The sequence below is a fragment of the Parabacteroides sp. AF17-28 genome, assembly GCF_003479205.1.
GTDB lineage: Bacteria > Bacteroidota > Bacteroidia > Bacteroidales > Tannerellaceae > Parabacteroides > Parabacteroides acidifaciens.
Window position 1 is genome coordinate 57,672 of record NZ_QUGV01000006.1, and the last position, 57,671, is coordinate 115,342.

Sequence of the window (57,671 nt, forward strand, 5' to 3'; positions counted from 1 at the left end):
GAACTGCCTTTCAAGTTTGAAGCCGGAACGCCGGACTATATCGGTAGCACGGCGTTGGCAGAAGCCTTGCGTTATGTAGGCCGTTTGGGAATGGATAATATAGCAGCGTATGAAGATGAACTGCTCCGTTATGCAACCGAAAAATTGAATGCAATCGACGGTATGCGTATCTTCGGACAGGCAGCCTATAAAGGGGCGGTTCTCTCTTTCCTGGTCGGCAATATCCATCATTATGATATGGGTATGTTGTTGGACCGTCTGGGCATTGCAGTCCGTACGGGACACCATTGTGCCCAGCCGCTGATGCAGGATTTAGGGATCGAGGGGACTGTTCGCGCCTCTTTCTCGTTCTATAATACAAAAGAAGAGATTGACGTTTTTGCCGCCGGTATTGAACGGGTACGGAAAATGTTTTAATAGAGGGAATCGTTTTTATGGTGTTGTATTATCTGAAGAAATATCCGGTTTCGCTCACGATCGTTGCAGTTGTGATCTATCTCTCTTTCTTTAAGCCGCCTTCGCTGGAGGTTAGTAAGGTGGTGGGGATAGACAAAATCGCACATATCTGTATGTATGCAGGCTTGTCCAGTGTGTTGTGGCTCGAGTTCCTGCGCAATCACCGTAAATACGACGATGTGTTGTGGCATGCCTGGATCGGGGCAGTCTTATGTCCGATCCTGATGAGCGGCGTAATCGAACTCTTGCAGGAATATTGCACAACATACCGAGGGGGCGACTGGTTTGACTTCCTTGCCAACATCAGCGGTGTCACGCTCGCCACACTGTTTTCCTACTTCGTCCTGCGTCCCTGGATGATGAAAAGAAAGATTGAAAAAATAAATTAACCATGTTACTACCCTACTTAGAAGCAAATCGTATAGAAGCCGGATGTGATGAGGCCGGTCGTGGATGTCTGGCGGGTTCGGTGTTTGCAGCAGCAGTGATCCTTCCTCCTGATTTTCATAATGAAGAGCTGAATGACAGCAAGCAGTTGAGTGAGAAGAAACGTTATGCACTCCGTCCTGTTATTGAGCAGGAGGCGATTGCTTGGGCTGTCGGTATTGTTACCCCCGAAGAGATTGACAAGATCAATATACTGAAAGCCTCTTTTCTGGCTATGCACCGGGCGATCGAACAACTGAAGGTCAAGCCTGAACACCTGCTGATCGACGGAAACCGCTTCACGCCCTATCCCGAGATCCAGCATACGACAGTTGTGAAAGGCGACGGCAAATACCTGAGTATCGCAGCCGCCTCTATCCTGGCAAAAACCTATCGTGACGATTATATGGACAGCCTCGACCTGGAATATCCCGCTTACCACTGGAAAGAGAATAAAGGCTATCCGACGAAAGCCCATCGCGAAGCCATTCGGGAATGCGGGATTACTCCGTATCACCGCAAGACATTCACCTTACTGCCGGAACAACTGACACTGCAATTCTGAAGGAGGAAGATGTTATTTCTTATATTTTATCAGCATAATCACCGGGTTCGATTCCTCGTTCAACCCGGCGGCTATCTCTTTCAGCTTGCCTTTCAATTTGCCTTTCTCGTATGCTTCCACAAGTTCGTATGCCTCTAATTTCTGCACAAGGGCGATTTCGTCGTTTCCGAATGTGACCTCCGAAACCATCATGCTGCCAGGCTCGTCGTTGATATAATCGGCATTGTGTACCACGTATTCGTATATCGCCTTTTCTTGTTTATCATACATCAGGTCAGTCCGTTTGTGCCCGGTCTTAGCAACCCAATCCCATTCCGCTCTTACAGTTTGCATGAAATAATAACGGTCGGTTACTACGGCCGGATACAGAAACACTCCTGGTTTCATTGATTCGATCGGGGGAGTCCGGGCAATAAGAGGAGTCATGCTGTAGTTCGTCCGAACCGTATATATTGTATCGGATGCGTCTTCCATAAGCATCCAGCTGTTGCCCTGAGGAACCAATGTCCGGTTACGGATTGCCATCACATAGCTGTAGTCTGGCGAAAACACCAACGACGTAACTCCCTTTTTATCAGGAATCGAGATTTCTTTGGTGATACTTCCGTCCTGTTTGGATATAACTAAAAACGCATTTGAGTTTTCTTCATCTATATTGTTCGCACAGCAAATCAGGTTATCCCGGTCGAAGTCATATATATCCATTCCATACCTGCCCCGCTGGTGATCGAAGTTCCGTTTGAATTTACCGGACAAGTCATACACAAAGATTTTTTTACTCCAGTGGTCATTGACGAAGATCTCATCGTTGTCTTCATCCAGGGTAATTCCCAAAAGGAACTGATATTCCTCGGCACCTTGTCCCAAGCGATTGATCTTTCTCACTCCCTTGCCGTTTCTGTCAAAGATAAAGATGTCTCCATCAGTATTGCGATTCCTGTTTCTGACAATGATGACTTTCTTGCCGATTGCATGTACCCAACCCATCGTGATAAAACCATCTTGTGTTTCGAGTGGAATATATTCCACATCCATAAAGTCCTGGAGAACCAGTTCTTTCTTCGGATAGTTTACTGTAACATCAACAGTGATCAGATCATCCGCCGCTTGTTTGTCATCAGTACATCCTGCTATAACAAACAGGGTGACGATTAAAAGATAGTTTACTCTTCTCATGACTTTATGGATTAATAAGTTACTCTTGTCTATATTTTATCAGCATGATTACGGCATTTGCTTCCTCGTCCAATCCGGCGGCAATTTCTTTCAACCGGCCTTTCAGTTGGCCTTTATCGTTGGCCTCGATCAGATCTGCCGCTTCTAAAGATTGGCAGGTTGCGATCTCTTGATTGACAATGCCATTGAAGTTCAGTCCTAATGAAACTTGCTGCTTATTCGAATAATCGGCATTGTATAAAGTATATTGGAACAGGGCATTTTCCTGTTTATCATATACCAAGTCGGTACTCGGGAATCCTTTAAACGTTTTGAAGTCCACTTCTTTCTTCATGGTTCGCATGAAATAATAGCGGTCGGTAATGACGGTGGGGAAGAGAAAGATTTTCGTTTCCATCGCGTGTATGGAAGGAGTCCGTGCGATCAAGGGCTTTATGTTACCATCCGGCAAATAGCGGTAGATGGTATCGGACGATGTGTTAACAAGTGACCAATCTGTATGGTTGGGGAATGTCAGATGGAATTCAGGTGCGATAACAAATTCATCTTTTGTCACGACCGGCGTTTCCATTTCTTTGGACGGGATCCGGATTTCACGGGCGATGCTGCCGTCTTGCTTGGAAATAAGGATATGACATGCCTGCTCGCTTTCTTTCGGTGTCCAATATTTCTTATAACTGATCAAATGGTCCTTGTCATAATTGAACAGATCGTCATAATGGCTGGTGTCTGCATATTTGAAACTTCTCTTAAAGTTCCCGGACAGGTCGTACACCAATATTTTCTTCGTTCCATAGTCTGCGACAAACATTTCCCCTTTATCTTCATCCAGGGCGATGTAGGTGGCGAATGAATACTCTTCGCCGCCTTGCCCCATGCGGTTAATTTTTTTCAAACCTTTGCCGGTCTTTCTATCAAAGACAAAAATATTCCCGTCGTTTTGGTTCGTTACCAATAAGATATCCTTACCGATAGCTTTCACAACCCCTTTAGTTACAAATTCATCCGTTGTTTCCAAAGGAACATATTCCACATCCATAATATCCTGTAGAACCAGTTCTTTTTCCGGATAATTAGCTGTAACGTCAACAGTGATCAGGTTGTCCGCCGCTTGCTTGTCACTGCTGCATCCCGCCATTGCGAACAGGGTGGCTATTAAAAGAATGTTTGCTTTCTTCATTATTTTCTTTATAGTTTATATTTGCTGATTCGTATGTTATTTCTTTTGCTTTATCAACATGATTACCGGATTGTCTTCTTCATCCAACCTTGAGGCGATTTCTTTCAATTTGCCATCTTTCAGTTGGCCTTTCTTGTAAATCTCGACAAGCTGGGATGCATTTAAGCTGGTGACGTTTTCGACGTCGCGATTAATAGGTTTCGCTGTCATGGCTACAGGTCTTTTTTCTGCATAATCACCATTGCATACAGTTACTTGATATATGGCTTTTTCTTCCTTGTCGTACATCAGTACATCCGCAAAGAATCCGTTACCCTTTTCGAAGTTAAATACATTTTTAACGGTTTCCATAAAGTAATAACGGTCGGTATAAATACCCATATAAAGAAAAACTTCAGGTGTCATGGCCTGTGCAGAAGGCGTTCTTACAATAAAGGGACTTAATGTTCCATCCGGTGCATAGTTATACAAAGTATCGGCTGATGTTTCAATAAGTGTACATTTGCCGTGGCTCAGGCGTATTTGGTAAGAATAATTCGCTACAAATCCATCCCCATTAGTCACAATCGGTGTGTTGATCGTTTTGAAAGGGATAAATATTTCCCGGGTGATACTTCCATCCTGTTTTGATATAATGACATGGTACGATTTGCTTCTATCTTTTCCTTTATTATGATAATCCGACATGTCGTAGCCAATCAAATTAGATTTGTCATAATCAAAAACAGATGACACTTCCCGATCAAGATTCAAACACCGTTTGAATTGTCCGTAAAGATCGTACACTAAGATTTTATTCCCCATCGATATTACGAATATTTCACTATTGCTTTCATCGAGAATCATCCCATTAATCCTTGTATATTCTTCCGCCCCTTGTCCTTGCCGGTTTATCTTCCTTAATCCTTTACCGGTTTTTCTGTCAAAAATAAAGATGTCCCCGTCATTATTTCTGTTTTTCACCAATAAGTATTCTTTTCCTACATCCTGTACTGCCCCTTGTGTAAGAAACTCGTCATTGGTTTCCAGCGGAATATATTCCACATCCATAAAATCTTGAAGAATCAGTTCTTTTTTAGGATAGCTTTTCGAAACGTCAATGGTAATCAGATCGTCTGCAGATTGCTTGCCACCGCTGCATCCCGCTAATGTGAGCAGGAGGGCGGTTAAAAGGATGTTTGCTCTTTTCATTATATTATCTTAGTTTATATTTTCTGTTCCGAATGTTATTTCTTTTGTTTTATCAACATGATTACCGGGTTTGATTCCTCGTTTAATGTTGCAGCTATATCTTTCAATTTCCCTTTCAGCCTTCCTTTCTTATAAGACTCAACAAGTTCGGACGCTTCTAAAGGACACCATAGCTCGTTTTCGCTATTAGCGATTCTGAAAGCATTCATATAGACTTCTTTTTTAACCGAATAATCACCGTTGTAAACATTATATTTGAAAAAGTCCTTTTCCTGTGTGTCGTACATCAGAAAAGTTCTTGGAAAGCCTTTCCCTTCACTGAAGTCCCATGCATTCTTTATGGTTTCCATGAAATAATAACGGTCGGAAATTAATCTGAAAATAAGAAACTCTTCAGGGTTCATGGTTTGAATAGAGGGACTCCTTACCAGAAATGGTCGCAAGTTCTGATCTGGCAAAAAGGTATATACGGTATCAGATGATAGTTCTGACAGAATCCAATTGTCATTGTGAGGTATTAATGTGGAATAAGCGCCTGGCGATACCCATCTCATACTGTTATTCTCTTTATCTTCTAAAGTTTGTGCTAACACTTTCTTCTCTTTATAAGGTATTTTTATTTCTTTGGTAATACTCCCGTCCTGTTTGGATATAAGGTTAAATCCTGTTTCTTTACTGTATTCACTTTTACAAATCAGCTGGCCTTTATCATAATTGGATATCTCAGTATAGAAAGAATTATCCGTGTTTTCAGCGTATGTAAAACTTCTTTTGAAATTCCCTTCTAAATCATAGACGAGCATTTTTCTTTCGTAATGGCTATTGATATACATTTCATTGTTATCTTCATCTAATACTATTCCTAAAATGAACGAATATTCTTCGCCGCTTTGTCCTTTATGATTAATCTTTCTTACTGCCTTGCCTGATCTGTCGTAGATGAAAATATCTCCGTCACTGTTCCGGTTTTTTATTACTATGTTTTTCTTGCCAATAGCTTGAACAAAACCTTGATTAATAAACTCGTCATTTGTTTCCAATGGAATATACTCCACGTCCATAAAATCCTGAAGAATAAGTTCCTTTTTATGAGAAGGGCTTTTCGTAATGTCAACGGTAATCAGGTCGCCTGCTGATTGCTTGCCGCCACTGCATCCCGCTAATGCGAACAGGAGAGCAAATAAAAGGATGCTTGTTTTCTTCATGGTATTATCAAATTGAATAGATTACGATGTTTTCGCAAATCTATCCAAATAAATAGGATACGAATACTTTGCAGCGGTTAAATATCATTAATGTACGGAAAAAGCAAACCCTTCACCCGCTCCTGCCACATATAAATCAATGTTTATGCAGGAAAAGGTGAAGGGTTGAACAGTTGGGATATCTAAATAATGTTTTTGTTTATGCCTGTTCCTTTGTCCGGAAAGCTAATGCGTACATGCGCATTTGTTTGACCATGGCTACCAAGCCGTTCGAGCGGGTGGGGCTGAGGTGTTCTTTGAGACCGATCTTTTCGATGAAATAGAGGTCGGCATCCAGTATTTCCTGCGGAGTATGGCCGGAAATAATGTTGATCAACAGGGAGACGATCCCTTTTACGATCACCGCATCACTCTCGCCTTTGAACAGGATTTTGCCGTCAACGTAATCTGCCTGCAACCAAACGCGGCTCTGGCAACCTTCTATCAGGTTGCTTTCGGTTTTGTACTTTTCTTCCAAAGGGGGAAGCGAGTTACCGAGGTCTATCAGTAACGCATACTTGTCCATCCAGTCGTCGAAGTCTGAAAACTCTTCGATTACCTGGTCCTGAAGTTCATTGATTGTCATCTTACTATCTAACTTTTAATTTTCAACTTTCACCTGTTATACACTACTTCGAGCACTGTCTGGCCGACAGCTTTCAGTACGTTTTTGTCTATATTGCCCATGTTGTCGTTCTGCGTATGCCAATGGTCGCGGAAACCTTTATCCGACTGCGGGTCATAATTGATAATGTCTAAACAAGGGATGCCGGTCTCTTCGATTACCGCTTCGTGATCGTCGGTTACGCCGCCACCGCTTGCATTGATAAAGTATTTGCCGTAACCGAGATTACGAGCGGCTTCCCATACTTCGTCCACATAGCGGGCGGCATAGCGCATGGAGATATATTCTTTATAGAACACTGCGTCTTTGGCCCCGACCATGTCGAGCAGGATGCCGAATTCGGCTTTGTAGTTCGGCTTATGCGGGTTCTTGCCCCAGAAACGGCTGCCGAGACACCAAGTGTCACTGGTATCGTTGTATTTTTCTTTTGCAAATTCGGGCGTTCCGTAGTCTTCCGCATCGAAAAAGATGATGTCCACGCCGATGTTCGGTGCTTTCATACTGAATTGGCGGGCGATTTCCAGCAGGACGCCTACACCGCTCGCCCCGTCGTCTGCTCCGTCGAGCGGCTTACGGTGGTTGGCCGGATCTGGATCATGATCCGAATAAGGACGTGTGTCCCAATGGGCAAAAAGGATCATGCGCTTATTGCTTTCCGGGTTATAGGCGCCGATAATGTTACGCGACTCCAACGGAGTCCCGTCGTAGGCGGTGAGTGTCATTTCCTGTTCGTAGACCTGTGCGCCGAAACGTTTCAGTTCGGATACTAAATAGTCGCCGCAAGCCTTGTGTGCCGGCGTGTTAGGGACCCGGTGGCCGAATGAAACCTGTTTATCCACATACGAATAAGCACTGTCGGCATCAAAAGAAGGTGCCGATGCCGCCGTCGTTTTCTTTACTTCTGTCGCGGGTTCCGTCGTCTCACTGGAACCTTTCTGACCGCATGCAAATAGGGCCATCGTGCATAATAATAAAATCAGTTTAGTCATATCTTGTCGTTTATATCTTATTGTTAGAGGCGGATTGCGCTTTGTTCATGACACGCAACAGGTTGCCTCCCCATATTTTGGCAATGTCGTTTTCCGTATAGCCTTCTTTGATCAGGCGGACAGTGATGTTTATCAACTCGTTGCTGGCGCGGCATCCGATCAGTTCGCCGTCTCCGTCGAAGTCCGAACCGATGCCTACATGGTGGATTCCGATCAGGTCGACAATGTGGGTGATGTGGCGGATAGCATCGCTCAAGGATGCCTTTTCGGCGTCTTCATTGATAAATCCTTTGTAGAGGCATACTTGTACCACGCCACCTTGTGCCGCCAGCGCTTTCAACTGTTCGTCCGTCAGGTTGCGGGGATGGTTGCAGAGTGCACGGGCGGAAGAATGGGAGGCGATAATCGGGTAGGCACTGGTTTCCAACGCATCGTAGAACGTGCTTTCTGCGGCGTGCGAAATATCGACCAGTATGCCGAGTTCATTCATCTTGCGGATCACATCTTTCCCGAAAGGACTTAGTCCGTTCCATTCCGCTTCGCCTCTTGCCGAGTCGCAGATATCATTGTTCCCGTTGTGGCAAAGGGTTATGTAAGAAACGCCCATGTCGCGGAAGCGGGTGATGTTTTCGAGATCTTTGCCGATGGCGTATCCGTTTTCCAGGCCCAGCATGATTGCTTTCTTGCCGGCTGCTTTCAGAACGTGTACTTCCTGAGGCGTATAGGCAATACACATACGGGGACGGTTTATATCCATCTGCCGGTGTATTTCTTGCAGGCGGTTTATCGCGTAGTCGGTTGCTTTCTGCAACGATGCGTCGTCTCTCGGTCCTTGCGGGATGTAAGCGACCATGATGGCTGCATCTATCAATCCCTCTTCCATAAGTGGAAGATTTACTTTGCCGCCTTCTTTATGGCCGATGTTGAATTCGCCCGGGAAAATCATCGGGGTGTCGGTATGCGAATCGAGCGTCACGTTCCGGTGGTGGATGCGTTTGGCTTCTTTGAACAGACGGGACGATTCGACGTGATGCTTGAATAGTTTCAACATCTGTTCGTCGTCGTTAGCCGCCATTGCTTCGGGATGCCATTGTACGCTGAATATCTCCTTTTCAGGATGTTCCATTGCCTCATTGATGCCGTCGGGAGCTGTTGCCGTCGCGATAAATTCGGGCGCAGGCTCTTTGATGGCCTGGTGGTGGAAAGAGTTGACCAGGAGTTCCGGCGCTCCGTCCAGCATGGTGCGGAGCTTGGAAGTGCTGTCGCTAAGCGTGACGGAATGGGATGCCTGCTCGCGTGGGAGTGTCTGGCTGTGTTTCAGCAGTTTTTGCTCGTGTTGGGAGTGGATATCCTGATAGACGCCACCGCCGAATGCTACGTTCAGTATCTGGTGGCCGCGGCATATTCCCATAACGGGCAGTTGGCGGTTCGTAGCCAGGCGGAGCAGAATCAAGTCGTATTCGTCCCGATAGCTGTCCACATCCTGCAGAGCCGGGATCGGTTCTTCCTGCATGTAAAGCGGGTTGATGTCGCCGCCACCGCTCATGACCAATCCGTCCAGTCCGTTGATGATAGCCGTCAATGCTTCGATATCCGTGATTACGGGAACTAAAACCGGAGCGCCTCCAGCTTTCAAGACTGCCTGTACATACGTTTCGGCTATACATGAAAGTCCGTCTTTCCGGTTAGCGGATATTCCTATGCGGGGAGGTTGAAGACGTTCTTTTTTCGGTATATAATTATCAACTTCCCTGTAGAGAGCCTCTAAATTCGGACGACGGACTTTCATAGAATTATGAGTTATGAATTATGAATTATGAAGAAGTTGTCGGATGGGCATGCAATTTTAGTTTCATGCCCATCCAACTGAAATTGCATGCCCATGGGATTCTTTACGCATCAATATTCGCATACGTAGCATTCTCTTCGATAAACTCGCGGCGCGGACCAACGTCTTCACCCATCAGCATGGAGAATATCTGGTCTGCTTCGGCTGCGCTGTCGATTGTGATCTGCTTCAGCGTACGGTTTTCCGGGTTCATGGTCGTGTCCCATAACTGGTGGTCGTTCATTTCTCCCAAACCTTTGTAGCGCTGTGTATGAATCTGGTTTTCATTACCTCCGCCATATTTGTCGATGAATACCTGGCGTTGCTGGTCTGTCCAGCAATACTCTTCGATCTTACCTTTCTTACACAAGTAGAGGGGAGGAGTAGCCAGATAAACATATCCGTTTTCGATCAACGCACGCATGCGGCGGAAGAAGAAGGTCAGGATCAGAGTGGCAATGTGGCTTCCGTCCACATCGGCATCGGTCATGATGATCACCTTGTGGTAACGCAGTTTGCTCAGGTTCAGTTCCTTTGGGTCGTCTTCGGTTCCGATGGTCACACCCATTGCGCGGAAGATGTTCTGGATTTCTTCGCTTTCGAAGATCTTATGGTCCATTGCTTTTTCCACATTCAGGATCTTACCGCGAAGCGGCAGGATTGCCTGGAAGTTACGGTCGCGTCCCTGCTTGGCTGTACCGCCAGCAGAGTCCCCTTCGACGAGGAACAACTCGCAAAGGGCGGCGTCTTTGGACGAACAGTCTGCCAACTTGCCGGGAAGACCGCCGCCTGTCATCGGTGACTTGCGCTGTACCAGTTCGCGTGCCTTACGGGCAGCCTGGCGTGCCTGGGCTGCCAGGATTACCTTGTCGACAATAACCTTGGCTTCTTTCGGATGTTCTTCCAGGTAATAGCCTAATGCTTCGCCGATAGCCTGGTCTACCGCGCCGGTCACTTCGTTGTTCCCTAATTTCGTTTTGGTCTGCCCTTCAAACTGGGGTTCCGCTACCTTGATCGAGATAACGGCTGTCAGACCTTCGCGGAAGTCGTCACCGGAGATTTCAACCTTTGCCTTTTCCAGCAGTTTGGAGTCGTCCGCATACTTTTTCAGTGTACGGGTCAAACCGCGGCGGAAACCGGACAGGTGCGTACCTCCTTCTATGGTGTTGATATCGTTTACATACGAGAATACGCTTTCGTTAAACGAGGTGTTATACGTCATGGCCACTTCTACCGGAATACCCTGTTTTTCCGTTGTGATGTGGATTACGTCCGGGATCAGCTGCTCTTTGGAACGGTCTACGTAACGGACAAATTCTTTCAAACCTTCATCCGAATGGAATGTGTCGGATTTATAGCTGCCGTCCTCTTTCGTGACGCGTTTGTCTGTCAGGGTAAGCGTGATACCTGCATTCAGGAAGGCGAGCTCACGCAGGCGGGTAGCCAGAATCTCATATTTATATTCTGTTACGGTAAAGATGCTTCCGTCCGGCTTAAACATGATTTTTGTGCCTGTCGTCTCGGTTTCGCCGATTACTTCGACGGAATGAAGCGGCTTGCCGCAAGCAAATTCCTGCATGTGGATTTTTCCGTCGCGGCGGACTTCTGCTCTCAGGTAAGTGGAAAGTGCGTTTACACAGGATACACCTACGCCGTGCAAACCTCCGGATACCTTGTAAGAACCTTTGTCGAACTTACCTCCTGCATGGAGAACGGTCAATACAACTTCAAGCGCAGAGACGCCTTCTTTCTCATGAATATCTACCGGGATACCACGGCCGTCGTCTGTTACCGAGATGGAATTGTCTTCGTTTATCACTACTTCTATTCGGGAACAGTATCCGGCTAATGCTTCATCAATAGAGTTGTCAACAACTTCGTATACCAAATGGTGCAGGCCTCTTTCGCTGGTATCGCCAATATACATGGACGGTCTTTTACGCACTGCCTCTAACCCTTCAAGTACCTGAATACTGTCCGCAGAGTACTCTGTAGAAGTATTCTTAATTTCTTCACTCATGAGTCTTTATCGTTTAAAATCTGTAATTATCTGTCTGTCTAAAAAAGCTAACAAATATAGTGAAAATAATTGACTTAGAAGGTATGGATAGTGTGAAAATAGTCAAATGTGGAGATATAACAAAAAAAGAGACAAAGTTCAACTTTGTCTCTTTCTAAAAGGTAGCCCGTGGGGGAATCGAACCCCCCTTTCAAGAATGAAAATCTTGCGTCCTAACCGATAGACGAACGGGCCGGCGGGTTTAAAAAAGCCGGGCTGATTAATTAGTCCGGCTTTATACTATATAAAGTATAATACCTTTATTATGCCAGTCCGTTAACGTGTTTTGCTAATTTGGATTTCAAGTTGCCGGCCTTATTCTTGTGAATAATGTGTTTTTTAGCAAGCTTGTCCAACATAGAGCACACCTTCGGATACAGAGCCTGAGCTTCGTTCTTGTCTTCAGTAGCACGCAAAACCTTCATTGCATTTCTTGCAGTCTTTGCATAATATCTGTTATGCAGACGCTTTGCGTTGGTCTGTCTGATTCTCTTAATAGATGACTTGTGATTTGCCATTGTTAGCTATTCTCTTTATTTATTCTTTAATCCTGTTTATTGTAGCCCGTGGGGGAATCGAACCCCCCTTTCAAGAATGAAAATCTTGCGTCCTAACCGATAGACGAACGGGCCATCCTGTCAAAGTTCTCACTTTCAGCTCTCTGGGATTGTTGATTTCCCGATTGCGAGTGCAAAGATAGATGTTCTCTTTAAACTGGCAAAATATTTGAAGGAAAAATATATAGAATCTTTCGCATTTAACATCTATTTCGAACTCATGTCTTGCAGGTGAATTTCCAATGCGTTGACTGAAATGTTTATTTCCCAGATACATACGCATAGCGAGGCGGCCAATAGCAAGAGTCCGACTCCGAATATCCAGGCGGCGATGATTTGCCAGGAGATGTAGATGAAAAACATCGATATCACGCAAAAGAGCAGACTGAGCAGTCCCAATATTTGCATGGAACGCGTCAGATACAACCGTTTCCGGAGGTTGGCAATCTGTGCGACATTTTTCGGATCATGTGTCTGCTGGTGCTTTTCTTTTAACGTACGCACGAGGCTCGCATACGAAATAAACCGGTTTGTGTAAGCCAGAAGGATAAGCGAGACTGCCGAGAAGAGCAACGACGGAGTGGTAAGCGTAAGTTCCTGCATATTTATATGTACTTTATAATTTAGTAGTTTGTTATGTAATAAAACAAAGCGGAAAAGGAAAATGTTGTAACTTTGTTATCCAAATAACAGTGATATGTTGTGTAAAACGCGCGGGATTGTCCTGCATTCCATTCCATATAACGATAAGTACTCTATTATATATATGTACACGGAGGCTTTCGGACGTGCTTCCTATCTGGTTGCCCGCAGCCGGGGAAAGAAATCGCCTGTCTCGAAAGCGCTCTTTATGCCTCTTTCGGTTGTGGAAATGGAAGTCGAGCATTTGAATAAGCGTGATTTGCACCGCATTCGTGAAACGAAACTTTGCTATCCGCTTACGGAAGTGTTTTGTAATCCGGTCAAGAACGTGCTTGCGCTTTTCCTGTCCGAAGTCCTTTTCCGGGTGGTGAAGGAGACAGAACCGGATTCGCGGCTTTTTGAATATCTGTATGAGTCGATACAACTGTTGGAGTTGTCGGATAAAGGGGTGGCGAATTTCCATCTGGTGTTCTTGCTTCGGCTTCTATATTATATGGGGATCTATCCGAATGCGGATTCGTATGTGGCAGGTTCCTGTTTTGATATGCTGAACGGTGTGTTTGTCGAGCATATTCCGATGCACCGCCATTATCTGAACCGGGAGGAAAGCGTGGTCTTTGCCCGGTTGCTGAAGATTAGTTTTGAAAATATGTCCTTATATTCTTTTTCCCGTCAGGACCGCGTGAACGTCATCAGCCGTATTCTTGAATATTATCGTTTGCACCTGCCGGATTTCCCCGAAATAAAGTCCCTATCGGTCATGCAAAGTCTGTTTGATTAACAGATTGCCCCTCCAAATACTTGCCAGTTTGCGGAAAAGGTTATACTTTTGCCCGCACTTACAACAAAAAGGGCTCTGTAGTTCAACGGATAGAATAGAAGTTTCCTAAACTTTAGATCCGAGTTCGATTCTCGGCGGAGCTACTGGTAACAAAAAAGGCAATCAGAAAATGATTGCCTTTTTTGTTACCAGTAGAATGGTTCGAATGTAACCCGATCTCCATTGAGGAGGCATTTTAAATATCTGTCGCTAATTCGGACATCCTCGTAATAATCAGTCCCATTTGCATACTCTACATAGAAAGAATCAAAAAAGTTGTCTTCCCAATCCCAGTAAAAACTTGTTTTCAGTTCGTCGGTCATACCATTGGGATAATAGATAATTGTAAAATCCTCTCCCGTATGATCATCATAGAAGTCAAGCCGTTGCTCACATTCGTATCCATCATAGTTTGTATAAAAATCCACCCAAGTATTATTGCATAAAGCATCGGTTGCCCAACCGTAGTCATCGTAATACGGATCATCCTCACAACTGTTGAATAAACAGAATACTGACAGCAATAACAAAAAACCGAGTATATTTTTCTTAATCATAGTCCCATACATTTATATTCAAGAGACAAAGATATGAATAAAAACTATATGCTACTCATTCCGGCAATTCCTCTTCCTTTTCCTCTCCCCATTCCCCATTATTGAAAATGCTGATCTGGAAGGTGTCGTCGGATTCTGAATGGCTGTAGAGGCGGCCTTTGTAGCGGATGATTTTGTTTTGTTCCGGTAGGATATTGTCGATTTGCCGTTCACGGATCAGTTCATTGCTTTGGTCTATGGCGGAGAGGTGGGCGGCTATTTTGTAGTCGATCCCAGGAATGAAGGTGTAGAAAGAATGCGTTTTATTTACTATCCCAATATCTTCGCTCTTGAATACATATGAAAAGGTTTGTTTTTCCAATGTCTTGAGCCCCAAGCCGGTTGTGATGTCCAGCTGATTGGCTATCCCGTCAATCTCCATATCGAATTGTTTGAGCCCATCGGAAACCGGGTCGGTAGCCATAAACTCAATGCGGCTGACAATGCGTTCCAGAGTAATGTCTTCATTGATTTCATCGGCAGCTCCTATTTTTAGGGGCAGTGCGCCGTAGAATGTATCGGAAACGTTATCGAAAGAGAAAATGGAATTGGATAATGTTGCCGTTTTTGAGTTATGTGCCAGGAAATAAAATGTATAATCCCCTTGTGGCAGGCTGTCGTAGACAATACCGAAGTCGATATCTTTGTCTGGGGCATCGCGAACGAATTGTTTGTTTTTGACATAAACGGGCGCATCCCCTTCTTCCGTCTTTTGATATACAGCATATTCAATAGTAGTACATAACTCCTTCAATTCTTTATCTCCCTCTGCTTTTGACACCGATGGTTCCGGTATTGTATTATCGGGCATACTGCGGGTGGTGGGAAAAGACACGACTTCTTTTTCCATTTGAATACTGAATTGGACGGGATAAATTTCTTTTTCCGGATTAACGACTTCCTCGAGTGAGGGATTGTTACTACAGCCTGTCAGGTAAAGCACACAGGCAAGTGCATATAACACTTCTCTTTTCATAGCTAAGCTTTTTGTTGTTTCTAACGGAAGCAAAGGAAACATAAAACTTTAGAAATAAAAAATATTTGCAGATAAATTTAAAAAGAAATTTTATATTTGTCGAATAGACACAATGTAGTAACCTTAAAAATAAAGAGAAACATGGCACGTCCTGTAACATTATGTACGCTGCAGTGGGGAGATCTTCCGCTGGAAGTTGTTTGTGAAAAAGCAAAATCATTTGGTTTTGATGGTGTAGAGTTGGGTTTGCCTTCCCATTTGGATGTCCGGAGGACAGATCCCGAGTATTATCAGGGTATCAAGGCTATGCTTGATAAATATGGTTTGAAACTGTTTTGTATCTCAAACCATCTGATCGGCCAAGCTATTTGCGATAACATAGACCAGCGCCATAAATCGATATTGCCCGATTGTATCTGGGGAGACGGTGATCCCGAAGGTATTCGCCAGCGTGCAGCCGAATATATGATCCAGGCTGCCCGTGCCGCTAAAATGTTAGGTTTGGATGTCGTAGCCGGTTTTACCGGCAGTTCGATCTGGCAATGGCTTTATTCTTTTCCGCCTGTTTCCGATGAAATGATAAATGAAGGATATGCTGATTTTGCACGGCGTTTCATACCGGTTCTGGATGCGTTCCAGGAGTTGGGAGTTCGTTTTGCTCTTGAGGTCCATCCTTCCGAGATTGCGTTTGATACCTATTCTGCCCGGAAAGCGCTTGAGGCAGTCAATTATCATCCGGCTTTCGGTTTCAATTATGACCCGAGCCATCTGGGATACCAGAGTGTTGATTATGTTGATTTCATCAACCAGTTTTCCGACCGTATTTTCCACGTTCACATGAAAGATGTGTATTGGAGCGATACGCCTAAGCAGATCGGTGTTTTCGGTGGTCATTCGACGTTTGGCGATGCACGTCGCTTTTGGAATTTCCGCAGTCTGGGACGTGGTAAAATCCAGTTCGAAGAGATTATCCGTGCCTTGAACGATATCGGCTACCAGGGACCGCTTTCAGTCGAGTGGGAAGACAGCCGCATGGATCGTGAGCATGGTGCCCGCGAATCCTGTGCTTTTGTGAAGCAAGTCGATTTCGAACCGTCGGCCCATGCTTTTGATGCCTGTTTTGAGAAATAAGAAGCGGTGTTCAGAAAAGAAAATAAATGCGATTCTTGCCGATACCGGTAAGAATCGCTGTCTTTAAGGCGGTTTTTGGCGTAAAATTTGCCGATAGCATAGTGTATCGTGGCTTACTGTGCAAGATAACTATAAAGCAATTTTGGATTACTTTCAAGTCCGGTATGAATAGCTTTTGTTAATTGTTAAATGATACAATAACCCCCTTTTCCGGCCATTTTTCTATTTCGTCCAAAAAGTTGATCCATTTTTGATTGACTTTTTTCATCGTTTCACCTCTCTTTTTTGACAACAGGCGGAGTGAGATGCCGGGAACATTACAAAAAGCGTGCAGTTCGATTGCTGAAAGGCGCAAATACTGACAAAGTGATAAACCTTAACTCCCGGAGAATCGCTTGTAGCAAAATAAAACGGACCGCGCTTCAAATATCCAAAGGAAATTTTGGTGGTTTTTTGCCCTGAAAACGGTCCTCTTTTCAATTACGACCGTACTAATCTCAATTACGACCGTCTAAATCTTTGCGGGCTGCCGAGTGCACTACCTATTGAGACGGTCATAATGGCGAAGAGGACGGTCGCAATGGCAAAGAACTCTCGAAAAAGAGGAAAAAGTCCCTTTTTGAGGCTGAAAAACATGATTAACATTTGTTTGCTTTCGGGGGCGTTTTGGGGCTTTGAAAAGAAATTTTGTACAATAAGGTCATTGGAAAATTAAAGAATACCATTCTAAGGTTGAAAGAGAATTTTCTAATATGAATTTGAATAAAAGTGATGTAGTTCGTATATGAATATTTTGAGAAAAATCAATCAGGTGAGTGGAAGCTTAAAATATTATCAAGGTAAGCAAAATCAAATACCCTTATATGTACAGATAAATTTGAAAAATAGGTATCTTTGTCGTTAAACGAAATATAAGTAGCGATGATTTTATATTTTTGTTTTAATTAGTATGATGTGTATGATTATGGAAGACTGTAAAATTCAATTATTATTATCAATTATGAGTAAATTACCATCTCAAAGTTTATTGTATGTTGGTGATTATATTAATAATGCATTTAATGATGGTTGTATTCTTGATATTAAAAGATATTTGTCAGATATAGGTGTGTATAAAAATCAATATGATTATTGTTTTAAACTGTCTTCTGATTGTATATTTTATTTAGAACAGGAACTAATAAAAGATGATAGTCTTATCGATTATTTTTGTCATTATGCTATTTTGCATGATAATCGAATATTGCTAAAGGTATATGATGGACACATCTTTTCTATAGATAAGTCATTAAATATTTCATGTGATTTGTTAGATGAATGTGAAAATGTTGGTTTGACTATATATGAAGAAGAGTTTAATGTAAATGTGATATAGCATGAAATATCTATTTTATGATTATTTTTATCATGATGTAGTGATAAAAAGTTTATTATGTAATTTTGCTGATGTCGAAAATAGTAATTCAATTCAGTTTGTATTAAATATTTGTGATGCTGATGTTGAGGATGATAACTTGTCGGATTTTGAAACGCAAGTAAAGTGTGTTTTTAGAAATGTGCATCGTTCTTATATTGATTTGTATCATAATATAGTAGGTGATTATTATATATCATCTTCTGAAATAAATGATAAAGATCCGATCTTGATAGAATATAAAGAGGAAATGAAGAATTATATTTCAATGGAAAGATTGTGTAAATTGAAATGTTATTCTATTTTTACTAATGGAGGATGTGTTAAAATAATATCAGAAAATGATGTTGAAATTGTAAATAAGAGTTTGTGATTAAAAAAGTACGGATCATAATGAAGTTGGAAAATTAGAATGATTAAGGATTAATTTATATAAGTATATATGGAAGTTTCTATTAATTGCTCTGTGCTTTCTGTTGAGTTTGACAAAACATCAAAGCGTGAAGATTTGGATATTCTGGATCAAAAGATGAAAGAATTTTTCTTTAAAAAAGAATATCTTGAAAGTGTTGCTCAATATGATATTAGCTTGATCTGTGTTAGTCCTGGATTTCAAAATTTTTTTAACCCCAGAAGACCTAAATATTATAAAGATAAATGTATGAAGGGTCTCACTGTGGAAGAAGTGCGATTAACAAAACTGTTTTCTTGTGAATTAGTGTTGAATTATGATGCTTTTATTTTGTCTGATAAAAAAGAGGGGTATAATATTATTGCAAATACAGTGATGCGGTTTCTTGAAGAGCTAAAGTATCCAATAGCGATAAAGAAATTCGACAAGAAAAGATTTAATGAAGATATGAAAGCATTTTTTATCCAGATGGGGTGTAATATTTAGTTTGCGGAATGAAATACGGTCTAAATTCTGGAAATAGTATGGAATAAAGAAATAAAGATATGAAAGATGAAAGAAGAAAGCGAATAGTAACAAAGATAGGGGATATTTTTTGCTCAGAAATTGATGGCCGATATAAAAGATATTTCCAGTATATCGTTAGTGATATGGAACAACTGAATAGCTCTGTTATCCGTGTGTTTAAGACACATTATCCAATGGATAATAAGCCGGAAATAGATGATATAGTGAAGGATGAAGTTGAGTTTTACGCCCATACAGTGTTAAAATCTGGAGTTGTGTATAATGCATGGTATAAGGTGGGGAAATCAAAAGATACAGGCAGTGAAGAATATAAAAAAATTTTGTTTGGAACTGCGCAAGAATGCATAGTTCATTCTCCGACAGAAATAGAATGGGTAGATCCTGCTGAAAATTGGTATGTCTGGCATATAAATGAACCTCATATACGGATAGGAAAGCTTACTAAAGATATTCAACCTGTAGAGATCGGTTCTGTGATGTCCTATCTTGATATAATTGATCGTATGCAATATGGCCGATATACATTCAAATATAAAGGCTATAAAGATAAGTGATTATTTGTGATATTTTAAATCATTTATTAGGCACAGTCTGAAAATATAAAAGCGATTGCACTTTCTGTTATAGAAAAAGCGATTACTCCTGGAATATTAAAATGCTATTGATAATCAAGTAGGTAAATAGAAATATGAAAACTAAACAGTAAATAGTATGAACTTTTTTGATTATATGTATTGTCGATTATATTGGTGGAATACTAAGATAATAAAAGAAAAAGAAACTCCTACTTTTTATTCAATTGTAGGACTTTCTGTTTTTCAATCTTTTGGGATTATTCCTATTATAGATATATGTGGAATCTTTATTGGAAATTCCACGTATATTAATGCAGTCTTATCTATTTCACATTTTTATTTGGTTTTAGGTATAATCGTATTAATTGTAGATTTGATTTATTATAATAAGAAAAAGCGCAAAAAATTATATACAACATTCGCTAACCTTACTGTTGATAAGAAGAAAAAACTGGATATACTTTGTCTGTCTTATATTCTAATTATCATTGTCTCAAATATATTGTTAAGTAATTATATGAGATTTAGATACGAAGGATGATAACTTAATTTTGTGAATAGACATAGGATATCGGGACAACTTTTTCCATTCACTTCGGCGTATAGAAGTTTGCTGTTCATGGCTCTTTCTTTTTGTTTCAAAGGACAAAATTGTCAAAGTATGGCATATCAGGAATGTATATTATATCAACTCATTTGCCGATTCTATGAAAACAAAGTTGAATTTTGTCATTGTTTATCATTTTATAGTCCCTATCTTTACAAAGAAACCATAAATAAGCAATGGCATGAAAAACATATTCCTATTGATTTTTCTGGTAGTCATCAATAATCCTTTGTACTCCCAATTTGTGATGTCTAAAAGCACATCAGATAGAATAGAGGGAAAGCTGAAAAAAGAAATTCTGGATAAAGCGTCTCTCCGTTGCTAGTATGAATTTACCCAATATTGTTTGAATGAGGGGGTGAAAGAACAGGTGGTTGATACTTTTACTTTGGATATAGGACCGAAGTATTCTGTGTATTATGATCAGAACCGTATTATGCGGGATTCTCTGGATAGAGCTGAAGGTGAAAAACTAAGACCTCGTGTCAAGTTGATTAGGCAACATATGACAAAAGGGGAAATTGATGCTTTACGTGGGCAAGGCGGCGGGAATTATCGGGAACTGTTGAGCAAGGGAGAGACTGCCGTGTTGTATAAAGACAGAAAAGGGCAGAAAGCGACTATCATAGATGGTTCTATTACTGAAATATATAAATGTATGGATGAGATACCTTTCCAGTCATGGGAGTTGAAGGAAGATACAATGACCATTTTAGGCTATGTCTCCCAAAAGGCGGAAACAACTTTTCGAGGTAGGAGATATGTTGCCTGGTTCGCACCGGATATCCCATTACAAGATGGTCCTTGGAAGTTATACGGATTGCCGGGACTTATTCTAAAAGTTTTGGTTGACGATGGTCTATTTATCTTTCAGGCGATTGGGCTGCAAAAACTGGACTCTTTTCCTATTACGATGAACAAAGACCAATATGTGGCGACCGATAGAAAACAAATAAGGAAGTTAGCGTTTAAGAAAAACAATAAACGACATTTTTTAGGAACTGACGGCACTTACTCGATGAGTTTCGAAGCTGATAAACGTATATTTGACGAACTGGAGCGGGAATGAAGTTCCGGTGTGTACTATATTGCCTTTTTCTGGTATCTTCTTTATCTTCACAAACCCTGATTAGGGGAACGATTACGGATAAGAAAGCCGGACAAGCCGTAGATGCTGCGACTGTCAGCCTCTATGCGCTTAGGTGTAATCGGATTTTGGCTTATACCCAATCGGATGAAAAGGGGGAATATCAGATTGTTTATAATGGGAAACAGGATAGCCTCACTCTTGCGGTTGCAGGTTTTAACTTGAAGAAAGTGGTAAAAGATATTGCAAATGAAAGCCAAACGATTGATTTTGTGGTGGGGGATGAGGTGATTTCGATTAAGGAGGTTATTGTGGTTGCCCCTAAGATTAATGAGTCCGGAGATACATTGAATTATAATGTGGAACGGTTTAAGGATGAGACGGACCGGACGCTGAAAGATGTACTCCGGAAGATGCCGGGGATACAGGTCTTGGATAATGGGATGATTCTTTACCAGAATAATCCGATCAACCGTTTCTATATAGAGGATATGGATTTATTGAAAGACCGGTATGGGATTGCGACCAATAATCTGAATCCGAATGATATTGCGACTGTGCAAGTCCTGCAGAAACATCAGCCGGTCAAAGCGCTGAAGGACTATGAGCCTTCATCTGATGCTGCTATAAATCTGAAATTAAAAAAGTCGGCCAAAGGTGTCGTTCTGGCTACCGCACAATTGGGGGCCGGGGCTTCACCGTTATTGTCAAGTAATGAACTGGTGGGCATGTATTTCTCTAAAAAGATACAGGATTTGGCTGTTTATAAGGGAGATAACTCCGGGCGGGACGTTACCGGCGAATTGAATAGCTTATATAGTTTGGAGCCGGAAGTCCGAAACTTGGATCTTCTCCACGTTTTAAAGCCTGCGTTACCGGCAGTGAGTCAGCAGCGGTATCTTTTTAACGATGCGCATATTGGAACGGTGAATCATTTGCAGGCATTGAAAAACCATTATACTTTAAGTACGAATGTCCATTATGCTTATGACGAACCGAAGAGGGAGAACAGTACGGAAACTGATTATTACCTGCCGGGCGACAGTAGTTTGAAAATAAGGGAGTGTAACTTTTCCCGATTGTATCAGAACCGGATGGATGCCAATGTGGAACTGAACGCGAATACGGATGATTTCTATTTGAAAGACCGGATTAAGGCGGAAGGACGGTGGGATAAGGAAAACGGCCGTATCTTTACCGGTGACTCGATTCGTGAGCATCTGGATAATCCTATATATGGACTTAGTAATCAGTTTGAATGGGTGAAAACGGACGAGCTGCATATGTTTAAGGTAACGTCGTTTGCCGGTTATAAAGATATGTCGCAAACATTGGAGGTTTCTCCTGTTTTGTATGACGGAATATTGCCGTCTGCCACATCGGAGATGGCATGGATGAAACAAAAAGCCCGGATGAAAGATTTTACTGCGGCCAACTCGTTTACGTATGGCCGGAAAGGGGCGGTGGTGCAAAATTATTCATTGGACTTTAATGTCCGTATCCAACATTTGAAGAGTAATCTGCTGCTTGTGGATAACACGGTGGAAACGGCTGGCGGAGACTCGCTCTCGAATGACCTGAAACGGGAATCTTATGAGTGGAAACTTCATCTTGCGCATAGTTTTACATTAGGGTCTAACATGAATTTCCATCTGTTTTGTCCGGTTCGCTATCTGTTGGTTCGTGAGCGGGATAATGCAGCCGGGGGAAAGACGCATGCTTCCCATTATCTTTTTGTGGAGCCGTTTCTGGTATTGGAACAACGGATTTCGGCTTATCTGTCTTCTTCCTTAAATTATTCGTTTTCTCAAGAGGTTTCGGGAATAGAAGAGGCTTATACCGGAAGTGTCATGACTTCGTACCGGGAGCTTTTGCGGAATGACGGGATACGCGACCGGCAGAAGCAACATACGCTTTGGTGGATATTGGATTATAAGAGTCCGTTTTCTTCTATGTTCGGTTCTTTCACAACTTATTATACGCATACGCGTTCTCGTTTGCTGAGCGAATATCTGTATGAAGGAATTTTGATGCGCAAGTCGACATTACAGCATCCCAACAATATCCAGTCGCTTTTTTCTGATCTTGTGATAGGAAAAGACCTGGATGCGATAAAATCTTCGTTTTCGTTGAAGGCTGATTACCGTTACAATCGTTCTTTACAGATTTTGCAGGGGATGATTTCAGGATATCGGTCTCATGCCGTTTCGTTGGGTGGTTTGTTTCATGCGAAATTGAATCGAAAAGTAATCTTTGATTATAAAATCCGGGGAACATGGAATAAAAGCCTGTTTCAGGAAAGCGGGTTGCCTGTTGCTCCTGTCTGTTTACTTTCCCAGCGGTTATCATTCAACTGGTTGCCGGTTAAGGAATTGATCGCAGGCTTGTCGTGCGAGCATTTCTATAATGACGCGATTCGTTCCGGAAGCCGCAATATGTGGTTTGCCGATCTAAACCTGTCTTATACCTTAAAAGCAGTGGAGTTCCGTTTGGATTATACGAACCTCTTTAATACCCGTCGGTATGTATCGACTGTCTTTAATGAGACGGGGCGCTATTATATCGAGTACGATTTACGTCCCGGAGAGATATTGTTCAGGGTGCGTTTTAAGTTGCTGTAAACTTATACATTCTTTCGCATATCTCTATGCAAAGTATTATATTTTGTTACGATCAAATAATATCTTCCATTACCGCCGAAAGATATATGATTAACAAAATTGTCAGTCTTGATATATCTATCTCTGTTCAAGATTAGCATAATGAAAGAGTGAATGGATAGGATTTAAACAAAAACAACACGCTGCTCTTTTGTCAATCCCTTAATTATAACTACTTTTGTGGCTGAAGAAAAAGTAAAAACTAAAGTATGAAAAAGATTAGAGCTGCCATTGTTGGATATGGCAATATTGGGAAGTATGTATTAGAGGCCCTGGAAGCTGCTCCTGATTTTGAAGTAGCAGGTGTTGTACGTCGTAATCCGAATGATATTCCGGACGAATTGAAAGGGTACACTGTCACTGATAATATCACAAAACTGGATAAAGTAGACGTTGCTGTTTTGGCGACTCCGACCCGTAGCGTTGAAACGTATGCCAAAGAAATCCTTTCTTTAGGTATCAATACGGTGGATAGCTTCGATATTCACGGAAGTATTGTCGACTTGCGCCGTTCGCTGGATGCTGTGGCCAAGGCTCATAATACTGTGGCGGTAATCTCTGCCGGATGGGACCCGGGAAGCGACTCTATCGTTCGTGCGTTGTTGCAGGCTATCGTTCCGAAAGGCATTACATATACAAACTTCGGACCGGGTATGAGTATGGGACATACGGTTGCCGTTAAAGCAATCGAAGGCGTAAAGGCCGCCCTGTCTATGACAATCCCGATGGGAACAGGTGTTCACCGCCGTATGGTTTATATCGAAGTGAAAGAAGGATATGAATTCGATAAGGTTGCTGCTGCTATCAAGGCGGACGACTATTTTGTACACGACGAAACGCATGTGATCCAGGTCGATTGTGTGGATGACCTGAAAGATATGGGACATGGTGTAAACCTCGTTCGCAAAGGCGTTTCCGGTAAGACACAGAACCAGTTGATCGAGTTCGACATGAAGATCAACAACCCCGCTCTTACTGCACAGATCCTGGTTTGTGTGGCCCGCGCAAGCTTCAAGCAGCAGCCTGGCGCTTACACGATGATCGAATTGCCGGTGATCGATATGCTTTATGGCGACAGAGAAGACTTGATTAAACACCTTGTTTAACAATTAGAAAAGATTATGCTTGATTTTATTACCTGGACGGCTGACCCCGCCATCTTTTCCATTGGTTCGCGTGAAATACGCTGGTATGGATTGGCATTCGCCATCGGATTCCTGATCGGTTACAAGATTGTGGAGAAGATGTGGAAAAGAGAAAAACTCAATCCGGCATGGATCGACTCCCTGCTGATTTATACGATGCTTGGGACTGTCATTGGCGCCCGCCTGGGACATTGCCTGTTCTATGCTCCGGAATATTATCTTGCTCATCCGATCGAAATACTGAAGATATGGGAAGGAGGACTTGCCAGCCACGGGGGAACGTTGGGTATAATTATAGCTGTCTACTTTTACTCCAAGCGGGTCAGTCATCGCAGTATGCTTTGGACATTCGATAAGCTGGTTGTTCCGACCGGCCTTGTTGCGGCTATGATCCGTTTGGGTAATTTGATGAATCATGAAATATACGGACATCCCACCGACTTGCCGTGGGGTTTCCGCTTTATTGAGAATTTACACGCCTGGAAAAGAGGGGCGGAGCCTATCTTCACCGTTCCCAGCCATCCGACACAGCTTTATGAAGCGGGTGCTTATTTAGTGACGTTCGCTATCTGTATGTGGCTTTATTTCAAAAGGAATGCCTGGAAAAAGGAAGGACTTATCTTTGGCGTATTTATGATTTGTGTATTCGGTTCGCGCTTTTTCATCGAGTTCCTGAAAAACAATCAGGAAGAGTTTGAGGCTAATATGATGCTGAATATGGGGCAATGGCTCAGTATTCCGTTTGTTTTAGCCGGGATCTACTTTGTATGGCGTGCACTGAAGAAAGGAGATGTGTCTCCCAAGTCTTAGCTTTCAATTTTCAATTTTCAACTTTCAATTAACAAGATGTACAAATTAAAAGAAATAGCAGATAAAGTTTACTACGTAGGTGTAAACGACCGGCAGAAAGCTCTTTTTGAGAATATGTGGCCTTTGCCTTACGGTGTGTCTTATAATTCCTATCTGATCGTGGACGAAAAGACAGTCCTGGTCGATACGGTGGATGTATGTTATTCCGATATTTTCCTGAAAAAGATTGCGGATGCACTTGACGGACGTTCTTTGGACTATCTGATCGTGAACCATATGGAACCCGATCATGCGGGCAGTATCCGTTTGTTGCGCCAGCAATATCCGGATGTGCAGATCATCGGGAACAAGCAGACTTTCGGAATGTTGGCCGGCTATCATAACATTATAACAGGGTTGTATGAAGTGAAGGAAGGCGATACGTTGAGCATAGGCCGTCATCAGTTGTCTTTCTATATGGCTCCGATGGTGCACTGGCCGGAGGTGATGGTCACTTTTGATTCGACGGATAAAATCCTTTTTTCGGCAGATGCTTTCGGGACGTACGGGACATTGGACGGCGGTGTGATCGATTCGGAAATGAATGTGGAACATTATTGGGAGGAGATGATTCGCTATTATTCCAATATTGTCGGCAAATATGGAAATCCCGTACAGCGTGCTTTGCAGAAGCTGTCGGCGTTGGATATCCAGACGATCTGTTCGACTCATGGCCCGGTGTGGCGTGAATATGCGGCAAAAGCGATTGATATCTATGACCGCATGAGCCGCTATGAAGGTGAAGATGGTGTCGCGATCGTATATGGCAGTATGTATGGCAATACCGAGCAGATGGCAGAAGCGATTGCAGCGTCTTTAGCTGCGAACGGTGTGAAGAACATCGTGATGCACAATGTCAGCAAAAGCCCCGCTTCTTATGTGTTGAAAGATATTTTCAAGTATAAAGGCCTGATCATCGGTAGTCCGACTTACAGCAACCGCCTGTTCCCGGAAATAGAATCGATTCTCGATAAGATCGAAACGCGCGAAGTGAAGAACCGTCTGTACGGATATTTCGGCTCCTTCACCTGGGCGGGTGCGGCAGTAAAGAATCTGGCTGCTTTCGGCGAAAAGATGAAATGGGAAGTTGTCGGTGTTCCGGTCGAGCAAAAGCAGGCTTTGAATGCTGATAAATATGCAGAGTGCTGGGCTTTGGGAGAAGCAATGGCTGAAAAATTGAAAAAAGAGAATTGAGAATTGAAAATTCTTGGTTGGAAAGAATAAAGATATTACTTTTAGGAACGAAAGAACTAAATTAAAAAAAGCATTATGAGACTAATTATTGAACCTGATTACGAGCAACTCTCAAAGTGGGCTGCCAATTATGTAGCTGCAAAGATTAAGAAAGCTAATCCGACAGCAGAGAAACCATTTGTATTGGGCTTGCCTACCGGCTCTTCTCCTTTAGGCATGTACAAGAACCTGATCGAACTGAACAAACAGGGAGTGATCTCTTTCCAGAATATCATCACTTTCAATATGGATGAGTATGTCGGCTTGCCGAAAGACCATCCTGAAAGCTATCATTCTTTCATGTGGAACAACTTCTTCAGCCATATCGATATCAAGCCGGAGAATGTCAATATCCTGAACGGTAACGCAGAAGATCTGGAAGCGGAATGTGCAGCTTATGAGGCCAAGATGAAAGCCGTAGGCGGTGTAGACCTGTTCCTGGGCGGCATCGGTCCTGACGGGCATATCGCTTTCAACGAACCGGGTTCTTCTCTGGTTTCACGTACTCGCGTTAAGTCTCTGACTACAGATACGATCATCGCTAACTCCCGTTTCTTCGACAACGACGTAAACAAGGTGCCGAAGACTTCCGTTACGGTTGGTGTGGGTACTGTGTTGGATGCAAAAGAAGTATTGATCATGGTAAACGGTCACAACAAGGCTCGTGCTTTGCAGCAGGCTGTGGAAGGCGCTGTCAACCAGATGTGGACAATCACCGCCTTGCAGATGCACCCGAAAGGCATCATCGTTGCCGACGAAGCTGCCTGTGCAGAAATTAAAGTCGGCACATACAATTACTTCAAAGACATCGAGAAAGACAATCTTTGTCCCTGTTCTTTGCTGAAATAAGATTTTTATTATACCATAATAAGTTTTGATTAAGATTGAAAGGCTGTATCTGCGATAGATATGGCCTTTTTTACTGACTATTTATCTGATTCATATTTTAGATTTTTCTCGGTTTGACTTAACCGATTGAGAAATAAACTTTTAGCGAATTATTTGAGAAATAGAAGTAACGATTTAGCAACTGTGCGAATTTCAGCGTTTTGCGTTGCTATGCTGTCAAATAACTCTTTCATTTGCAAATATAACATCTTTTTCCGAAAGTACGAACTTTCGGTGGCAATTTTATAAAATCAACTTGCGAAAAAAGAAAATCATTCATCCCATTCATGGGTTGTGTCATCGGTGGCGTTGTACTGTTTCCAACGTCCCGATTTCTCGCCGTCGGTGTATTGCCCCTCGATGGTTATATAGGGTTTTCCGTCCCGTGTCGATTCCACACGATAAAAGCCGTCAAGTTTTCCGTTACGGTAGTGTCGTGTAGTCCTGCTGCGAAGCGTGCGCCCATCCTCGAATATTTCCCATTCCTCACCCTCTTTTTTGCCGTCTATATAATGAGATTCAAAAATCTGCTCACCCGTCTTGCTGTCAAAGCGGCGTTCCCGTCCGCTCTCCACACTCTGCCTATACTCCTTTTCGATTTCTATTTTGCCGTTACGAAAATAGGTCTTTACAGTTCCGTCTATCTTGCCTTGCTGCATGGGTGTTTCTTTTCGGGGAGTAACGCCATCTTGGTAATACTCCGTGAATATGCCGTTGCGCTTTCCTTTGGCATATATGCCCGATTCACGCAGTACCCCATCACGATAGCGGAGATAATCACCGTTTATTATGCCGTCGGAAAGTTTAACACGCTCCTCGTCAAGCCCTCGTATAATGCGATATTCTCCCTGCAACGGCTGTTTACTGCCTTTTTCATAATAGACCGTGCGCCGTGCGTTATCCGTTATAGTCTGTAAATCGTCCCATTTTACTATTTGTTGTGCGGAAGCCGTGCCACACAATAGCAAAAAGAGGTATAGTGTTAATATTCTATTCATTGTATTTTTGCTTTTCGAGGTTGATAACGGTTCTCAGCTATACGCAGGCAGGGATTTTAACCACTGAACTTCCTACGAAGAACTGAACTTTAAATTTACCACTTAACTGTCCTACGAAGCACGAAACCCCTGCTTGCGTATAGGTGATGTTATGCGGTCGGTTTTCATTTTCTCTTCTTTCTCGTTAATTTCTGCTGCAAAGTTACTAAATTTGCAGTCAAGTATTCACCTGTAAGAAGTTACTAATGACAAAAAAGAAATTGCCCGTTCGTTTTACGGGTCAGCACTTTACTATTGATAAAGTGCTAATAAAAGATGCAATAAGACAAGCAAATATAAGTAATCAGGATACGGTTTTAGATATTGGGGCAGGCAAGGGGTTTCTTACTGTTCATTTATTAAAAATCGCCAACAATGTTGTTGCTATTGAAAACGACACAGCTTTGGTTGAACATTTACGAAAATTATTTTCTGATGCCCGAAATGTTCAAGTTGTCGGTTGTGATTTTAGGAATTTTGCAGTTCCGAAATTTCCTTTCAAAGTGGTGTCAAATATTCCTTATGGCATTACTTCCGATATTTTCAAAATCCTGATGTTTGAGAGTCTTGGAAATTTTCTGGGAGGTTCCATTGTCCTTCAGTTAGAACCTACACAAAAGTTATTTTCGAGGAAGCTTTACAATCCATATACCGTTTTCTATCATACTTTTTTTGATTTGAAACTTGTCTATGAGGTAGGTCCTGAAAGTTTCTTTCCACCGCCAACTGTCAAATCAGCCCTGTTAAACATTAAAAGAAAACAGTTATTTTTTGATTTTAAGTTTAAAGCCAAATACTTAGCATTTATTTCCTGTCTGTTAGAGAAACCTGATTTATCTGTAAAAACAGCTTTAAAGTCGATTTTCAGGAAAAGTCAGGTCAGGTCAATTTCGGAAAAATTCGGTTTAAACCTTAATGCTCAAATTGTTTGTTTGTCTCCAAGTCAATGGGTAAACTGTTTTTTGGAAATGCTGGAAGTTGTCCCTGAAAAATTTCATCCTTCGTAGTTCAAAGTCGGGTGGTTGTCAAGATGATTTTTCTGGTTTGGTGTCGTCTTTTAAGCTGCCGCATAATGTTTAGAGGATAGCCGACCGTTTAGGGCGGTTCATCCTCATGTTCGAGACAATTTTTATTTCCTTTATTACATACTATATAGAACTTCAATTTTTGACTGCTGTTTCCGGCAGAAAGAAGTGTGAAGTTCATGCCCGCACCCCGTTCGTTTCATTACTGCTCTTATCCGTATTTCATTCATTTTTCAGTTCTCCTTTCTTTCTTTTCATGGGATTTCACTGTTCTTGTTCACGGCAGGACATAGCTATCCCATGTTGCTGTCATGCCGCTTTTTTCCGGTGTATGTCGCAATGCTCCAGTATTACCGTGTATGTCATGCCACCACCCGTTACCGTGGTATGGCTGTAAACTCTCGTCCGTCCGCAACGTTCGCAGAAGTACGGGTTTTCATATCCGCTTTCTGCCTGTTGCAACTCGACTTCCTCTATCTCGCTTTCATCCCGTCCGAAGTATTCTTCCGGCAGGTTGCCTTTGTTGGAATAGAAGCCGTAGTACCTCACGATGCGGAAATAGCGCAGTGGAACGTGTTGCAGCAGCCGGGGAAAGAACTCCCGGTAATGCAGTGTCAGTTCCTTTTCAACCGGGTTCCTCCTGTCGGGTGAGTTTTTGTAATCACGGTAACGGAATGAAATGTTTTCGCCGTCCATTGCCGTAATCTTGTACTCGCTCAGACACGCCCGTTTGGAATACCTGCCCACATATTGTATCACCTGTTCCGGCATCTGTATGGGCTGCTCCAAATGTACAATCCAGTCCTTTTTGTTCACCACCTTTTTGATGAAGCCCATAAACTCCATGCGGTCGTGGAAATCATGCTCCAGCCTGCCCGCATCGAACAACCCTATCAGGGCGTGTTCAAACTTGTAGCGGAATACCTTACAGATAGAGGGGATATGCACGTAGTCATGTTCGGGGATGACTATCTTACCGTCGTTATCTATACCGCCCCATGACATAATCATGTGCGTGTGTACATGGAGCTGTTTCGTTTCCCCGTAGGTATGCAGTACGGCAATCACTCCGGTTTTCAAGCCGAACTTGTGCATCATCCAGTCTTTCAGCGTTTCAGCCGAAGTACGCATCAGTATATTCAGCATTTCTTTCCTGTTACGCTTCACCAAGTCCAGCAGGATATGCGGCAAGGTCATCACCACATGGCGGTGCGGCACCCGCAGCATCTTTTCTTTCATGCGTGCCGCCCATTTCAGCGTGTCACGCCAGCCGCATGACGGGCAAAAACGGTGTTTGCAACTATGGCTGATTTCCCGTACTTCCCCACAATCGGGACAAACGTATGTATCTATCCCCAAAGCGGTTGTGCGACATACACGGATAGCGTTCACCGCCTTGTACTGTTCGGGGGTGATGTACTCCGCCGGGTGCTGTGCGTACTCGTCCCACCACCGATTGAAGAAATCGGACAAGCGGTACTTCTTTTCTTTGCAACCGTCTGTATATATGTCGTTTAGCACTTCTTTCATAGCTCGCACACAAGTCCTTTTTTACTCTATTTAATATCTAATCATTTGATTATTAGTTGTTTATTGTCTTGAACATTGTGCTAACAGCGAAATCGGCTGTTATTTTCTTCAAGTATATCACCTTGCGAACAAATATAAAAAAAGTGCAGTACACCACGAACAGCGTACCGCACTTTTTTCGGCAAATCGGGCAGGATTTAACATTTATAGCTTGAATCCCTTGCCTTTCCTTTGCGGTTGTATAGGTCGGCGTATGTTCTGCCTTAACTTCTCGAACTGTTCCTTGAACCACTCGGCAATGGGCTTTCGGTCGATGGCAAGAACCAATTTAGTCCCGTCCGTGGGGTCTTTCAGCACTTGGAAACCTGCCCTTTCGGTCGTGAATTTCCGTCCGTGTTCCTCCGAGTAGAGTTCCCCTGCATACTCCAACGGCTTTCCCTTGACGAGCGTTGCGGTCTGCCTTTCATCGAACCCGACAAGGCGGCAGAGGTTTTCGATACGGAGCATTTCACGGAAATAGGGAAACCATGCTGCCGCCCTTGCGATTACCGTTTTCAGAAACGATATTTCCTGCTTGTGCCTTGTGTCCTTGTCGGCTATCTCCCTGCCGTGCTTTTGCTGCATTTCCCGTATCTCCCTGCTGTGGTCTGCCTGCATGGTCTGTATCCTATCTTGCAGGGCTTCGATGGTTTCCTCGTGGTCGGCTACCTCCTTATGCAGGGCGGTGTTCTCCCTTTCCAGCGTCTTGACCTTGTTACTGCCGAAAAGAGAACCGACGCTCTCGGCGATGTTGGCGGCTGCGGTGGTTGCCGCCCCTTTCAGCTTCTCGGTCTGTATTTCTTTTTTCGCCCGTCTTAGTTCCTCCTGTGCCGTTTCTTTCTGCTGCTGCAAATCCACCACTTCCGCTTTGAGGTCGTCGGAGAGTTTCTGTATATCCCGATAATACTGCTGCGTGGACTTGTGGCGAGCTTTCGAGCCGTCTATGCCCCTTTGCAGCCCGTATTTCGCCATCGCCACGGCATAGGTATCTTGGTAGGACTTCAATTTCAGCCGTGTCATAATATCGTCTGCGCACAGCCTCACGGTGTCGGTCGGCTTCTTGCGGTATCGCTTCTTCGTCTGTTCCTCCCTTTTCCTGCGCTTGCGCTCTCCCTTGACGATGGGGACGAGTGTAACGTGTATGTGCGGCGTTTCCTCGTCCCTGTGCAGGTGAGCCGCCACGATGTTCTCCTTTCCGAACGTGTCGGCGAAGTATTTCAGATTGTCGGCGCACCACTCGTCCAAACGCCCCTCTTCCTCTATCCGCTTCATGTCCTCGTGCGTTCCCGATACGTTGATGCGGATTGCCCGTACTTGGTTGCTTCCGATTTTGCGTGTCAGCCCCGCTTCTTCTAATCTCTGCTGTATAGCCGCCGAACGGTCTTTTATCCCGTCGGGGTATTCGATAAGCCTGCGGTTTAGGTGCGTGCGTGTGGGGTCGGCGTTCTTCGGTATGATGAAACGCTCGATATGTGCGGTCGTTCCGCTGTCGCTGCCGTGCGCCTTTTCCATGTGTAAAACTACGAAACCCATATATTTTTCCTTTCTTCCTTGACTTGTGAAACAATGATTTTTCGTATCTTCGGGGCGGCAAATGCCGTCCCCGATGGGGTGTGCAGAGGGGCTTACCCCTTGCCTTATTGGGGAATTTTCAGCGATACGTAGTATTGCGGCTCGGAAAATTCCCTAATAAGCTACGGTATTTTCTCCGTAAATACCCTGCGGCGTGCCGTCTGCCTGCCCGTCTGCCTTTCGGCTATGGCTGTCCCTGCCGCCTGCTTGCCCGTAACCCCACCTTATTTTTTTCCTTTCGGTCGGTGGGTGGCGGGGCGGTCGTTTCCGTTTTCAAAGGCTCTTTTGCACGGGGCGGTCGGATACAAGGTTTTCCCGATAAATACGCTCGCAGCGAAGCGAGAGGAAGATTTATTGGGAAACGGCGCAGCCGCCTGACCTTTTAGCCGACGTAAAGCCCCGTGCTTGCTTTGCCTTTGTAAACGAAAACGATTGCTCCGCTTTCCTCTGAAAAGAGAAATAGACCCTGCAATATATATCACCATAGTGATAGGTTTGCATGTTTGCATGCTGGTATGCTGGTACGTTTGCATGTTGGTATGTTGGTATATCATCATGCTTTCCAACGGCTGTTGGGCTTGCCGTCCGAAACAACCGACACGAATACCGTCGTTTTCTCTTTTCGCCCGTGTATAATCCTCTCTAATAATGCCCTGCGGACTTTCGCCGCCCCGAACGATTCGACACGGAAAGCGAGGGCGGCTATCGTTTCGAGGTTGTAAACCTCCGCGCTGTATTTGTCCGATAGGCGGATAATGTGCTTTATGTCATATATAGATAAAACTCCGCTTTTGCAGAGTGCCTTTATCCCTGCCCTAACCGTCGGGGCGATAACCCCGAACAGTTCGCAGATTTCCCGCTCGGTCATGGCGGTTGCGCCTATATCGCTCGGCAGGGAGATATTGCCCTGCCCGTCCATCGTGATAATGTTCCTTTCTTCTTTCATCGGTATTCTGTTCTTAATTAGATGGCTCGGCAGATATTCTTCTCCATATCTTCCAACTTGTGCGACAAGGTTTCCATGTCTTGGCTTATCTTCTGGGCGGTGATTTTGGCGTAAATTTGGGTGGTCTTTATGTTCGTGTGCCCCAAAAGGCGGCTCACCGTTTCGATGGGTACGCCGTGCGACAGAAGTACGGTCGTGGCGTTCGTGTGGCGTGCGACATGGTAGGTCAAGCGTACCTTGAAGCCGCATTGTCTGCCTATATCTTTGAGTATCTTGTTACAACTGCCGTTGTTCGGAACGGGGAAAACATGACCGTCCCTTGCCAGCCCCTTGTACTTCTCGATGATACGCTTGGGAACGTCCAAAAGGCGGATGTTCGATTCGGTGTTGGTCTTCTTTCTTCGGGTGATTATCCACAGGTTGCCGTCGAAGAATGTTTGCAGGCGGTCGGCGGTGAGGTTCTTCACGTCCGAATACGCCAAACCCGTGAAAACAGAAAAGACGAACAAGTCCCGTACAAGCTCGTGGGTGGCGTTCTTCATCGGTGCGTTCATGAGCGTCTGTATCTCCGTTTGGGTGAGGTAGCCCCTGTCCACGCTTTCGGGAGAGTTGATATATCCCGCAAAGGGATTAAAGGGCAAACGCCCGTCGTTCCTCGCTATGGAAACGATGTGTTTCAACACAATCATGTAGCCCCACACGGTATTGGTGCGGCATTTCTTCTCCGTGCGCAGAAAATACTCGAAGTCGTTGATGAACGTGAGGTTGAGTTCCTTTAATGGAATATCCTCACGCTTGTAGGTATGGGGCAGGAACTCCCGAATATGGTTGCAGACCGTCCGATAACGGGTAAATGTACCCTGCGCCCTGCTGTGCCCGACTTTCTTCTCGAACTCGGCGTTGTGCTGCTCGAACAGCTTCAGCAAAGTTTCCTGCTTGACGCCGATACCGAGATAGGCGTCTTTGAGTTTGGCGGCGGTAACATAACCGTCCGTCTGCATTAACTCTTGATAGCGGCGGTTTACTTCCACACGGATTTTATCTACCGCAAGGTTGATTCTCTGCGCTTCGACGCTCTTGCCCGAAGCACGGTTGTTCTTCACGTCCCACAGCCGTGGGGGAACGTCCATCTTGCAACTGAACTGTTTAATCTCGCCGTCCACCGTGATACGGCACATTAAAGGCAGGTTGCCGTTCGGCTTCTCGCTGCCTTTCTTCACGTAAAATAATACCTTGAATGTACTACGCATAACTCACTCCTTTTTTTGGTTACAAAATTAGTTATTAGTGAGTTACCGACTGCTATGCAAAATTACGCAAATCGCAGAAACAGAACCATTTAGCAAGAAATTCACACCCGTTACGGGGGTAATGAGGTGGTAACTGAACTTCTGCGCTGTTTGGCTTCGAGGTGGTATTTCGTTGGCTCTGTCCCATAGAAAAACAAAGCGTAACGAACGCTGTATCAGCTAATTCGCTACGTTTTACCCAAATTTACTTTTTCGCTATGTGTTTATTTTAAATATCCCTTAACTCTGATTCGATCCAGTTTTGTTGTTTTAAGTTGTAACCTCAAATTTATGTCGGCGATGGATTTTATAATCTCTTCAAATAGCTGGTCATTAGTTTCCTGGTCTTTATTCAGACTTTCTATATCATCGTCCATTTCGGATTGTCGGGATAAAATAAGTTTTATCTGTTCTTTAAGCTGAAGCAATTCAGCTTGATTGATAGGTGAAGAGAAGGCATATTGTCTTACTTTTACGAAAGCGCGCATAATATTGATATTTACCTGTACGGCAATAGGAGAGCGTAGTATGCCGGATAACATTGCAACTCCCTGTTCGGTAAAAGCATACGGCATATATCGAGAGCCGCCCCAACTTGAGGTTCCAAAATGGAACCTCAAATGATTAAATTCCTCTTCGGTAAGCTGAAACATAAAATCCGGAGGAAATCTGTCAGGATTACGTTTGACTGCCTTGTTTAGATTTTTTGTTTCCACGGCATAGAGATCAGCCAAGTCTTTATCCAGCATTACACGCTGGCCGCGTATTTCATAAATCTTACTTTCGATAAGTGTAGGTTCCATAGTTTGATATTTATGGTTAAGAATAAATTTATTTGCAGGTAAAAGTATGCAAATAAATCCTTACAACCTATTCTTTCTTAAGCAAAATCAAAAAAATATTTTTACTGATTGAACATATCCTTATTGTAGAAGTTCATGATAGAGATCAGCTGATTATGAGCGATTTGGGCGGGGCTGTCGGGGTTCAGGTCGATGGCGGTGAGATAGTTGTTGAGGGCCTGGCGGACATCGCCTTTCTTGCGGTAGGCATTGCCGCGCAAGTAGTAAGCTTCATCCGATAAAGCGTTTTTTTCTATGTATTCATCCAACAAACGAATGGCTTCATCTGTTTTACCATCGGTAATAAGTTGTTTAATAGTTTCCATCGTGTAACATTTATAACAAATAAGCAACAAAGATATATCAGATAGCCTTCTATACATTATAATACAGTTTAAAAAAACTGTTTTTTTGTGGCTGATGTACGGTTACGTTAATTATTTGTGTAAGTTTGCACCCGATTTCAAATAGATAAGACGTTATTATGCAAAAGAATCTGGTAATAGTGGAGTCACCCGCTAAGGCAAAAACCATTGAAAAGTTCCTCGGAAAAGATTACAAGGTCATGTCAAGTTACGGCCACATCCGCGATCTGAAGACGAAAGAGTTCAGTATTGATATCGAGCACGATTATGCTCCGCAGTATGTAGTGCCTGCCGACAAGAAGAAGCTGGTCAGTGAACTGAAGTCCGAAGCCAAGTCTGCCGAACAGGTATGGCTCGCATCCGATGAGGACCGTGAGGGAGAAGCGATCTCGTGGCACCTGTATGAAGTATTGGGCTTGAAGCCGGAAAAAACGAAACGTATCGTCTTTCATGAAATTACCAAGAATGCTATTTTGCATGCTATTGAAACACCGCGCGATATCGATATTAATCTGGTGAACGCCCAGCAGGCACGCCGTGTGCTGGACCGTATCGTGGGTTTTGAACTTTCGCCGATCCTTTGGCGCAAGGTGAAGCCCGCCCTGTCTGCCGGACGTGTGCAGTCGGTGGCTGTCCGCCTGATTGTGGAACGCGAGCGCGAGATTAACGATTTTGTTAGCGAAGCCGCTTACCGTGTGATTGCCAATTTTATCCTGCCCGACGGGACAACGGTACTGAAAGCCGAACTGAACCGCCGTTTGAAGGATAAGAAAGAGGTGGAAGCCTTCCTGGAATCCTGCAAGAGCGCTTCGTTTACCATTGACGATATTACTACCAAACCGGTAAAGAAATCGCCTGCGCCTCCTTTCACCACTTCAACCTTGCAACAGGAGGCTGCCCGTAAATTAGGATATTCCGTTTCGCAGACCATGATGATCGCGCAGCGTTTATATGAATCCGGATTGATCACTTATATGCGTACCGACTCGGTGAACCTGAGTGACTTGGCATTGGGAACTGCGAAAGAAGCTATTTTAGATACATACGGCGAGAAATATTACAAATTCCGCCAATACCATACGAAGAGCAAAGGCGCACAAGAGGCGCACGAAGCGATCCGTCCGACCTATATCAGTAACGTGGAAGCCGGCAACTCCCCGCAGGAAAAGAAACTGTATGAGTTGATCCGCAAGCGCACGATTGCCTGCCAGATGGCGGATGCCGAACTGGAACGCACGACTATATCGGTCGGAATCAGCGGACAGACGGAACGTTTTGTTGCTGTCGGCGAAGTGATCAGCTTCGAAGGTTTCCTTCAGGTATATATGGAAAGCAACGACGACGATGTGGAAAAGGATAAAGAACAAGACAACGGCCTGCTTCCTCCGGTAAAACTGCATGAAGTCCTGTCGTTGAAAGATATTGTGGCAACGGAACGTTTCACACAGCGTCCGCCGCGTTACACGGAAGCCAGCCTGGTCCGCCGTTTGGAAGAACTCGGTATCGGACGTCCTTCTACCTATGCCCCGACTATCCAGACCATCCAGAACCGCGAATATGTGGTGAAAGGAGATAAGGAAGGTACGGAACGCGCCTATACGGTTATTACGCTGTCAAAAGGAAAGATCAAGGAAGCAGAAAAGACAGAGATTGTCGGGGCGGATCGCAATAAGCTGATGCCGACCGATATCGGTACAGTGGTAAACGACTTCCTGATGGAGTATTTCCCGGATGTGTTGGATTATAACTTTACCGCCAGCGTAGAAAAGGAATTTGACTCAGTGGCAGACGGCGAGTTGGTTTGGACAAAAGCGATTGACAAGTTTTATAAGATATTTCATCCGATCGTAGAAGCTACGGCTGCCGTTAAGACAGAACATAAGGTCGGGGAGCGTCAGTTGGGTATCGATCCGAAGAGCGGTAACCCGGTATTTGTGAAGATCGGCCGTTATGGTCCTGTTGTTCAGATCGGCGTTGCCCATACGGAGGATAAGGAAGCTCCGAAACCTCAGTTCGCCTCCTTGCTGAAAGGACAGTCTATCGATACGATTACGTTGGAAGAGGCTCTGAAGCTTTTCGACCTGCCCCGTACGATCGGTGAATACGAAGGAAAAGTGATGGTTGCGGCTATCGGTCGCTTCGGTCCGTTTATCCGCCATGACGGCAAGTTTGTTTCCATCCCGAAAGACCTGAATCCGTTGACGATCACTCCCGAAGAGGCAATCACTTTGATCGACGAGAAGCGGAAGAAAGACGAACAGCGTTTCATCAAGAAATTTGAAGAAGATCCGGAAATGGAAATCCTGAACGGTCGTTTCGGTCCCTATATCTCTTATCAGAAAGCGAACTACCGCATTCCGAAAACGGTTACGGACCCGACAGCCCTGACATTGGACGATTGTAAAAAGATCATTGCTGATGCTGCCGAGAAACCGGCGACTGGTAAGAAGACAACACGTAAAAAGAAAGCATAAAAAAAGAGGGTGATCACCCTCTTTTTTTATGCTTCTATTCCTGTAAATACCTTTAGTGCATATCCGATCAGGAAGCTGAGTGCTGCAACGCTGAAACTCAATACGGCCATTTCGGTAAACCGCTTGCGGAAACTTTCGCTTCTGGCTACGGAATAGTAATAATTGAACAGGGCGATAATCAACAAGGCGGAAACCAACATAACGCCTAAAGCCACCAATACATTACTGATAAAGATGAACGGTGCCACCAACGCTATAACCGTGAAAATATATGCGATCCCGGTATAGATCGAGGCCTTTACAGGACGTTTTCCATCCCCGCCTTCCGATTTTGTAGAGAGATATTCGGACGAAGCCATCGAGAGGGCGGCGGCAATTCCTGTAATACTTCCGGTCAGGGCGATTAGTTTCGAATCGCTTAATGCCAGCGTAAAACCGGCCAGAGCACCGGTAAATTCCACCAATGCATCGTTCAACCCCAACACGACGGACCCCATATATTCGAGCCGTTCCTCATTGATCAGGGCAATGAGTTTTTCTTCGTGCTCGTCTTCGTCTTTTGCGATCTGCAGTAATTCCGGATAATCTTTATAGGCGGCATAGCCGTCTCTGGACTCTTCCTCGCTTCCTTCCATCAGCTTGATGGCGAAAGTAATGCCTAAGATACGGGCCAGAAGATAGTACTTTAGGATTTTCCATTTGAAAGGCGCCACATCCTGTCCGGTATATTTCTTCAGGACGGCGTAATGCCCTTTTTCATCGGCAGAGATGCGGAGCAATACATCCCGGTTTGCCGGATTTTTCTCGACGGCAGCTAACTTCGTATAAACAATGCTCTCCGTGATTTCATTCCGCTGAAACCGAAGGAGAGCATCGTATGTTTGTTGATCTATATTCATACTATTGTTTTATACAATCAATGATTTCTGCATCGAATGCATCGGATAGGCATTCTTTCTCAATAAACTCCGGTGAAAGTTGTTTCACATAGTCTATAATGTTAGCTTTTAGCCCGTAAGATCCTAAGATTTCCGTGATGTCGCGTCCATAAACCCGGCAAGTCGCTTCATCTCCGTAGACCTCCTGCAATTCTTTTTTGGAGAGATGGCCGAGTTCACGGGTGGTGTCGCCCTCGATGGTATCTACAATCAAGGCTCTGCCTCCGGGGCGCAGTACCCGGTGTATCTCCTGCATGGCTTTCCGGTCTTCCGGCACGCAATACAGAATGTGGGAACAGATAATCAGGTCGAACGAATTATCTTCGTAAGGAATCTGTGTGATGTCGACTTGGTAAGTCGCCACATTCGGATTGAGGTCTGCATCCCGGTAATCGCCCACATAAGGTGATTGTCTCAGAAAGTCCTTCAAGCCTTTCACCGGAGCGAAATGGAGAACTTTCAGCGGTTTCTCCGTATCCTTGAAGACTTCGTTCCGGATGTACATGCAAAGAATACGGGTCCGTTCCAGAGAAAGGCAATGCGGGCATTTGATGTTCCGGCGCAATCCCAGATTGCCGTGAGAGAGGAAACGGCGGGACGACTTGCCGCAACAGCAACATTCGTACCGGTCCCCTTTCAGTAATACCGCTTCTATTTTATATAGAGCGTAATGGAGGGCGATCCGCTGTCTCTCGCTCACTAACTTTCTGTATAAGCTTTTAATCATTTCTGTCGTCTGCGTATTACATTCTTTCCGGAACCTCGATACCTAACAGCGACATGGCCGACTTAACGACCTTCGCTACGTTGGCGGAGAGGACAAGGCGGAATTTCTTCACTTCCTCGTTTTCTTCGCGCAGGATGGAGAAGTCGTGGTAGAACTGGTTGTATTCTTTTACCAGGTCGTACGTATAGTTGGCGATAAGGGCCGGGCTGTATTCCTTTCCGGCTTCACGTACGGTTGCGGCATAGTCGGCAGTCATCTGGATCAGGTTTTCTTCCTTTTCGGAGATGGTTGTCGTGGTCGGCAACTGTGCAGGCAGTTCGATACCCTGTTCGGCAGCCTTGCGCAGCACAGAACGGATACGGGCGTAGGTGTACTGGATGAACGGACCTGTGTTGCCGTTGAAGTCGATCGATTCTTTCGGATTGAAAGTCATGTTCTTGCGCGGGTCGACTTTCAGGATGAAATATTTCAGGGAACCGAGTCCGACGATGCGGGCGATATTTTCGGCTTCTTCCGGTGTCATTTCGTCTAACTTGCCTAATTCCTGCGAGATTTCGCGGGCCGTGCCCACCATTTCTTCCATCAGGTCGTCAGCATCCACAACCGTTCCTTCGCGGCTTTTCATCTTTCCTTCCGGCAGTTCGACCATACCGTAGGAGAAGTGTACGAGTCCTTTGCCGAACTCGAATCCTAACTTGTCTAACAGGATGGACAGCACCTGGAAGTGATAGTTTTGTTCGTTGCCGACAACATAAATCATCTTATTGATCGGGTAGTCGTCGAAACGCAGCTTGGCAGTACCGATATCCTGTGTCATGTAGACGGAAGTTCCGTCGGCGCGAAGCAGAAGCTTTTCGTCCAAGCCGTTTTTCGTCAGGTCGGCCCATACCGAACCGTCTTCGCGGCGGTAGAAGACACCTTTATCGAGTCCTTCCAGCACTTTGCCTTTACCTTCTAAGTAGGTTTGCGATTCGTAATAGATCTTATCGAAGTTAACACCCATCATCTTGTAAGTTTCGTCGAAACCGGCATACACCCAGTTGTTCATCATCTCCCAGAGGGCGCGTACTTCCTTGTCGCCGGCTTCCCATTTGCGGAGCATCTCGCGTGCTTCGGCCATCAGGGGAGAAGCGGCTTCCGCTTCCTCTTTCGTCATGCCACCCGCTTCGAGAGCAGCTGTCTCTTCTTTCAACTTGTTGCTGAACAGAACGTAGAAATCGCCGATCAGGTGGTCGCCTTTCTTGCCGGCCGTTTCGGGAGTGACGCCGTTGCCCCATTTCTGCCAGGCCAGCATGGACTTACAGATGTGGATACCGCGGTCGTTGACGATATTGGTTTTTACCACTTTGTTGCCGTTCGCCTTCATGATTTCGGACAGGCTGTAGCCCAACAGGTTGTTGCGCACGTGTCCTAAATGAAGCGGTTTGTTGGTGTTGGGAGAGGAGTATTCGATCATCACTAACGGAGACTGTTCCGTTACGGGCACGATACCGTATGTCGGTTGGCTGTTAATATCATTCAGCAGATCGATCCAGCAGGCGCAGGCGACTGTCAGGTTCAGGAATCCTTTGATCACATTAAATTCGGCAACGGCCGGTTCATGCCCGATGAGGTATTCGCCGATTTCCTGCGCTGTCTGTTCCGGCGATTTCTTCGACATGCGGAGAAACGGAAATACAACTAAGGTCAGATGCCCTTTAAACTCTTTCTTCGTTTTTTGCAGTTGTACCTGGCTGGCGGCAACATCTGCGCCATACAGTTCTTTTATGCCGGCAATGATTGCACCGGTAATCTGTTGTTCGATAACCATATTCGTTCAGTATATGTTCGGATTTATTTTGCCCGCAAAGGTACGGGTTTATTTACAAATAAAAAAGGCATCCTTATGGAGGGTGCCTTTTCCTTTTTGTAAAAATGTAAGACTAACTTACTTAATGAGGTCTGCCAGTTCTGCACCTGCTTTAAATTTAACAGATTTGCGTGCCGGGATTTCAATTGGTTGTTTAGTCTTCGGGTTAACTCCTTTACGTGCGGATTTTTCAGCAACAGAAAAAGATCCGAAACCTAAAAGGGCAACTTTTCCACCTTCCTTTAATTCACTGGATACTGTTTCAACGAAAGCTTCAACAGCTTTTTTAGCATCAACTTTGCTCAAACCGGATTTTTCCGATACAGCACTGATAAATTCTGTTTTGTTCATGATGGTTTGAAAATTAATATATTAAACAAGTTTATTGATAGCCTGAAAAGTTGGTGTCAAATGTAATTCTATTTTAATATATCGCAAAGAAAAAAAGAGTTTTTTTTATTGATTTACTATGTTTTAGTGTTGTTTTGCCAGAAAACTACCAAAATATATTTACCTTTGTCCGTAAATTGATAAATATATGATGAATCAAAATAGTTCGGGATTTCTGAGTAGCATCCCGATGGTTACGAAAAACCTTATCATTATTAACTTGCTTTTTTGGGTAGCGAGCCTTGTTTTACCAAAGGTCGGAATCGACCTGGTCCAGCTGTTCGGACTGCACTTTCCGGGTGTGACGGATTTCTATCCGTTCCAGTTTATCACCTATATGTTCATGCATGATACCCACTCGTTTGCACACGTGTTTTTCAATATGTTCGGTGTGTATATGTTCGGGCGTGTACTGGAGAATGTCTGGGGACCGAAGCGTTTCCTTATCTTTTATATGGTGACAGGTATCGGTGCGGGGATTGCGCAGGAATTGGTTTGGCTCTATTCCGTTCACTCATTCGCAAGCGCCAACGGCCTTACGCTGGCACAGTTGGTTGCCGGCGATCCTTCGTTGAATTATCTGATTACGATCGGGGCTTCCGGTTCGGTATTCGGTATTTTGCTGGCTTTTGCCATGCTGTTCCCGAATGTGCCGCTTTATCTGATGTTTATCCCGATTCCTATCAAAGCTAAATACTTCGTGATTTTTTACGGATTGGCCGAGTTGTTTATGGGCGTAGCCAATAATGGCGGCGACTCTGTTGCACATTTCGCACACTTAGGCGGTATGTTCTTCGGTTATTTCCTGGTTCGGTATTGGAAAAAGAATGACTTTAACAATGGGCGATATTTTTAATCTCAAGCAGACCTTCAATTCCGGGAATATCCTGGCGAAGTTGATCTATATCAACGTCGGCCTGTTCGTCGTGATACGGTTGACGAGTGTGATCCTGATGCTGTTCAATCTGGGCGGATTCCCGTTCTTGCAATATTTGCAGATGCCGTCGTCTCCTGACCTGTTGTTGTACAGGCCCTGGACGATCTTTACCTATATGTTCACGCATTTCGACTTCCTGCATATCCTGTTCAATATGCTTTGGTTGTACTGGTTCGGCGGGCTGTTCCTGAATTTCTTCAGTGAACGCCAGTTGGGCGGTCTGTATTTGCTGGGCGGTATTGCCGGCGCGGTGTTGTTCCTGTTGGCTTACAATATATTCCCTTATTTCCGCAGTGTAGCCGCCTATAGCTATCTGATGGGCGCTTCGGCTTCGGTGATGGCGATTGTTTTTGCCGTATCCTTCTATCGGAAGGACTTGGAGATCGGCCTGTTCCTGATCGGAAGGGTCAAGCTGATTTATCTGGCTCTGTTCACCTTCGTGATCGACCTGTTGGCCATTACTTCTACGAATGCCGGCGGCCATATCGCCCATATCGGAGGCGCCTTGTTCGGCATCTGGTTTGCCATGCGGATTAAGGAAGGAAAAGACCTGACAGCTCCGATGAACCGCCTGATCGACTGGGTGGTGAATCTTGGAAAACGAAAACCGAAGATGCGTGTGACTTATAAACGTGCGGAAACCGATTATGAATATAATGCCCGTAAGAACCGCGAAACAGCAGATCTGGATGCAATATTGGACAAATTGAAACGTTCTGGTTACGAAAGCCTCTCGGCCGAAGAAAAGAAAAAACTATTTGATGCCAGCAAGAAATGAGCGAGCGGTTTAAAGCGATCAAGATCCTGTTTAAGTCCGTAGTCGGAACAGCCAATGTGATAGTCATCCTGCTGTTCATCGCTTCGGCTTTCTCTGACAGGGTTTCACCGGATAGGAGTGTGTTTTTCTCTTATCTGGGCTTGGGATTTCCTGTGCTTTGCATCTTGAACCTATGCTTTGTCATTTATTGGCTGTTTCTTTGGGAATGGCGCTTTGTGTTGATCGGGCTTTGTTCGTTTCTGATCTGTAAAGGCCCTGTCACCCATTATTTCCCGTTTCATAATAAAGTGGAGGATGTCCCGAAAGAAAACGTGCTGAAGGTCTTGACATATAATGTGATGGCTTTCGGATATAAAGATCACTCCGAAGATTCGCCGAACCCCATATTAAGGTATATCGCCAACTCGGGAGCGGATATTGTCTGCTTGCAGGAATACGCAGTCGGGACTTCCGACCGGTTCCTGACAAACCGGAAAGTAGCCAATGCCCTGAAGATGTACCGCTACCGCTCGATTTTACCCGTTGGGAGATCCGGCACGCTTACCTTTAATATTGCCGTGTTTTCCAAATATCCGATATCCAAGTCCCGCAAGATCAAGTATGAAAGCTCGTTCAACGGTTCTTCCATCCATGAACTGGACATAAACGGGAAGAAGCTGACCTTGATTAACAATCATTTAGAGTCGTTTAAACTGACGACGGAGGACAGGAGCCATTATTCCGCTTTCATCAAAAATATGAATTCGGAAACACTCGACGGCCTGAAAAACTCCATCGAGCAGAAGCTTGGCCCGGCTTTCCGGATACGCGCCCGCCAGGCAAGAGCTGTGGCCGAAGAGATTAAAAAGATCGATACGGATTACGTATTGGTTTGCGGCGACTTCAACGATACGCCGATTTCTTATGCCCATCGTACGATTCAGGGAACGTTGACGGATGCTTACGCAGCTTCCGGTCGTGGCGCCGGAATTACTTATAATGAAAACTTCTTTTGGTTTCGGATCGACAATATCCTGCATTCAGCCAATATAAAACCGATTAACTGTACAGTCGATAAGGTGCACTATTCCGACCACTATCCGTTGTGGTGCCTTTTACAGTTGAAAAATTGACAATTGACAATTGAGAATTTGTTAGAATTGCCATCAGGATATTCATAGAAAAGCGTATCTTTGTCTGTAAGGTGATTCAATTAAAATCCGTTATCATGAGCAACAAGATTTACCCTATCGGCGTCCAGAACTTCGAGAAGATTCGGAGAGACGGTTATTTTTATGTAGACAAGACTGCCCACGTCTACCAACTGGCAAAAAGCGGAAGTTACTATTTCCTGAGCCGCCCGCGCCGTTTCGGAAAGAGCCTGTTGCTGTCTACTTTGGAGGCCTATTTCGAGGGGAAGAAAGAACTCTTTGCCGGACTGGCCATCGAGCGGTTGGAAAAAGATTGGAAGTGCTACCCGGTTCTGCATCTTGATTTGAATGCCCGCCAATATGAAAATATAGGATCGCTTTTGGAAGAATTGAATAAATACCTTGAAATTTGGGAACAGGCATATGACAGCCCATTCGGAGACCGTAAGCCGGAGGAACGTTTCTTTCAGGTGATTCGCCGGGCTTATGAGAAAACCGGACAACGCGTTGTGGTTTTGATAGACGAATATGACAAACCCTTGTTGCAGGCAATCGGGAAACCGGAATTGCAGGAAGCCTATCGCAGTTTGTTGAAAGCTTTCTATGGCGTGATGAAAAGCGCGGACGGTTATATCCGTTTTGCGATGCTGACGGGTGTGACCAAGTTCAGCAAAGTGAGCGTGTTCAGTGACCTGAATAACTTGGAAGACATATCGTTTCGCCGGAACTATAACGAACTATGCGGTATCAGTGAACAGGAACTGCAAGACAACCTGGGAGATGAGTTACCGGAGTTTTCACGATCATTAGGTCTGACGGAATCAGAATTATGTGACAAACTCCGCCGATATTACGACGGTTACCATTTTGCACCTGATACAGCAGTGGGCATCTATAATCCGTTCAGCCTGCTTCACGCCTTTAAGAATCGGGAATTTGACAGCTATTGGTTTGCGACCGGTACGCCATCCTATTTAGTGGAACTCCTGAAACGCAACCATTACGATTTGGATCGTTTGGCGCATGAAGAGACCGATGCTGAAACGCTCGACGGCGTGGATTCGGTCGACTCTGATCCGATCCCGGTAATCTATCAGAGTGGCTATCTGACGATCAAGGGGTATGACGCGGAATTTGGTATGTATCGGCTGGGTTTTCCTAATTTAGAAGTCGAAGAGGGGTTTGTCAAATATCTATTGCCCTTTTATACAAATGTCAGCGCTTCAAAAACACCATTTGAAATCAGCCGTTTTATTCGGGAAATCCGTTCCGGTGATTACGATGCTTTCTTCCGTCGTTTGCAAGGTTTCTTTGCCGACACCCCTTACGAAACGGTTACCGGTTTGAAACCTGAGCGTGATACGGAACTTCATTATCAGAACGTCCTGTTTATCGTCTTCCGTCTGATAGGACTATATACAAAGGTGGAATACCATACGAACCGGGGACGTATCGACTTGGTCTTGCAAACGGATCGTTATATCTATGTGATGGAGTTCAAGTTGAATGGAACGGCAGAGGAGGCATTGCATCAAATCAACGAAAAACAATACGGCCAAGCTTTTGCCGCCGATGGCCGGCAGATCATCAAAATCGGTGTGAATTTTTCATCCGAAACCCGTAATATCGAAAAGTGGGTAGTTTCCTAATTTAATTCAAGCAATCATGACAAGCACAATCTTTCTTACAGTAGCCATTGTTGCTACGGCAATCTTTCTGATCCAGTTTATAGTCTCCATCTTTTTTGGCGATATTGATACGGATGTCGATGTCGATGCAGACCTCGGCAGTATCTTGTCCTTTAAGGGATTGACGCATTTCTGTATCGGGATGGGGTGGTATATGTATATCTCGCAAGGAACGGATATCACGTCGTATGCCGTTGGTATTCTGGTCGGCCTTATCTTTGTTCTGGTTCTTTGGTATCTGTATAAGAAGGCCTGGCAATTGCAGAAAGAAAACAAGCCGGAGAAGTTGGAAGCCTTGCAGGGACGCGAATGTACGATCTATGCACACGACGGTGAACGTTATGTCGTGCAGGTCGCTGTCAACGGCGCCTTGCGTGAAATGGATGTCCGTTCGCTCGAAGACAGGAAATATCAGACCGGCGACCGAACTACGATCGTCAAGGTGGAATCAGGAATTATGTATATTCAATAAATAACAAATCTATTAGAATTATGACACAGGAGATGTTAATCATGATCGCTATACTGGTGGTAGTGGTCATCATTTCGTTTATCGGTATCCTATCCCGTTATCGGAAATGTAAGAGTGATGAGGTGTTGGTCGTCTATGGTAAGACTTCCGGGGAAAAGTCAGCCAAGCTTTATCATGGTGGCGCCGCCTTTGTATGGCCGATTATCCAGGGATATGAATTCCTTTCCATGAAACCGTTGCAGATCGACTGCAAACTGACCGGAGCCTTGTCTGCACAGAATATCCGTGTGGATGTGCCGACGACTATTACGGTTGCGATCAGTACCGATCCCGAAGTTATGCAGAACGCCGCCGAACGTCTGCTCGGATTGCAGTCGGAAGATAAGCAGAATCTGATTACGGATGTCGTTTACGGACAGATGCGTCTGGTGATTGCCGATATGACGATTGAAGAATTGAACTCCGACCGCGATAAGTTCCTGTCCAAAGTGCGTGAGAATATCGATACGGAACTCCGGAAGTTCGGTCTTTACCTGATGAATATCAATATCAGTGATATCCGTGACGCAGCCAACTACATCGTCAACCTCGGTAAAGAAGCCGAAAGTAAAGCGTTGAACGAGGCGCAGGCAAACATCGAAGAACAGGAAAAGTTAGGAGCGATCAAGATTGCCAACCAGATAAAGGAACGCGAGACAAAGGTCGCCGAAACCCGCAAGGACCAGGATATCGCCATTGCGGAAACCAAGAAGCAGCAGGAAATATCGGTGGCGAATGCCGACAAAGACCGTATTTCGCAGGTCGCTATTGCCAATGCCGAAAAGGAATCGCAGGTAGCCAAGGCGGAAGCCGAGAAGAATATCAATATCGAGAAAGCCAATACCGAGAAGGAAAGCCGCATCGCCGAACTGAACTCCGATATGGAGATCAAGAAAGCCGATGCCGGGAAGAAAGCAGCCATCGGGCGTAACGAAGCCGGCAAAGATATCGCCCTCTCCAATTCGGAACTTGCCGTCACACAGGCGGATGCCGATAAGAAAGCCGGTGAAGCCGCTGCCCGTTCGGAAGCCTCGGTTCAGGCTGCCCGCGAAATAGCCCAGAAAGAAGTGGAAGAAGCAAAGGCCAAAAAGGTGGAATCGGCTCTGAAAGCCCAAAAGATCGTTCCTGCCGAAATCGCTAAACAGGAAGCGATCCTCCAGGCGGATGCCGTAGCCGAAAAGACAATCCGCGAGGCCGAAGCGCGTGCGAAAGCCCTGTTGGCGCAAGCCGAAGCCGAGGCCGCTGCCATCCGCATGAAGCTGGAAGCCGAAGCCGACGGTAAGAAGAAGTCATTGTTGGCTGAAGCCGATGGTTTCAAGGCGATGGTCGAAGCCGCCGAATCCAATCCGGCCATTGCGATCCAGTATAAGATGGTCGACCAGTGGAAAGAGATTGCCGGCGAGCAGGTAAAAGCATTCGAACACATCAACCTCGGAAATATCACCGTCTTTGACGGCGGAAACGGTGCTACCGGCAATTTCCTGAACCAATTGGTCAAGACTGTTGCCCCAAGCCTGGGCGTCTTGGACAAACTGCCGATCGGCGAAACCGTCAAGAACATCATCAAGCCGGAAGAAAAAGGCAAGGACGAAAAGACAGCCGGTAAATGATGATTTATCGGTGAGATAACTGTAGAGATGCACGGCTGTGCATCTCTCATTTCCATGCCCATGCATTTCCGATTCCATGCCCATGCATTTCCGATTCCATGCCCATGGAAAATAAAATCCATGCCTATGTATTTATACGTGTGTGAACATTATAAGGAAAAGTGATGTTTGCAGACGAATATAGCCTTTGTTAATATATTAACAAAGTATAAAGAATGGGGCGTTTCCTATTTTTTACTTGACAAACGCTTTTTCAGGGCTTATATTTGTATTGTAATCATAACCGAATAATCGACTATGAAAACAGATATTAACTGAATTAATTAACTACAAATCCAACATTTTACAACAATGAATTTTAATATCATGAACACAAAAAACAACGCTTTTCCTTATGCCGCAGGCTCTCTTTTGCCGTTGATTTCAATCAACTGATGAATGAATTTCCGGCTTTGCCGGATTCCTATGCGGGTTTCAACCCCTGTCAAATATTTGTAGGTCAGCTCTTGTAAAAGGGACTAAAGTCCACAGAAGGAGAGGCTTTGCCTCTGAACCTTTAAACCTTTAAACCGTTGATTGAAATCAACGGCAAAAGAGAGCCTGCGGCAATACGTATTGATTTATTTCTTATAATTCATAATTCAAATTTAATCACTCTTATCATGGAACTAAAAGGTGTAGATTATTTTCCTTTTTCGATTGACTTTTTTGAAGATAATAAGATTGCTCTTATTGAAGCTGAATTTGGCAGTAATGCTGTCGTTGTGTTAATGAAAATATTCTGTAAAATCTACCGAAACGGCTTCTTTTGCGAATGGACTCCGGACGACTGCATGCTTTTCGCCCGCAAGATGATGAACGGCACGACGTCGGAGAATGTGCAAAACATTGTCGACAAAGCGTTGGCGAGAGGTCTTTTCGATAGAAGCAGCTATGAACGTTTTGAAATATTGACTTCCGTCGATATCCAAAAACAGTTTTTCCTGATCGCCGGGCGCCGGAAGGAAGTGAGGATTGACAAAAAAGATTACTTGCTGATTGATGTATCGCCCTACAAGAATATCTGTTTGGGGACTCAAAAAAGCCTGAAACCGGAAGATGTCGACATTTTGCCCGAAAATGTTGACATCGCAGAACAAAGGAAAGGAAAGATAAAGGAAAGAAAAGAAAAAGAAAATAAAGTAAAAGAAATCTCACTCACTCCGTTCGTTCCGCAGGCGAGTGGGCGCGAGCAATGGGAGATTTGGAAAAATGAATTATTGGAAGATGAAGACTGGCGGGCTTCGGCTGTCAGGCAATCCGGAGAAGGTATCGGGTTTAACGAGATGCTCCCCGGCAAGTTGAATGAGTTTTGCGATTTCATTGTTTCGAGCGGAGAACAAGATACTGTCGGACGGAAAAAAGATTTTACCCGCCGTTTCCATTACTGGCAGTCGAATCATGGAACGAAGAAAAAATTTGCGCGGGCGGCTCAACCTGAAAGAAAGTCGAAAATACAAGAGGCTATCGAATTGGGAGATGCCGTCGCGGAAAATATTAAAAGACTCGGGCTTATATGAATGCCGATGGACGAGGAAACACGCCAGCATTTCGTGAAAACGGAGGCAATGACGAGGCCGCTTAAGCGTTTTCTGACAAACTAAGAACTATTAACGTACAGAAACTACACGTTTGCGACATAAATCAACTCCGCTTCCGGAGGCTGTTGTAACTTTGTGGCATGAAATTGAAAAGCAACAGCCTCCATGAAGGTCATTATTCCGCTTCGTTCACCGCATCCAGGATGTCGGCGAACAGATTCTCTACAAAGAAAAAAGTAGCGTTGCAGAAGAGCTTCGGATCTTTGATTAGGGCGACCGTATTGCTTTTCCCGTTGTTGGCAATCACGCTTTCTGCCGAATAGGTCTTGAACTTCTTATTGTTCTCCGGATCGTATTGGTAGACAATGTTGCCGACTTCCGCCGAATAGCTGTTGTCGTGGCAAGATATCTTCATCTTGTATTTGATGATCGTTTTGTCCGTATCGTTCAACAGTAATTCGACTTTGGAAGACACGTTGATGATCCCTTTGGACTTTTTGGAGTTGACATTCGACAGGAATACGTCTTTGCCGTAATTCTTTTTCGCCCACTTCTCGATGACGTCGAATATCTGGACCTGGTTCATGTCTTTTACATGGACGGTGTCGCGATAGCATACTTTCCCGTCTTTCATCGGGGCACATTCTTCGACTTCGCCTTTATGTCCCTGTGCCATAGTCAGCACAGGGAACATGATCAATATAAGGATAATCAGCTTTTTCATATAATCCGAATTATTTCATCCATACATTAATAATCTCTCCAATGACAGTCATCTGCTGCCCTTCGGCTGTTTCGCCCTGCTTGCGGCAGTCGATGATCAACCAAGCGTCTCCGCTCTCACCTTTCTTGAAGAAAGAGAGGCTGTAGGTGTCGTTGTCTCCTATTTCCTTATAAACAGGGCTGTCTTTGCCGATTGCGATGGAAGCAATCGATTTGCCGAACATATTGCCTGTGCCTTTCCATACGGCAGATGTCTCTTTCGTATCCGGTTTGCCGGCCGGTGCAACCTGCATATCGCTTTCGGGCAACATTTGTAAGATGGTAGACGGAACTTTGTCGGCAGCAAAGGCCACATAACCTTCTTTTACCGGAGCCGGAGCAACAGGAGTGGCCGCCGGAGCTGTTACCGGTGCTACTGGCGTTACGGTCCGTGCCGGAGCAACCGGTGCGGCCGGAGCTGTCTGGATGCCAAAGGCTGCCGATGCGGAAGCAAACATCTCGTCGACGAAATCGACTGTTTTGGTACGGAACTTGCCGTTGCCGCGGTTCAGCTTGGTTTTATCCTTATTCAAGCAATATTTGTCTGTGATCCATTCTTCGGCTGTATATTTTTCCGGTTCGCGCTGGTATGATACATTATATTCATAGCGGATACCGGCAACTTTCATGATCGCCTTTCCGTTTTCGCATTCCATTGTGACGCGATAGTTCATTACGGAACGGTCCAGCGACAGGGCTGTGTTCTGGAACACCAGGTAAACCTGTCCTACGGCAGCGATATCTCCTTTCGAACGGTCGGAATAGACGACGCGGTTGCCGTCTTCGCTGAAAAATCCGTTGGCCCAGTCCAACATTCTGTCATATACTTCATCTTTAGAAAAAGGAGAGGCGTTTATCTCTTGAGTAAATACGACTTTACCATTCTCAACGGGAACGGCTCCGGCCAAATACTTGGAATCATCCTGAGCCCAGAGAAGGCTTGGGATAAATAGTGCTAATAATAAAAGTTGCTTCATGGTCATTATTTCTATGTTTTTTACGGGCAAAGATATATAATTGTGGCTGAAATAAACTAAGAGTGTGACAAATAAATTAATCTAATTACTGTTGGACAAAGAAAAAAAGGCTATATTTGCACCCTGTGAAAAAACGAATAATAACATAAACATAAGATTCAAATGCAAAACAAAGGATTTGTAAAGGTCTTTGCGGTGTTACTTACGCTTGTCTGTCTGTTTTATCTGTCATTCTCGTTTGTGACAAGACACTACAACAGTAAAGCCGCTGAGTATGCAGGTGGAGATCCGGTAAAAGAGAGTTCTTATTTGGACTCGTTATCTACTCAGAAGGTGTGGCTGGGCTATACGCTCAAGCAGTGCCGTGAAATGGAAATCAGTTTAGGACTTGACTTGAAGGGCGGTATGAACGTCGTTCTGGAGTTGAATGTGGCCGATGTCATTCGCTCGCTTTCAAACAACAACCAGGATGAGAACTTCAACAAAGCATTGGATTTGGCCTATGCGCACCAGGCAACAAGTCAGAAGGACTTCATTGATCTGTTTGCAGAAGAGTATAAGAAGTTAGATAATGGCGCCCGTTTATCCGCCATATTCAGTACTTTCGAATTGAAAGATAAAATCACTCCCCAGAGTACGGATGCACAGGTTGTCGCTGTGTTGAAGGACGAACTGAAGAGTGCTATCGATAACTCATTTAACGTATTGCGTACCCGTATCGACCGTTTCGGTGTTGTATCTCCGAACATCCAGCGTCTGGAAACAGCCGGTCGTATCCTGGTTGAACTTCCGGGTGTGAAAGAACCGGAACGTGTACGTAAATTGTTACAGGGTAGCGCAAACCTGGAATTCTGGGAAACATATAACTTGCCGGAAATCTACCAGCAGTTGGTTGCTGCCGATAACGTATTGGCAACTGTTCTGAAATCAGAAGATTCTGCTGCTACGGAAAGCACAGACGCTGTCGTTGCTGAAACAACGGAAACAACAACAGCCGCCCCTGCTGAAACAACTAACGACGCAGACTCTTTGTTGGCTAAGATCGGTGAAGATAAACCTGAAAATCAAGCTGCCTTGAGCCGGGAGGAATTTGCAAAACAGCATCCGTTGTTCGCGCTTTTGCAGATCAACCAGTATAACGGTCAATTGGCTTCTGGTCCGGTTGTCGGTATCGCTGACAAGAAGGATATTGCCAAGATCAATGAATACCTGAACATGAAGCAGGTAAAAGATATCCTGCCGCGTAACCTTTCTTTGAAATGGGGTGTTAAGGCGCTTGACGAAAAAGAACAGTATTTCTACTTATATGCTATCAAGATGACTAACCGTGACGGAACGCCTGCCTTAGGTGGTGACGTTGTTACGGATGCCAACGCCGACTTCGTTCAGCAGGCAGGTCGTTCGGAACAGCAGGTTAGTATGACGATGAACGCAGAAGGTGCCAAAGCATGGGCCCGTCTGACGAAAGAAAATATCGGCAAGGCTGTCGCTATCGTTCTGGATGATATGGTTTATTCTGCTCCGAACGTACAGGTGGAAATCACCGGCGGACGTTCTCAGATTACCGGTCACTTTACTCCGGAAGAAGCAAAGGACTTGGCAAACGTGTTGAAGTCCGGTAAGATGGCTGCTTCCGTACAGATCGTACAGGAAGACGTTGTCGGTCCGTCTTTAGGACAGGAAGCTATTAACGCCGGTGTTATTTCATTTGCATTGGCTTTGATCCTGTTGATGATTTATATGTGCGCATTCTACGGAATCATCCCGGGTCTGATTGCCGATGGTGCTCTGGTGCTGAACATCTTCTTCACGATGGGTATCCTTGCATCTTTCCAGGCTGTTCTTACTCTGCCGGGTATCGCCGGTATGGTGTTGACGTTAGGTATGGCGGTCGATGCAAACGTGTTGATCTACGAACGTACAAAAGAAGAACTTCGTGCCGGCAAGTCATTGGGCAAAGCGATTGCCGATGGTTACGGTAACGCCTTCTCCGCTATCTTCGACTCAAACTTGACATCCATTATCACAGGTATTGTATTGTTCTACTTCGGTACAGGTCCTATCCGCGGTTTCGCTACGACAATGATTATCGGTTTGGTTGCTTCTTTCCTGACAGCAGTCTTCCTGACTCGTATCGTTTACGAAGCGCTGTTGGCTAAAGACAAACTGAAGAATGTGACATTTACAACCTCTATCACAAAAGATCTGTTGACGAATCCGAAGATCAACTTCCTGGCAGCTCGCAAGGTGGGTTATCTGATTCCTGCCGGTATCATCGTTTTAGGGGCTATTTCTATGTCGACGATCGGTTTGAACAACGGTATCGACTTCACGGGTGGACGTAACTATGTAGTTCGTTTCGACCAGGATGTGAAGACAGACGAGGTTCGTGATATGTTGGATGCACAGTTAGACGGTTCCGTTAGCGTTATCCAGATCGGTACTCCGGACCAGGTTCGTGTATCTACCAACTATAAGATTGATGATAGCGACCCGTCGGTTGACCAGGAAATCGAAACAAAATTGTTCGAAGGCGTTAAGTCACTGCTTCCGGCAGGAACGACATTGGATCAGTTCACCGGCCAGTATATCCAGAGTTCTCAGAAAGTAGGACCGAGCATGGCTGACGATATCAAGAATGCGGCTATCCTGGCAGTTATCTTTGCCATGATCTGTATGGCTGCTTATATCTTGCTTCGTTTCCGCGACATCTCTTTCTCTGTAGGTGCGTTCGCTTCCGTAGCTGTAACTACTTTGTGTATCATTTCATTCTACACATTGCTTTGGAAGGTATTGCCGTTCTCTATGGAGGTCGACCAGACGTTTATCGCGGCTATCCTGACGATTATCGGTTACTCTATCAACGATACCGTGGTTGTATTCGACCGTATCCGTGAAACGATCGGTCTGTATCCGAAACGTGACCGCTACCAGGTGATCAACGACGCTTTGAACTCTACTCTGTGTCGTACGTTCAATACATCATTGACAACGTTGGTGGTTGTGTTGTGTATCTTCATCCTGGGCGGTGCTACAATCCGTAGCTTTACGTTTGCCATCTTGTTGGGTATCATTATCGGTACATATTCTACTCTGTTCGTAGCAACTCCTATCGCTTACGAATTGCAGAAGAAAAAGATCAATAAGAAAGCGGCTGCTGAAGCTGGTAAATAAGAATTTGTTGTGATTCGATATAAAAAGGCTGTTCCTTTCGGGGAACGGCCTTTTTTTGTGCTTCTAAACATAAGGTGCCCGGTTGGCAAGATGAAAGAGAATGATTATCTTGTAGGCCTCTTACATTGATAATTGCTTACATATTGTAAGCAACACCTTAAAAGATTATGTTATGGAAGTACGCCTGAGTAACCAATTGCCGGATTATCCTTCTTTTATCGCCGGTATTCGCCGCGCCCCCGATCGCGGCTATTCACTTACGCCTGCACAGACAGAGACTGCTTTGAAGAATGCACTCCGTTACATTCCGGAAGAGTTGCATGAAACGCTGGCTCCCGAGTTTATGGAAGAATTGCTGACCCGTGGCCGAATCTACGGATACCGTTACCGGCCGCAAGGCGACCTGAAAGCAAAACCCATAGATCAATACAAAGGAAATTGCCTGGAAGGAAAAGCCTTTCAGGTGATGATCGACAACAATCTTTGTTTCGACATCGCCCTTTATCCGTATGAACTGGTTACGTATGGCGAGACGGGGCAGGTCTGCCAGAACTGGATGCAGTACCGCCTGATCAAACAATATCTTGAAATACTGACGAACGAGCAGACGCTTGTGATCGAGTCCGGGCATCCGTTGGGATTGTTCCGTTCACGGCCGGACGCTCCGCGTGTCATTATCACCAACTCGATGATGGTCGGTATGTTCGACAACCAGAAAGACTGGCATGTCGCCGCCCAGATGGGAGTCGCCAATTACGGGCAGATGACGGCGGGCGGTTGGATGTATATCGGTCCGCAGGGGATCGTACACGGCACGTTCAATACGCTGTTGAATGCCGGACGTAAGAAATTAGGCATTCCGCAAGATCAGGATTTGCGCGGACATCTCTTTGTCTCTTCCGGCCTTGGCGGCATGAGCGGCGCACAACCGAAAGCGGCTGTCATTGCCGGCGCTGCCAGTATCATTGCAGAAGTAGACAGTTCCCGCATAGAAACCCGCCACTCGCAGGGCTGGGTGCAGCATGTAACCGCCGATAAAGCGGAAGCCTTCCGCATGGCACAGGAGGCGATGCAGGCGAAAGAACCGATATCCGTTGCCTATCATGGCAATATCGTAGACCTGTTGGAATATGCCGAGGTGCAGTCTATCCGGATCGACCTGCTGAGTGACCAGACTTCCTGCCATGCCGTTTACGAAGGCGGCTATTGCCCTGCCGGAATCTCTTTTGCCGAGCGTACGGAATTGCTTTCACGCGATCCGGATAAGTTCTGCTCGCTGGTCGACGCTTCCCTCCGCCGCCATTTCGAGGTGATCCGGAAGCTTGTGGCCCGCGGCACCTATTTCTTCGACTACGGCAACTCGTTTATGAAAGCGATTTACGATGCCGGAGTGACGGAAATATCCCGCAACGGTGTGGACGAGAAGGACGGCTTTATCTGGCCTTCATACGTCGAGGATATTATGGGACCGGAACTGTTCGACTACGGTTACGGGCCTTTCCGCTGGGTTTGCCTGAGCGGAAAGCATGAGGATCTGGTGAAGACCGACCATGCCGCGATGGATTGTATCGACCCGACCCGGCGCGGACAGGATCTGGACAACTATAACTGGATCCGCGATGCCGAGAAGAACCGCTTGGTT

General features: G+C 44.8%; 51 protein-coding genes, 3 tRNA genes and 1 pseudogene (2 of these 55 cut by a window edge). 28 read left to right on the top strand and 27 right to left on the bottom strand.

Annotation, left to right across the window (positions count from 1 at the left end; all coding sequences use genetic code 11):
* The 3 genes in view from DWW90_RS05790 to DWW90_RS05800 are tightly spaced (at most 20 nt apart) and all read left to right on the top strand, a layout consistent with a single transcriptional unit that may run on beyond the window.
* Positions 1 to 417, top strand: partial view of an aminotransferase class V-fold PLP-dependent enzyme gene (locus DWW90_RS05790; protein ID WP_122344324.1) — the end only. It extends 798 nt beyond the left edge of the window; the window shows 417 of its 1,215 coding nt (coding positions 799-1,215); its start codon lies beyond the left edge, outside the window; the stop codon is at positions 415 to 417.
* Positions 418 to 437: 20 nt separating this feature from the next.
* Positions 438 to 845 (top strand): hypothetical protein, encoded by a 408-nt coding sequence (locus DWW90_RS05795; protein WP_122344395.1) that lies wholly within the window; start codon positions 438 to 440, stop codon positions 843 to 845.
* A gap of 2 nt (positions 846 to 847) precedes the next feature.
* Entirely contained in the window at positions 848 to 1,447 is a 600-nt protein-coding gene (locus DWW90_RS05800; protein ID WP_115499243.1) for a ribonuclease HII, read from the top strand.
* Positions 1,448 to 1,459: 12 nt separating this feature from the next.
* Here the strand turns inward: DWW90_RS05800 and DWW90_RS05805 are convergent, their stop codons facing one another.
* The 12 genes from DWW90_RS05805 to DWW90_RS05860 form a co-directional block, all read right to left on the bottom strand.
* Entirely contained in the window at positions 1,460 to 2,623 is a 1,164-nt protein-coding gene (locus tag DWW90_RS05805) for a 6-bladed beta-propeller (RefSeq protein WP_122344325.1), read from the bottom strand.
* A 19-nt stretch (positions 2,624 to 2,642) separates the two neighbouring features.
* The gene (locus DWW90_RS05810) at positions 2,643 to 3,803 is read right to left on the bottom strand and encodes a 6-bladed beta-propeller (protein WP_122344326.1); all 1,161 of its coding nucleotides are present in this window, start codon (positions 3,801 to 3,803) and stop codon (positions 2,643 to 2,645) included.
* A 36-nt stretch (positions 3,804 to 3,839) separates the two neighbouring features.
* Entirely contained in the window at positions 3,840 to 4,994 is a 1,155-nt protein-coding gene (locus tag DWW90_RS05815) for a 6-bladed beta-propeller (protein ID WP_122344327.1), read from the bottom strand.
* 35 nt (positions 4,995 to 5,029) lie between these two features.
* A complete protein-coding gene (locus DWW90_RS05820; RefSeq protein ID WP_122344328.1) occupies positions 5,030 to 6,199 on the bottom strand; it encodes a 6-bladed beta-propeller in 1,170 nt (389 codons plus the stop codon).
* A gap of 199 nt (positions 6,200 to 6,398) precedes the next feature.
* Complete coding sequence (locus DWW90_RS05825; RefSeq protein ID WP_122344329.1) at positions 6,399 to 6,824, bottom strand: SufE family protein; 426 nt, start codon at positions 6,822 to 6,824, stop codon at positions 6,399 to 6,401.
* A 29-nt stretch (positions 6,825 to 6,853) separates the two neighbouring features.
* Positions 6,854 to 7,852, bottom strand: a complete 999-nt coding sequence (locus tag DWW90_RS05830; protein ID WP_122331633.1) for a M28 family peptidase — start codon at positions 7,850 to 7,852, stop codon at positions 6,854 to 6,856.
* A 10-nt stretch (positions 7,853 to 7,862) separates the two neighbouring features.
* A complete protein-coding gene (locus DWW90_RS05835) occupies positions 7,863 to 9,641 on the bottom strand; it encodes a gamma-glutamyl-gamma-aminobutyrate hydrolase family protein (RefSeq protein WP_122344330.1) in 1,779 nt (592 codons plus the stop codon).
* Between the two features lie 103 nt (positions 9,642 to 9,744).
* Positions 9,745 to 11,700, bottom strand: a complete 1,956-nt coding sequence (gyrB, locus tag DWW90_RS05840; RefSeq protein ID WP_122344331.1) for a DNA topoisomerase (ATP-hydrolyzing) subunit B — start codon at positions 11,698 to 11,700, stop codon at positions 9,745 to 9,747.
* A gap of 162 nt (positions 11,701 to 11,862) precedes the next feature.
* Positions 11,863 to 11,934 (bottom strand) — tRNA-Glu (locus DWW90_RS05845).
* 68 nt (positions 11,935 to 12,002) lie between these two features.
* A complete protein-coding gene (gene rpsT, locus DWW90_RS05850) occupies positions 12,003 to 12,257 on the bottom strand; it encodes a 30S ribosomal protein S20 (RefSeq protein WP_115499233.1) in 255 nt (84 codons plus the stop codon).
* Positions 12,258 to 12,299: 42 nt separating this feature from the next.
* Positions 12,300 to 12,371 (bottom strand) — tRNA-Glu (locus DWW90_RS05855).
* A gap of 132 nt (positions 12,372 to 12,503) precedes the next feature.
* Positions 12,504 to 12,899, bottom strand: a complete 396-nt coding sequence (locus tag DWW90_RS05860; RefSeq protein ID WP_115499232.1) for a DUF2721 domain-containing protein — start codon at positions 12,897 to 12,899, stop codon at positions 12,504 to 12,506.
* Positions 12,900 to 12,993: 94 nt separating this feature from the next.
* Between DWW90_RS05860 and recO the strand changes: the two genes are divergently transcribed.
* Together recO and DWW90_RS05870 are read left to right on the top strand one after the other, a co-directional pair.
* The gene (gene recO, locus DWW90_RS05865; RefSeq protein ID WP_122344332.1) at positions 12,994 to 13,719 is read left to right on the top strand and encodes a DNA repair protein RecO; all 726 of its coding nucleotides are present in this window, start codon (positions 12,994 to 12,996) and stop codon (positions 13,717 to 13,719) included.
* Positions 13,720 to 13,790: 71 nt separating this feature from the next.
* Positions 13,791 to 13,862: transfer RNA gene (locus DWW90_RS05870), tRNA-Arg, on the top strand.
* A gap of 42 nt (positions 13,863 to 13,904) precedes the next feature.
* On the opposite strand, the gene DWW90_RS05875 is transcribed toward DWW90_RS05870, so the two are convergent.
* Positions 13,905 to 14,315, bottom strand: a complete 411-nt coding sequence (locus tag DWW90_RS05875; protein WP_122344333.1) for a hypothetical protein — start codon at positions 14,313 to 14,315, stop codon at positions 13,905 to 13,907.
* Positions 14,316 to 14,370: 55 nt separating this feature from the next.
* The gene (locus tag DWW90_RS05880) at positions 14,371 to 15,330 is read right to left on the bottom strand and encodes a FimB/Mfa2 family fimbrial subunit (RefSeq protein ID WP_122344396.1); all 960 of its coding nucleotides are present in this window, start codon (positions 15,328 to 15,330) and stop codon (positions 14,371 to 14,373) included.
* A gap of 141 nt (positions 15,331 to 15,471) precedes the next feature.
* On the opposite strand from DWW90_RS05880, the gene DWW90_RS05885 reads away from it, so the two are divergent.
* From DWW90_RS05885 to nagB, 12 genes and pseudogenes are all read left to right on the top strand, one after another.
* Positions 15,472 to 16,461, top strand: coding sequence for a sugar phosphate isomerase/epimerase (locus DWW90_RS05885; RefSeq protein ID WP_122331640.1), 990 nt, complete (start codon positions 15,472 to 15,474; stop codon positions 16,459 to 16,461).
* Between the two features lie 964 nt (positions 16,462 to 17,425).
* Complete coding sequence (locus tag DWW90_RS05890; RefSeq protein WP_158582816.1) at positions 17,426 to 17,836, top strand: hypothetical protein; 411 nt, start codon at positions 17,426 to 17,428, stop codon at positions 17,834 to 17,836.
* A 1-nt stretch (position 17,837) separates the two neighbouring features.
* A complete protein-coding gene (locus tag DWW90_RS05895) occupies positions 17,838 to 18,248 on the top strand; it encodes a hypothetical protein (RefSeq protein ID WP_122344335.1) in 411 nt (136 codons plus the stop codon).
* A 69-nt stretch (positions 18,249 to 18,317) separates the two neighbouring features.
* Positions 18,318 to 18,773, top strand: coding sequence for a hypothetical protein (locus tag DWW90_RS05900; protein WP_122344336.1), 456 nt, complete (start codon positions 18,318 to 18,320; stop codon positions 18,771 to 18,773).
* 59 nt (positions 18,774 to 18,832) lie between these two features.
* Positions 18,833 to 19,369: a hypothetical protein gene (locus DWW90_RS05905; RefSeq protein ID WP_122344337.1), complete on the top strand. Its 537-nt coding sequence runs from the start codon at positions 18,833 to 18,835 to the stop codon at positions 19,367 to 19,369.
* A gap of 157 nt (positions 19,370 to 19,526) precedes the next feature.
* Complete coding sequence (locus tag DWW90_RS20730; RefSeq protein WP_147382402.1) at positions 19,527 to 19,931, top strand: hypothetical protein; 405 nt, start codon at positions 19,527 to 19,529, stop codon at positions 19,929 to 19,931.
* A gap of 403 nt (positions 19,932 to 20,334) precedes the next feature.
* Positions 20,335 to 21,066 (top strand): annotated as a pseudogene (locus DWW90_RS05915) (GLPGLI family protein); the annotation flags it as partial.
* Positions 21,063 to 23,705, top strand: a complete 2,643-nt coding sequence (locus tag DWW90_RS05920; RefSeq protein ID WP_122344340.1) for a hypothetical protein — start codon at positions 21,063 to 21,065, stop codon at positions 23,703 to 23,705. The pseudogene DWW90_RS05915 and the gene DWW90_RS05920, both read left to right, overlap by 4 nt.
* A gap of 248 nt (positions 23,706 to 23,953) precedes the next feature.
* Positions 23,954 to 24,850, top strand: coding sequence for a diaminopimelate dehydrogenase (locus DWW90_RS05925; protein WP_115499219.1), 897 nt, complete (start codon positions 23,954 to 23,956; stop codon positions 24,848 to 24,850).
* 15 nt (positions 24,851 to 24,865) lie between these two features.
* Positions 24,866 to 25,699 (top strand): prolipoprotein diacylglyceryl transferase, encoded by an 834-nt coding sequence (gene lgt / locus DWW90_RS05930; RefSeq protein WP_115499218.1) that lies wholly within the window; start codon positions 24,866 to 24,868, stop codon positions 25,697 to 25,699.
* 36 nt (positions 25,700 to 25,735) lie between these two features.
* Positions 25,736 to 26,932, top strand: a complete 1,197-nt coding sequence (locus DWW90_RS05935) for an FprA family A-type flavoprotein (RefSeq protein ID WP_122331652.1) — start codon at positions 25,736 to 25,738, stop codon at positions 26,930 to 26,932.
* Positions 26,933 to 27,007: 75 nt separating this feature from the next.
* On the top strand, positions 27,008 to 27,820 hold the full coding sequence (gene nagB / locus DWW90_RS05940; RefSeq protein WP_115499216.1) for a glucosamine-6-phosphate deaminase: 813 nt from the start codon (positions 27,008 to 27,010) through the stop codon (positions 27,818 to 27,820).
* Between the two features lie 311 nt (positions 27,821 to 28,131).
* On the opposite strand, the gene DWW90_RS05950 is transcribed toward nagB, so the two are convergent.
* On the bottom strand, positions 28,132 to 28,857 hold the full coding sequence (locus DWW90_RS05950; RefSeq protein WP_004293712.1) for a toxin-antitoxin system YwqK family antitoxin: 726 nt from the start codon (positions 28,855 to 28,857) through the stop codon (positions 28,132 to 28,134).
* A gap of 245 nt (positions 28,858 to 29,102) precedes the next feature.
* On the opposite strand from DWW90_RS05950, the gene erm(F) reads away from it, so the two are divergent.
* Positions 29,103 to 29,903: a 23S rRNA (adenine(2058)-N(6))-methyltransferase Erm(F) gene (gene erm(F) / locus DWW90_RS05955; protein WP_004295323.1), complete on the top strand. Its 801-nt coding sequence runs from the start codon at positions 29,103 to 29,105 to the stop codon at positions 29,901 to 29,903.
* A 327-nt stretch (positions 29,904 to 30,230) separates the two neighbouring features.
* Here the strand turns inward: erm(F) and DWW90_RS05960 are convergent, their stop codons facing one another.
* The 6 genes from DWW90_RS05960 to DWW90_RS05990 form a co-directional block, all read right to left on the bottom strand.
* The gene (locus DWW90_RS05960; protein ID WP_117859788.1) at positions 30,231 to 31,451 is read right to left on the bottom strand and encodes a transposase; all 1,221 of its coding nucleotides are present in this window, start codon (positions 31,449 to 31,451) and stop codon (positions 30,231 to 30,233) included.
* Positions 31,452 to 31,655: 204 nt separating this feature from the next.
* Entirely contained in the window at positions 31,656 to 33,023 is a 1,368-nt protein-coding gene (gene mobV / locus DWW90_RS05965) for a MobV family relaxase (RefSeq protein ID WP_008999098.1), read from the bottom strand.
* 592 nt (positions 33,024 to 33,615) lie between these two features.
* The gene (locus DWW90_RS05975) at positions 33,616 to 34,008 is read right to left on the bottom strand and encodes a hypothetical protein (protein WP_004293707.1); all 393 of its coding nucleotides are present in this window, start codon (positions 34,006 to 34,008) and stop codon (positions 33,616 to 33,618) included.
* Between the two features lie 17 nt (positions 34,009 to 34,025).
* Positions 34,026 to 35,258 (bottom strand): site-specific integrase, encoded by a 1,233-nt coding sequence (locus DWW90_RS05980; protein WP_004293706.1) that lies wholly within the window; start codon positions 35,256 to 35,258, stop codon positions 34,026 to 34,028.
* Between the two features lie 263 nt (positions 35,259 to 35,521).
* Positions 35,522 to 36,100, bottom strand: coding sequence for an ORF6N domain-containing protein (locus DWW90_RS05985; protein ID WP_122344341.1), 579 nt, complete (start codon positions 36,098 to 36,100; stop codon positions 35,522 to 35,524).
* Positions 36,101 to 36,201: 101 nt separating this feature from the next.
* Positions 36,202 to 36,465, bottom strand: coding sequence for a tol-pal system YbgF family protein (locus tag DWW90_RS05990; protein ID WP_115499214.1), 264 nt, complete (start codon positions 36,463 to 36,465; stop codon positions 36,202 to 36,204).
* A gap of 158 nt (positions 36,466 to 36,623) precedes the next feature.
* Between DWW90_RS05990 and topA the strand changes: the two genes are divergently transcribed.
* Entirely contained in the window at positions 36,624 to 38,978 is a 2,355-nt protein-coding gene (gene topA / locus DWW90_RS05995) for a type I DNA topoisomerase (RefSeq protein ID WP_122331654.1), read from the top strand.
* A 26-nt stretch (positions 38,979 to 39,004) separates the two neighbouring features.
* On the opposite strand, the gene DWW90_RS06000 is transcribed toward topA, so the two are convergent.
* From DWW90_RS06000 to DWW90_RS06015, 4 genes are all read right to left on the bottom strand, one after another.
* The gene (locus DWW90_RS06000) at positions 39,005 to 39,877 is read right to left on the bottom strand and encodes a VIT1/CCC1 transporter family protein (protein WP_115499212.1); all 873 of its coding nucleotides are present in this window, start codon (positions 39,875 to 39,877) and stop codon (positions 39,005 to 39,007) included.
* Position 39,878: 1 nt separating this feature from the next.
* Entirely contained in the window at positions 39,879 to 40,616 is a 738-nt protein-coding gene (locus DWW90_RS06005; RefSeq protein WP_158543357.1) for a class I SAM-dependent methyltransferase, read from the bottom strand.
* 43 nt (positions 40,617 to 40,659) lie between these two features.
* A complete protein-coding gene (gene argS, locus DWW90_RS06010; RefSeq protein WP_122344342.1) occupies positions 40,660 to 42,453 on the bottom strand; it encodes an arginine--tRNA ligase in 1,794 nt (597 codons plus the stop codon).
* A gap of 117 nt (positions 42,454 to 42,570) precedes the next feature.
* On the bottom strand, positions 42,571 to 42,843 hold the full coding sequence (locus tag DWW90_RS06015) for an HU family DNA-binding protein (protein WP_115499209.1): 273 nt from the start codon (positions 42,841 to 42,843) through the stop codon (positions 42,571 to 42,573).
* A 187-nt stretch (positions 42,844 to 43,030) separates the two neighbouring features.
* Between DWW90_RS06015 and DWW90_RS06020 the strand changes: the two genes are divergently transcribed.
* From DWW90_RS06020 to DWW90_RS06050, 7 genes are all read left to right on the top strand, one after another.
* Complete coding sequence (locus DWW90_RS06020; protein WP_115499208.1) at positions 43,031 to 43,738, top strand: rhomboid family intramembrane serine protease; 708 nt, start codon at positions 43,031 to 43,033, stop codon at positions 43,736 to 43,738.
* Positions 43,722 to 44,597 carry a rhomboid family intramembrane serine protease gene (locus tag DWW90_RS06025; protein WP_115499207.1) on the top strand — a complete coding sequence of 292 codons (876 nt, stop codon included), beginning with the start codon at positions 43,722 to 43,724 and terminating at the stop codon, positions 44,595 to 44,597. The genes DWW90_RS06020 and DWW90_RS06025 overlap by 17 nt, the downstream gene beginning before the upstream one ends.
* On the top strand, positions 44,594 to 45,709 hold the full coding sequence (locus DWW90_RS06030) for an endonuclease/exonuclease/phosphatase family protein (protein ID WP_122344343.1): 1,116 nt from the start codon (positions 44,594 to 44,596) through the stop codon (positions 45,707 to 45,709). The genes DWW90_RS06025 and DWW90_RS06030 overlap by 4 nt, the downstream gene beginning before the upstream one ends.
* 95 nt (positions 45,710 to 45,804) lie before the next feature.
* Positions 45,805 to 47,376 (top strand): ATP-binding protein, encoded by a 1,572-nt coding sequence (locus tag DWW90_RS06035; protein ID WP_122344344.1) that lies wholly within the window; start codon positions 45,805 to 45,807, stop codon positions 47,374 to 47,376.
* 16 nt (positions 47,377 to 47,392) lie between these two features.
* Positions 47,393 to 47,887, top strand: a complete 495-nt coding sequence (locus tag DWW90_RS06040) for a hypothetical protein (RefSeq protein ID WP_122344345.1) — start codon at positions 47,393 to 47,395, stop codon at positions 47,885 to 47,887.
* A gap of 20 nt (positions 47,888 to 47,907) precedes the next feature.
* A complete protein-coding gene (locus DWW90_RS06045; protein WP_122344346.1) occupies positions 47,908 to 49,536 on the top strand; it encodes a flotillin family protein in 1,629 nt (542 codons plus the stop codon).
* A 662-nt stretch (positions 49,537 to 50,198) separates the two neighbouring features.
* The gene (locus DWW90_RS06050; RefSeq protein ID WP_122344347.1) at positions 50,199 to 51,095 is read left to right on the top strand and encodes a DUF4373 domain-containing protein; all 897 of its coding nucleotides are present in this window, start codon (positions 50,199 to 50,201) and stop codon (positions 51,093 to 51,095) included.
* 196 nt (positions 51,096 to 51,291) lie between these two features.
* Here DWW90_RS06050 and DWW90_RS06055 read toward each other — a convergent pair whose 3' ends face one another.
* Positions 51,292 to 51,840, bottom strand: coding sequence for a DUF4468 domain-containing protein (locus tag DWW90_RS06055; RefSeq protein WP_115499201.1), 549 nt, complete (start codon positions 51,838 to 51,840; stop codon positions 51,292 to 51,294).
* Between the two features lie 10 nt (positions 51,841 to 51,850).
* Complete coding sequence (locus tag DWW90_RS06060; RefSeq protein ID WP_122344348.1) at positions 51,851 to 52,855, bottom strand: DUF4468 domain-containing protein; 1,005 nt, start codon at positions 52,853 to 52,855, stop codon at positions 51,851 to 51,853.
* A gap of 162 nt (positions 52,856 to 53,017) precedes the next feature.
* Here DWW90_RS06060 and secDF point away from each other — a divergent pair, with 162 nt between their 5' ends.
* On the top strand, positions 53,018 to 56,029 hold the full coding sequence (gene secDF / locus DWW90_RS06065) for a protein translocase subunit SecDF (protein ID WP_122344349.1): 3,012 nt from the start codon (positions 53,018 to 53,020) through the stop codon (positions 56,027 to 56,029).
* A 172-nt stretch (positions 56,030 to 56,201) separates the two neighbouring features.
* Positions 56,202 to 57,671 carry the 5' portion of a urocanate hydratase gene (locus tag DWW90_RS06070; RefSeq protein WP_122344350.1) on the top strand. Its footprint extends 534 nt past the window's final position, so the window shows 1,470 of its 2,004 coding nt (coding positions 1-1,470); its start codon is at positions 56,202 to 56,204; its stop codon lies off the right edge, out of view.

Coding starts and splice junctions, on each gene's coding strand:
- DWW90_RS05800 (WP_115499243.1), top strand. CDS start 848: ATGTTACTACCCTACTTAGAAGCAAATCGTATAGAAGCCGGATGTGAT.
- DWW90_RS05805 (WP_122344325.1), bottom strand. CDS start 2,623: ATGAGAAGAGTAAACTATCTTTTAATCGTCACCCTGTTTGTTATAGCA.
- DWW90_RS05810 (WP_122344326.1), bottom strand. CDS start 3,803: ATGAAGAAAGCAAACATTCTTTTAATAGCCACCCTGTTCGCAATGGCG.
- DWW90_RS05815 (WP_122344327.1), bottom strand. CDS start 4,994: ATGAAAAGAGCAAACATCCTTTTAACCGCCCTCCTGCTCACATTAGCG.
- DWW90_RS05820 (WP_122344328.1), bottom strand. CDS start 6,199: ATGAAGAAAACAAGCATCCTTTTATTTGCTCTCCTGTTCGCATTAGCG.
- DWW90_RS05825 (WP_122344329.1), bottom strand. CDS start 6,824: ATGACAATCAATGAACTTCAGGACCAGGTAATCGAAGAGTTTTCAGAC.
- DWW90_RS05830 (WP_122331633.1), bottom strand. CDS start 7,852: ATGACTAAACTGATTTTATTATTATGCACGATGGCCCTATTTGCATGC.
- DWW90_RS05835 (WP_122344330.1), bottom strand. CDS start 9,641: ATGAAAGTCCGTCGTCCGAATTTAGAGGCTCTCTACAGGGAAGTTGAT.
- gyrB (WP_122344331.1), bottom strand. CDS start 11,700: ATGAGTGAAGAAATTAAGAATACTTCTACAGAGTACTCTGCGGACAGT.
- rpsT (WP_115499233.1), bottom strand. CDS start 12,257: ATGGCAAATCACAAGTCATCTATTAAGAGAATCAGACAGACCAACGCA.
- DWW90_RS05860 (WP_115499232.1), bottom strand. CDS start 12,899: ATGCAGGAACTTACGCTTACCACTCCGTCGTTGCTCTTCTCGGCAGTC.
- recO (WP_122344332.1), top strand. CDS start 12,994: ATGTTGTGTAAAACGCGCGGGATTGTCCTGCATTCCATTCCATATAAC.
- DWW90_RS05875 (WP_122344333.1), bottom strand. CDS start 14,315: ATGATTAAGAAAAATATACTCGGTTTTTTGTTATTGCTGTCAGTATTC.
- DWW90_RS05880 (WP_122344396.1), bottom strand. CDS start 15,330: ATGAAAAGAGAAGTGTTATATGCACTTGCCTGTGTGCTTTACCTGACA.
- DWW90_RS05885 (WP_122331640.1), top strand. CDS start 15,472: ATGGCACGTCCTGTAACATTATGTACGCTGCAGTGGGGAGATCTTCCG.
- DWW90_RS05890 (WP_158582816.1), top strand. CDS start 17,426: ATGGAAGACTGTAAAATTCAATTATTATTATCAATTATGAGTAAATTA.
- DWW90_RS05895 (WP_122344335.1), top strand. CDS start 17,838: ATGAAATATCTATTTTATGATTATTTTTATCATGATGTAGTGATAAAA.
- DWW90_RS05900 (WP_122344336.1), top strand. CDS start 18,318: ATGGAAGTTTCTATTAATTGCTCTGTGCTTTCTGTTGAGTTTGACAAA.
- DWW90_RS05905 (WP_122344337.1), top strand. CDS start 18,833: ATGAAAGATGAAAGAAGAAAGCGAATAGTAACAAAGATAGGGGATATT.
- DWW90_RS20730 (WP_147382402.1), top strand. CDS start 19,527: ATGAACTTTTTTGATTATATGTATTGTCGATTATATTGGTGGAATACT.
- DWW90_RS05920 (WP_122344340.1), top strand. CDS start 21,063: ATGAAGTTCCGGTGTGTACTATATTGCCTTTTTCTGGTATCTTCTTTA.
- DWW90_RS05925 (WP_115499219.1), top strand. CDS start 23,954: ATGAAAAAGATTAGAGCTGCCATTGTTGGATATGGCAATATTGGGAAG.
- lgt (WP_115499218.1), top strand. CDS start 24,866: ATGCTTGATTTTATTACCTGGACGGCTGACCCCGCCATCTTTTCCATT.
- DWW90_RS05935 (WP_122331652.1), top strand. CDS start 25,736: ATGTACAAATTAAAAGAAATAGCAGATAAAGTTTACTACGTAGGTGTA.
- nagB (WP_115499216.1), top strand. CDS start 27,008: ATGAGACTAATTATTGAACCTGATTACGAGCAACTCTCAAAGTGGGCT.
- DWW90_RS05950 (WP_004293712.1), bottom strand. CDS start 28,857: ATGAATAGAATATTAACACTATACCTCTTTTTGCTATTGTGTGGCACG.
- DWW90_RS05960 (WP_117859788.1), bottom strand. CDS start 31,451: ATGAAAGAAGTGCTAAACGACATATATACAGACGGTTGCAAAGAAAAG.
- mobV (WP_008999098.1), bottom strand. CDS start 33,023: ATGGGTTTCGTAGTTTTACACATGGAAAAGGCGCACGGCAGCGACAGC.
- DWW90_RS05975 (WP_004293707.1), bottom strand. CDS start 34,008: ATGAAAGAAGAAAGGAACATTATCACGATGGACGGGCAGGGCAATATC.
- DWW90_RS05980 (WP_004293706.1), bottom strand. CDS start 35,258: ATGCGTAGTACATTCAAGGTATTATTTTACGTGAAGAAAGGCAGCGAG.
- DWW90_RS05985 (WP_122344341.1), bottom strand. CDS start 36,100: ATGGAACCTACACTTATCGAAAGTAAGATTTATGAAATACGCGGCCAG.
- DWW90_RS05990 (WP_115499214.1), bottom strand. CDS start 36,465: ATGGAAACTATTAAACAACTTATTACCGATGGTAAAACAGATGAAGCC.
- topA (WP_122331654.1), top strand. CDS start 36,624: ATGCAAAAGAATCTGGTAATAGTGGAGTCACCCGCTAAGGCAAAAACC.
- DWW90_RS06000 (WP_115499212.1), bottom strand. CDS start 39,877: ATGAATATAGATCAACAAACATACGATGCTCTCCTTCGGTTTCAGCGG.
- argS (WP_122344342.1), bottom strand. CDS start 42,453: ATGGTTATCGAACAACAGATTACCGGTGCAATCATTGCCGGCATAAAA.
- DWW90_RS06015 (WP_115499209.1), bottom strand. CDS start 42,843: ATGAACAAAACAGAATTTATCAGTGCTGTATCGGAAAAATCCGGTTTG.
- DWW90_RS06020 (WP_115499208.1), top strand. CDS start 43,031: ATGATGAATCAAAATAGTTCGGGATTTCTGAGTAGCATCCCGATGGTT.
- DWW90_RS06025 (WP_115499207.1), top strand. CDS start 43,722: ATGGGCGATATTTTTAATCTCAAGCAGACCTTCAATTCCGGGAATATC.
- DWW90_RS06030 (WP_122344343.1), top strand. CDS start 44,594: ATGAGCGAGCGGTTTAAAGCGATCAAGATCCTGTTTAAGTCCGTAGTC.
- DWW90_RS06035 (WP_122344344.1), top strand. CDS start 45,805: ATGAGCAACAAGATTTACCCTATCGGCGTCCAGAACTTCGAGAAGATT.
- DWW90_RS06040 (WP_122344345.1), top strand. CDS start 47,393: ATGACAAGCACAATCTTTCTTACAGTAGCCATTGTTGCTACGGCAATC.
- DWW90_RS06045 (WP_122344346.1), top strand. CDS start 47,908: ATGACACAGGAGATGTTAATCATGATCGCTATACTGGTGGTAGTGGTC.
- DWW90_RS06050 (WP_122344347.1), top strand. CDS start 50,199: ATGGAACTAAAAGGTGTAGATTATTTTCCTTTTTCGATTGACTTTTTT.
- DWW90_RS06055 (WP_115499201.1), bottom strand. CDS start 51,840: ATGAAAAAGCTGATTATCCTTATATTGATCATGTTCCCTGTGCTGACT.
- DWW90_RS06060 (WP_122344348.1), bottom strand. CDS start 52,855: ATGAAGCAACTTTTATTATTAGCACTATTTATCCCAAGCCTTCTCTGG.
- secDF (WP_122344349.1), top strand. CDS start 53,018: ATGCAAAACAAAGGATTTGTAAAGGTCTTTGCGGTGTTACTTACGCTT.